The organism is Leptospira adleri, from assembly GCF_002811985.1.
GTDB lineage: Bacteria > Spirochaetota > Leptospiria > Leptospirales > Leptospiraceae > Leptospira > Leptospira adleri.
The window spans coordinates 1-57,671 of sequence record NZ_NPDU01000023.1 but is presented as its reverse complement, the minus strand read 5'-3'; the positions used below and the strand labels follow the sequence as shown (position 1 = coordinate 57,671).

Annotated in this window: 44 protein-coding genes and 2 pseudogenes (1 of these 46 running past the window's edge); 26 read left to right on the top strand and 20 right to left on the bottom strand. The window is 45.0% G+C overall.

Going from position 1 to position 57,671, the window contains the following annotated elements:
- The 3 genes in view from CH376_RS10600 to CH376_RS10590 are tightly spaced (at most 13 nt apart) and all read right to left on the bottom strand, a layout consistent with a single transcriptional unit that may run on beyond the window.
- Positions 1-504, bottom strand: partial view of an alpha/beta hydrolase gene (locus tag CH376_RS10600; RefSeq protein ID WP_100784401.1) — the 5' portion only. The gene continues 489 nt to the left of window position 1, outside the view; only the first 504 of its 993 coding nucleotides appear in the window; it begins with the start codon at positions 502-504; the stop codon falls past the left edge of the window.
- Complete coding sequence (locus tag CH376_RS10595) at positions 501-806, bottom strand: hypothetical protein (RefSeq protein WP_100784508.1); 306 nt, start codon at positions 804-806, stop codon at positions 501-503. Before CH376_RS10595 ends, CH376_RS10600 begins: the two co-directional genes overlap by 4 nt.
- Positions 807-819: 13 nt before the next feature.
- Positions 820-2,046, bottom strand: coding sequence for a DUF445 domain-containing protein (locus CH376_RS10590; protein ID WP_100784402.1), 1,227 nt, complete (start codon positions 2,044-2,046; stop codon positions 820-822).
- A gap of 234 nt (positions 2,047-2,280) precedes the next feature.
- Between CH376_RS10590 and CH376_RS10585 the strand changes: the two genes are divergently transcribed.
- The 3 genes from CH376_RS10585 (at position 2,281) to CH376_RS10575 (ending at position 5,554) form a co-directional block, all read left to right on the top strand.
- Positions 2,281-3,957 carry a sensor histidine kinase gene (locus CH376_RS10585; protein WP_100784403.1) on the top strand — a complete coding sequence of 559 codons (1,677 nt, stop codon included), beginning with the start codon at positions 2,281-2,283 and terminating at the stop codon, positions 3,955-3,957.
- Between the two features lie 85 nt (positions 3,958-4,042).
- Positions 4,043-4,519 (top strand): cyclic nucleotide-binding domain-containing protein, encoded by a 477-nt coding sequence (locus tag CH376_RS10580; protein WP_100784405.1) that lies wholly within the window; start codon positions 4,043-4,045, stop codon positions 4,517-4,519.
- A 69-nt stretch (positions 4,520-4,588) separates the two neighbouring features.
- Positions 4,589-5,554, top strand: a complete 966-nt coding sequence (locus CH376_RS10575) for an alpha/beta fold hydrolase (protein WP_100784406.1) — start codon at positions 4,589-4,591, stop codon at positions 5,552-5,554.
- On the opposite strand, the gene CH376_RS10570 is transcribed toward CH376_RS10575, so the two are convergent.
- A complete protein-coding gene (locus CH376_RS10570) occupies positions 5,540-8,605 on the bottom strand; it encodes a response regulator (protein ID WP_100784408.1) in 3,066 nt (1,021 codons plus the stop codon). The two genes, CH376_RS10575 and CH376_RS10570, sit on opposite strands and share 15 nt — an antisense overlap.
- 313 nt (positions 8,606-8,918) lie before the next feature.
- Between CH376_RS10570 and CH376_RS10565 the strand changes: the two genes are divergently transcribed.
- Both CH376_RS10565 and CH376_RS10560 read left to right on the top strand, forming a co-directional pair.
- On the top strand, positions 8,919-10,331 hold the full coding sequence (locus tag CH376_RS10565; RefSeq protein ID WP_100784410.1) for a sensor histidine kinase: 1,413 nt from the start codon (positions 8,919-8,921) through the stop codon (positions 10,329-10,331).
- A gap of 46 nt (positions 10,332-10,377) precedes the next feature.
- A complete protein-coding gene (locus CH376_RS10560; RefSeq protein WP_100784411.1) occupies positions 10,378-12,258 on the top strand; it encodes an ABC-F family ATP-binding cassette domain-containing protein in 1,881 nt (626 codons plus the stop codon).
- A gap of 231 nt (positions 12,259-12,489) precedes the next feature.
- Here CH376_RS10560 and CH376_RS10555 read toward each other — a convergent pair whose 3' ends face one another.
- Genes CH376_RS10555 through CH376_RS10540 form a run of 4 tightly spaced genes read right to left on the bottom strand, consistent with a single transcriptional unit; the run spans position 12,490 to position 21,016 of the window.
- Positions 12,490-14,880: a hypothetical protein gene (locus tag CH376_RS10555; RefSeq protein ID WP_100784412.1), complete on the bottom strand. Its 2,391-nt coding sequence runs from the start codon at positions 14,878-14,880 to the stop codon at positions 12,490-12,492.
- Between the two features lie 32 nt (positions 14,881-14,912).
- Positions 14,913-16,058: an LIC11435 family protein gene (locus CH376_RS10550; RefSeq protein ID WP_100784413.1), complete on the bottom strand. Its 1,146-nt coding sequence runs from the start codon at positions 16,056-16,058 to the stop codon at positions 14,913-14,915.
- Positions 16,048-18,165, bottom strand: coding sequence for a FecR family protein (locus CH376_RS10545; RefSeq protein WP_100784414.1), 2,118 nt, complete (start codon positions 18,163-18,165; stop codon positions 16,048-16,050). The genes CH376_RS10550 and CH376_RS10545 overlap by 11 nt, the downstream gene beginning before the upstream one ends.
- Complete coding sequence (locus CH376_RS10540; protein WP_100784415.1) at positions 18,149-21,016, bottom strand: adenylate/guanylate cyclase domain-containing protein; 2,868 nt, start codon at positions 21,014-21,016, stop codon at positions 18,149-18,151. The genes CH376_RS10545 and CH376_RS10540 overlap by 17 nt, the downstream gene beginning before the upstream one ends.
- Before the next feature lie 192 nt (positions 21,017-21,208).
- Between CH376_RS10540 and CH376_RS10535 the strand changes: the two genes are divergently transcribed.
- Entirely contained in the window at positions 21,209-21,667 is a 459-nt protein-coding gene (locus tag CH376_RS10535) for a peptidylprolyl isomerase (RefSeq protein WP_100784416.1), read from the top strand.
- Positions 21,668-21,763: 96 nt separating this feature from the next.
- Here CH376_RS10535 and CH376_RS24230 read toward each other — a convergent pair whose 3' ends face one another.
- Positions 21,764-21,934 (bottom strand): hypothetical protein, encoded by a 171-nt coding sequence (locus CH376_RS24230; RefSeq protein ID WP_165781686.1) that lies wholly within the window; start codon positions 21,932-21,934, stop codon positions 21,764-21,766.
- 695 nt (positions 21,935-22,629) lie between these two features.
- On the opposite strand from CH376_RS24230, the gene CH376_RS10525 reads away from it, so the two are divergent.
- Positions 22,630-23,718, top strand: coding sequence for a sensor histidine kinase (locus CH376_RS10525; protein WP_165781687.1), 1,089 nt, complete (start codon positions 22,630-22,632; stop codon positions 23,716-23,718).
- 29 nt (positions 23,719-23,747) lie between these two features.
- Entirely contained in the window at positions 23,748-25,178 is a 1,431-nt protein-coding gene (locus CH376_RS10520; RefSeq protein ID WP_100784419.1) for a histidine kinase dimerization/phosphoacceptor domain -containing protein, read from the top strand.
- Between the two features lie 21 nt (positions 25,179-25,199).
- Here the strand turns inward: CH376_RS10520 and CH376_RS10515 are convergent, their stop codons facing one another.
- The 3 genes from CH376_RS10515 to CH376_RS10505 are packed head-to-tail and all read right to left on the bottom strand — an operon-like array spanning position 25,200 to position 26,580.
- On the bottom strand, positions 25,200-25,631 hold the full coding sequence (locus CH376_RS10515) for an LIC13259 family plasminogen/vitronectin/complement-binding protein (protein ID WP_100784420.1): 432 nt from the start codon (positions 25,629-25,631) through the stop codon (positions 25,200-25,202).
- A gap of 13 nt (positions 25,632-25,644) precedes the next feature.
- Complete coding sequence (locus tag CH376_RS10510) at positions 25,645-26,112, bottom strand: four-helix bundle copper-binding protein (RefSeq protein ID WP_100784421.1); 468 nt, start codon at positions 26,110-26,112, stop codon at positions 25,645-25,647.
- 57 nt (positions 26,113-26,169) lie between these two features.
- The gene (locus CH376_RS10505; RefSeq protein WP_100784422.1) at positions 26,170-26,580 is read right to left on the bottom strand and encodes a hypothetical protein; all 411 of its coding nucleotides are present in this window, start codon (positions 26,578-26,580) and stop codon (positions 26,170-26,172) included.
- Between the two features lie 137 nt (positions 26,581-26,717).
- Here CH376_RS10505 and CH376_RS10500 point away from each other — a divergent pair, with 137 nt between their 5' ends.
- Positions 26,718-27,710, top strand: coding sequence for a GGDEF domain-containing response regulator (locus CH376_RS10500; protein WP_100784423.1), 993 nt, complete (start codon positions 26,718-26,720; stop codon positions 27,708-27,710).
- Positions 27,711-27,714: 4 nt separating this feature from the next.
- On the opposite strand, the gene CH376_RS10495 is transcribed toward CH376_RS10500, so the two are convergent.
- Positions 27,715-29,031 (bottom strand): glycerate kinase type-2 family protein, encoded by a 1,317-nt coding sequence (locus CH376_RS10495; RefSeq protein WP_100784424.1) that lies wholly within the window; start codon positions 29,029-29,031, stop codon positions 27,715-27,717.
- Between the two features lie 96 nt (positions 29,032-29,127).
- Between CH376_RS10495 and CH376_RS10490 the strand changes: the two genes are divergently transcribed.
- The gene (locus tag CH376_RS10490) at positions 29,128-30,027 is read left to right on the top strand and encodes an alpha/beta fold hydrolase (RefSeq protein ID WP_100784425.1); all 900 of its coding nucleotides are present in this window, start codon (positions 29,128-29,130) and stop codon (positions 30,025-30,027) included.
- Positions 30,028-30,110: 83 nt separating this feature from the next.
- Here the strand turns inward: CH376_RS10490 and CH376_RS10485 are convergent, their stop codons facing one another.
- Complete coding sequence (locus tag CH376_RS10485; RefSeq protein WP_100784426.1) at positions 30,111-30,968, bottom strand: sterol desaturase family protein; 858 nt, start codon at positions 30,966-30,968, stop codon at positions 30,111-30,113.
- 50 nt (positions 30,969-31,018) lie between these two features.
- The gene (locus tag CH376_RS10480; RefSeq protein ID WP_100784427.1) at positions 31,019-32,200 is read right to left on the bottom strand and encodes an AraC family transcriptional regulator; all 1,182 of its coding nucleotides are present in this window, start codon (positions 32,198-32,200) and stop codon (positions 31,019-31,021) included.
- A gap of 342 nt (positions 32,201-32,542) precedes the next feature.
- Between CH376_RS10480 and CH376_RS10475 the strand changes: the two genes are divergently transcribed.
- Entirely contained in the window at positions 32,543-32,944 is a 402-nt protein-coding gene (locus CH376_RS10475) for a hypothetical protein (RefSeq protein WP_100784509.1), read from the top strand.
- Between the two features lie 686 nt (positions 32,945-33,630).
- Here the strand turns inward: CH376_RS10475 and CH376_RS10465 are convergent.
- Together CH376_RS10465 and CH376_RS10460 are read right to left on the bottom strand one after the other, a co-directional pair.
- A complete protein-coding gene (locus CH376_RS10465; protein WP_100784429.1) occupies positions 33,631-34,017 on the bottom strand; it encodes a DUF302 domain-containing protein in 387 nt (128 codons plus the stop codon).
- A 36-nt stretch (positions 34,018-34,053) separates the two neighbouring features.
- Complete coding sequence (locus tag CH376_RS10460) at positions 34,054-34,668, bottom strand: class I SAM-dependent methyltransferase (RefSeq protein ID WP_100784430.1); 615 nt, start codon at positions 34,666-34,668, stop codon at positions 34,054-34,056.
- An 88-nt stretch (positions 34,669-34,756) separates the two neighbouring features.
- Here CH376_RS10460 and CH376_RS24225 point away from each other — a divergent pair, with 88 nt between their 5' ends.
- Together CH376_RS24225 and CH376_RS10455 are read left to right on the top strand one after the other, a co-directional pair.
- Entirely contained in the window at positions 34,757-34,924 is a 168-nt protein-coding gene (locus CH376_RS24225) for a hypothetical protein (RefSeq protein WP_165781688.1), read from the top strand.
- An 18-nt stretch (positions 34,925-34,942) separates the two neighbouring features.
- Positions 34,943-35,194 (top strand): hypothetical protein, encoded by a 252-nt coding sequence (locus CH376_RS10455; protein ID WP_100784431.1) that lies wholly within the window; start codon positions 34,943-34,945, stop codon positions 35,192-35,194.
- A gap of 526 nt (positions 35,195-35,720) precedes the next feature.
- Here the strand turns inward: CH376_RS10455 and CH376_RS10450 are convergent.
- Positions 35,721-36,485, bottom strand: a complete 765-nt coding sequence (locus CH376_RS10450; RefSeq protein WP_100784510.1) for an exodeoxyribonuclease III — start codon at positions 36,483-36,485, stop codon at positions 35,721-35,723.
- 100 nt (positions 36,486-36,585) lie between these two features.
- Here CH376_RS10450 and hisD point away from each other — a divergent pair, with 100 nt between their 5' ends.
- The 11 genes from hisD (at position 36,586) to CH376_RS10395 (ending at position 54,948) form a co-directional block, all read left to right on the top strand.
- Positions 36,586-37,866, top strand: a complete 1,281-nt coding sequence (hisD, locus tag CH376_RS10445) for a histidinol dehydrogenase (protein ID WP_100784432.1) — start codon at positions 36,586-36,588, stop codon at positions 37,864-37,866.
- A 15-nt stretch (positions 37,867-37,881) separates the two neighbouring features.
- Positions 37,882-38,736, top strand: a complete 855-nt coding sequence (gene panC / locus CH376_RS10440; protein WP_100784433.1) for a pantoate--beta-alanine ligase — start codon at positions 37,882-37,884, stop codon at positions 38,734-38,736.
- Positions 38,733-42,278: a transcription-repair coupling factor gene (mfd, locus tag CH376_RS10435; RefSeq protein WP_100784434.1), complete on the top strand. Its 3,546-nt coding sequence runs from the start codon at positions 38,733-38,735 to the stop codon at positions 42,276-42,278. The genes panC and mfd overlap by 4 nt, the downstream gene beginning before the upstream one ends.
- 47 nt (positions 42,279-42,325) lie before the next feature.
- Positions 42,326-43,057, top strand: coding sequence for a lipoprotein LipL31 (locus CH376_RS10430; RefSeq protein ID WP_100784435.1), 732 nt, complete (start codon positions 42,326-42,328; stop codon positions 43,055-43,057).
- A 5-nt stretch (positions 43,058-43,062) separates the two neighbouring features.
- The gene (locus tag CH376_RS10425; protein ID WP_100784436.1) at positions 43,063-43,911 is read left to right on the top strand and encodes an undecaprenyl-diphosphate phosphatase; all 849 of its coding nucleotides are present in this window, start codon (positions 43,063-43,065) and stop codon (positions 43,909-43,911) included.
- 39 nt (positions 43,912-43,950) lie between these two features.
- On the top strand, positions 43,951-46,938 hold the full coding sequence (locus CH376_RS10420) for an LPS-assembly protein LptD (RefSeq protein ID WP_100784437.1): 2,988 nt from the start codon (positions 43,951-43,953) through the stop codon (positions 46,936-46,938).
- 1 nt (position 46,939) lies between these two features.
- On the top strand, positions 46,940-48,355 hold the full coding sequence (locus CH376_RS10415; RefSeq protein ID WP_100784438.1) for an undecaprenyl-phosphate glucose phosphotransferase: 1,416 nt from the start codon (positions 46,940-46,942) through the stop codon (positions 48,353-48,355).
- A 27-nt stretch (positions 48,356-48,382) separates the two neighbouring features.
- Complete coding sequence (gatC, locus tag CH376_RS10410) at positions 48,383-48,673, top strand: Asp-tRNA(Asn)/Glu-tRNA(Gln) amidotransferase subunit GatC (protein WP_100784439.1); 291 nt, start codon at positions 48,383-48,385, stop codon at positions 48,671-48,673.
- Entirely contained in the window at positions 48,670-50,133 is a 1,464-nt protein-coding gene (gene gatA / locus CH376_RS10405; protein ID WP_100784440.1) for an Asp-tRNA(Asn)/Glu-tRNA(Gln) amidotransferase subunit GatA, read from the top strand. The genes gatC and gatA overlap by 4 nt, the downstream gene beginning before the upstream one ends.
- The gene (gene hisF / locus CH376_RS10400) at positions 50,130-50,900 is read left to right on the top strand and encodes an imidazole glycerol phosphate synthase subunit HisF (RefSeq protein WP_100784441.1); all 771 of its coding nucleotides are present in this window, start codon (positions 50,130-50,132) and stop codon (positions 50,898-50,900) included. The genes gatA and hisF overlap by 4 nt, the downstream gene beginning before the upstream one ends.
- 757 nt (positions 50,901-51,657) lie before the next feature.
- Positions 51,658-54,948: a chitobiase/beta-hexosaminidase C-terminal domain-containing protein gene (locus tag CH376_RS10395; protein ID WP_165781689.1), complete on the top strand. Its 3,291-nt coding sequence runs from the start codon at positions 51,658-51,660 to the stop codon at positions 54,946-54,948.
- A gap of 404 nt (positions 54,949-55,352) precedes the next feature.
- Here CH376_RS10395 and CH376_RS10390 read toward each other — a convergent pair whose 3' ends face one another.
- Both CH376_RS10390 and rlmB read right to left on the bottom strand, forming a co-directional pair.
- Positions 55,353-56,498 (bottom strand): esterase/lipase family protein, encoded by a 1,146-nt coding sequence (locus tag CH376_RS10390; RefSeq protein ID WP_100784443.1) that lies wholly within the window; start codon positions 56,496-56,498, stop codon positions 55,353-55,355.
- A 130-nt stretch (positions 56,499-56,628) separates the two neighbouring features.
- Entirely contained in the window at positions 56,629-57,285 is a 657-nt protein-coding gene (rlmB, locus tag CH376_RS10385) for a 23S rRNA (guanosine(2251)-2'-O)-methyltransferase RlmB (protein ID WP_100788064.1), read from the bottom strand.
- A 47-nt stretch (positions 57,286-57,332) separates the two neighbouring features.
- On the opposite strand from rlmB, the pseudogene CH376_RS10380 reads away from it, so the two are divergent.
- Positions 57,333-57,521 (top strand): annotated as a pseudogene (locus tag CH376_RS10380) (CysS/YqeB C-terminal domain-containing protein); the annotation flags it as partial.
- Positions 57,506-57,671 (top strand): annotated as a pseudogene (locus CH376_RS10375) (23S rRNA (guanosine(2251)-2'-O)-methyltransferase RlmB); the annotation flags it as partial. The pseudogenes CH376_RS10380 and CH376_RS10375, both read left to right, overlap by 16 nt.

Below are 57,671 nucleotides of genomic sequence, written 5' to 3'. Positions count from 1 at the left end.
TATTTTCCCCAATCTTTGTAAGGACTCTTGGATCATCAGAAGATTGGAAATTTTTCTCGGGATCGAAAGTTGTCCGCCTCCGTCGATCAGGCAGAGTTTACCGGTTCTTTGGGGAAACTTTTTTGCGAACGTTAGAGAGATCCAGCAGCCGAGGGAATGGGCGAGTAGGTTCGCTTTTTCGATCTTCAAAAAATCCGCGATTTTCAAAAGGTCGTTCGAGTGCAGATCGTGGGAATACGTTATGCTCGGCTTGGAAGATTCTCCCCGTCCGCGGAGATCGTATGTGATTACGGTCAGGCCTTGTTTGACAAGATCTCTCGCGAGAGGGGCGAAGTTCATCAGATTTCCGGTAAGACCGTGAATACAAATTACCGGCGCCGGAGAATTTTTTGAAAACGGAAACACGCCGTAAACTTCCGCCGCTATCACCTGAGAATCTCCGATCGGGATTTGTAATCGTTTTGAAATATTTTTTGGATTCGAAGTAAGAGTCCGATTCTTCATTCGTCCGATATTTCCGCTCCGAAGCGTTCCATCAAGCTTCTTAATTCCGATTCTATCCCGGAACGAAAGGCGAGGTGAGTGAAGGATATCTTTTCTTTGAGCTTGATCGCCTCGAAACCGTCTTCCGATTTTCGGATCGAATACCAGATCTTGGATTCTCCGAAACCCGCGAACCGGATCGTAAGTTTTTGATCCTCAAGATGAAAGCTAACGATGGAACCTAATTCTTTTCCGCTCAATGCCTTCCGCATTTTTTTGAGGAAGAGTTCGGGAGAATCTTCGGTTAATCGGATGGTTTTCATTCTATCCTCTTCTTTAAGAAACATAGAGCATATAAATCCCTTGGAAAAGACCCACGATTGCGCCCAAAACGGAACCGATCAAAATCAAAACGTATTCGTCTTCTTGAAACGCGGAACGAAGGATGGGTTCGAATTCTTCCGGAGGCAGATCCTTCATTCTTTTGAACATATTGTTCTCGATCGACATCGCTCTTCCCATGTATGTTTCGAGTTTATTGGAACTGTTCGCTAACGAATCGGAAACCCTTGCGATCACTTCCTTTTTGGAAGTTTCGAATTCGGAATTTTCGTTGCTGTTTTCTTTGTCCAAAGTCCCGTTCAAGTGAAGACGTTGCACCGCAGATTCCGTTTCCGATTGGATCGTTTCTACGAGAGAACGGGCCGCGCGCTTGTATAAAATTTCTTCGAGAACGTTTCTCGCGGTCAAAACCTGAGTCGCAAATACGTTGGAATACTTTTTAGATACGTCCTCTTGACGTTTGAGAAAAAGTCCCTGATAGCGTACGGGGCCGATTTTTTTTTCGTACAAAGGTCGAAAGATCATCGTGAGCGCCACCCAGTTCGTGATATAACCGACGACAACCCCCTGGATCGGAAGGGTCCACCAATACGGAAAAAGATTCCACGCGAGGGCTTGTAAGATTCCCATCGCGCCTCCGAGATACCATCCGCAGTGTTCTATAAATTTGAATTCTTTCGCTCCCACTTCTTGAAAGATATCCACGATCCGTTTTACGTTCGGACCCGTAAGTTTTCGAAGGACGAGGGACTTGAAGTTGAATACGCTTGAAACGTTCTCCTTTACCTGTATCATAATATTCTTAACCGTATGTTCGTTCTTTTTTTGAACCCCGGCGATGATTTTCGCTTCCTCGTCTCCTTCCAATCGGGAGCGGAGAGCCGGGTTGATATGATGTATGATTTCTCGAGTCGCTTCCGGAATGAGTTGATCCAAAACCGGTTGAAATTCTTTTTCCAACTGATCCGGATCGACCTTGGAAAAAAAGTCCTCCACCTTGATCAAACGTTCGGTCATGATGTTCACGGATTTGAGGGCCAACTTTTGGGATTTTTTCGGCACGATTCCCTGCCACCCTAGGTAGGGAGGAATTCCCACAAATTCCAGAGGATAGAAGGTCATCTTCAACGCGACCACGTTGGTGAACCAGCCGACAAACCCGTAGGTAACGGGCATCATCAGGATTCCGAATAATTCTTTGTTTTGGGTGAAGAATTCCATAAAATTTCCTGTAGCAAACGCTATAATTTTTCAACTTCTTGCAAGTTCGATTCGGACTTCTGGGAGCGCAAATCCTTTTTTCTAACGATTAGAATAAAATCCGATGAAAACTGAGATCTTTTCAGATCCTTTTTGTAAGAATTCGGCGCGAATCTGAAAAGATTCCGGATTTATGAGTCCAATTTTAAATTGCAGGATTATAGAAAGCTAATCCCAATAAGAGATTCCGTCTTCATGAGTTCGAACCAGCCAAACAGCGCAAGCGGGGGATTGTTTCCTTCCCGACAAGAATCCGAAACCCAGTGGAACCTTCTTCTGCGCAAGAACGGGGAAATTTTGAGCGCCGATTCCTGTCTTTTGGAAAAACTAGATTCTCCAAAATTGGAAAATCTCCGCGCGCACCAACTCGTTCAAAATTGGGATTCCATTCTCCAAGAGAATTTCCCCTGGAAAGGGAAGATCGTATTAATCGATGGAAAAGGAAGGGAGAACTTTTGGGACGGATCCGTAGAATTGTTATGCGAAGACCTTTTTCTTTTTAGATTCTTCCGGCCGAAAATCGAACAAAGAATGGAGGATCTATTCTTCCAGATATTTCATAAGAATCTCGCGATCAAACTCATCATCGACGCTGAAACCGGAAGTATCGTCAACGTAAGCGAATCCGCGCTCGAGTTCTACGGATTTTCGAGAGAAGAATTTTTAAAACTCAAAATCAGCGATATCAATATCCTTAACCCGGAACAGATCAAAACCGAAATGCTGCTCGCGAGTTCGGAGAACAGACTCTACTTCAATTTCATTCATCGATTGAAGTCTGGAATCCACAGGGACGTGGAAGTTTTTTCAGGTCCAATCTCTTTGAACGGAAAAACGTATCTTTATTCCATCATTCACGACGTGACGGAAAGAAACCGCGCCTTGGAAGCCCGCGCTCTGAGCGAAAAAAAATACAGAAACCTGATCGAGCTCGCAGCGGACGGTATCGTTCTGATCGGTTCCAACGGAACGATAGAGGAAGCGAATCAGATGTCCTTGGAACTTACCGGATATACGAAGGACGAGATGCTTCGGTTGACCGCTTTCGATATCATCGATTCGGACAATCTCAAAGTGCTTCCTCTCAATCTCGACTTCGAAGAAGGAACGACTCTTATCCGTGAAAGAGTGATTCGACGCGCGGATGGAAGTCAAATTCCCGTGGAGATCAACGCCGTTCGTTTGGAACAAGGCCGGCTTTTGGCCGTTGTGCGCGACATTCGAGAGAGAAAGCTGATTCAGAAAAAGATGGAGGATTCCTTAAAGGAGAAAGAGCTGATGCTCCAGGAGATTCATCATCGAGTAAAAAACAATCTTCAGATTGTTTCCAGTCTTTTGAGCTTGCATTCCGAATTTAACGAGGATCCTTACTTACAAAAAGTTTTACGGGAATGCGAGTTGCGGGTCAAATCGATTGCCCTCGTTCACGAGGAACTCTATCGTTCCGACGACCTTGCAAAGGTCGATCTGAAAAGTTATTATTTTTCCCTTTCCTCCAATCTGCTTTCGATCTACGGACAATCGGATAAGATTCGAATTCACAATCTGGAAGATTCTTTTTTTATGTCCATCGATCGTGCGATTCCGATCGGTTTGATTCTCAACGAACTCCTGACCAATTCTTTAAAATACGCGTTTGCCGATCAGGAGAAGGGCGATATTTTTTTGGAACTTAAAAAGACGAACGAGCAAGTCGAATTGGAATACAGAGATACGGGAACCGGTTTCGATTGGGACCGAGCGCAAACGTTGCAGAACGGACTCGGTCTTAAATTGATCGATATGCTTTCCTTACAACTTCACGCAAAATTATCTTTCAACACGGAGAGCGGTTTTTATCTTAAAATGCTTTTCGCAGGTTGGAAGGAATGAAATTTCGCGCTAATGTCAGATTCACCTTTCGTAACCTGCTTGCATTATTTAAACTGAGATTTACACTCGCATTTCGGGAAATATTATGCAACATACAAAAGAAGAAATTCTAAAACAGATTTATCTATTTTCCAATTTTACGGAAGACGAATTGAGTTCGATCGCCGAGAAGACGGAATACAAAGTTTACGAACAAGGCGACGCCATCTTTCACGAAGGCAACGAAGCAAAAGCGTTTTTTGTTGTCATCTACGGTACGTTAAAGGTGCTCACTTCCACTGAAAAAGGCGACGACGTCAACGTTACCACGATTGCCACCGGCGATCATTTCGGCGAACTTCCGTTTTTAGATCCGGGCAAACGTTCCGCTTCCGTCGAAGCGATGGAAAGATCCGAACTTTTAAGAATTCCATACGATCACCTCAACGACGTTTTCGCTAAGGACGCGAAGGCGTCCCTAAAATTCTATCAGTCGATTTCTCATTTTTTGGCGAAACGATTGAGAATGCTCACGCACGATTTGACTTACGCGAGAGAACTTAGAAAAAGATTTACGATCTGATTTTAAGCCGCGAGCCGGGTTCGAAAATCGGATCCGGGTTTTTCTCGCCGACCTATAAGGAATATATGGATGAAAAATAATACTTCCGCGTTTCGTTTCTCCCGTCTTGTCTTCGCCTTACTTCTGTTCATCGGCGTTTCGATTTCCTTTCACTCCTGCACGTCGACTCTCGTTTCTTCGGCGTTGTACTACGAACGTTATCAATCTAACTTAGAAAAAAAAGAAATTCAAGTCGGCGCTTACAAATGGACTTATCTCGAAGGCGGCAAGGGAGAAACGATCCTATTGATCCACGGGTTCGGGGGCGATAAGGACAACTGGACCAGGTTTGTAAGAACTCTTACGGATTCTTATCACGTTGTGATTCCAGATCTTCCGGGCTTCGGCGAGAACGATCGAAAGCCAGAGGATGAATATTCGATTCTTACTCAAGTTTCTCGTTTGGACGAGTTTACAAAGTCGATCGGAATCGATAAGTTTCATATCATTGGAAATTCGATGGGAGGTTCCATCTCCGGAGTTTACGCGGCGACTTATCCCGATAAAATTCTGACGCTCGGCCTTTTGGATTCGGCGGGCGTTCAGTCTCCGACCCCGAGCGAACTTTCAATGCATCTTTCGAAAGGAAAAAATCCGCTCGTTGCGAACAACGAAGAGGAATTCGATTTTCTTTTGAATTTCGTTTTCGTAAAACCGCCTTCGATTCCGTCCTTTTTGAAAGGGTATTTCGCCGAGAAGTCGATTCGCAATAGGGAGTTCAACGAAAAGATATACAAGGACTTGCGCTCTCGGATATCGGTGCTCGAAGAAAGAATGAAACTAATACATGCAAGAACTCTAATAGTCTGGGGTGATACCGACAGAGTCATTCATATCAGCTCTTCGGACGTTCTTCTCAAGGGAATTCACAATTCTACGAGGGTGATCTTAAAAGAATGCGGACACAGTCCGATGCTCGAACGTCCGACTGAAACGGCCGGAATCTACGCAAAATTTCTAAAGGGAGAATCCGATCTTTCCTCAGGACTGAAATAGATGTAAGATCGTAGATTCGATATCCTGAATCTGAATCGGCTTGGCGATGTATGCGTTCATGCCTGCGTCGATACATTTTTCCTTGTCTCCCTCCATCGCGTTAGCCGTCATTGCAACGATGATAGGATTCGGATTGGTGAAGTCTTTTCTGATATGCTGCGTAGTTTCGAAACCGTCCATCTCGGGCATTTGAATGTCCATAAAGATCAACTGATAGATCTGATTTTTTAAGCTGCTAAGGGCCTCGACTCCGTTGTTCGCCGTGTCCACGGCGTACCCGAGTTTGCTTAAAAGACGAATCGCGATCTTTTGATTGATCACGTTGTCTTCCACCAAAAGAATTTTTAACGGAATTCTTTCCGAAAGAATTTTCCCTTTTTCGAGTCCTTCCTCCGTTTTTGCGGTCCGTGTAGGAAACGCTTTGTCAAAAATTTTACTCAGCTCGTCCAAAAGGATCGGCTTAAACATCATAAATATCTTAAAACCCGGCCGATTAAAAAGACCTTGAGTCACCAAATGATAAGAATTCCGTAATTCGTTCTCCATAAAAAGAATGATCGTGAGTTTAATGTTAGGCGCTTCGTTTTTGAGTTCGTCCAAAATTTCGGGAAGATTCATGTCCGGAAGATTGAGGTCCGTGAGAAAAATTCCGATTCTTTCCTCTTCTGAAATGATCCGGATCACGTCCTTAGCGGTTCGCGCGAGTTTTACGGAGAAACCGTTTCTTTCGCAGAATTTTTTGATTTGTTCTTTGAGAACGTAGTCCTGAATGGAAACGACCGCGACCTTCGCTAAGTTTTTGGAATGTAATTCCAAAACTCCGACCGAAATTTTATAATCCAATTTTTCGCTGATGATGGATAGAGTGAATTCGGATCCTTTGTCCACCTGGCTTTTGACGATGATTTCGCCCTTCATCAACTCGGCTAATTTTTTACTGATGGTAAGTCCGAGTCCGGAACCTCCGTATCTTCTCGTAGTGGAGGAGTCCACTTGGCTGAAGGCTTTGAAAAGAAGTTCCAATTTTTCCTCCGGAATTCCGATTCCGGTGTCTTGAAGTCGAAAGATAATTCTTAACTTTTCGTTCGGGAACTTTTCCGCTTCCACGTTGAGGACGATTTTTCCTTTCTCCGTAAACTTGATCGAGTTTCCCAGAAGGTTCATAAGAATCTGTCTGAGTCGATAAGGATCCGAGACAATCCAATGAGGAACCAACTCGGAGATTTTCAATTCGACAACCAATCCTTTTTCTTCCGCCATGGGTCGGAATAAATTGCAGACTTCTTCGCTCAGTTTTTGAGGGGAAACCGGCTGCATTTCCAATTTGAGTTGTCCGGATTCGATCCTGGAAAGATCCAAGATGTCGTTTAACAAAATGAGAAGATTTTGCCCGCTCGATTTGATGATATCCAGATATTCCTTTTGTTCCAAGTTGAGAGAAGTTCCCTCCAAAAGACTCACCGTTCCGATTACGCCGTTCAGAGGAGTTCTTATTTCGTGGCTCATCATCGCTAAAAAGTCGGACTTTGCTTTTGAGGCGGCCTCCGCGGTTTCTTTCGCTCGCTTTAGAGAATCCTCATATACTTTTCTTTCGGTGATTTCGTGCCAAACCGCTAAAAACACCTGCTTTTGATACATCCTCATCGGAGTCAGAGTGATTTCGGTCGGGAATTCCTCTCCGTTAAAACGTCTGTAGATCCTTTCAAACGTGTAGACTCCTCTCCTTCTGGCCATAATTTCAGTTTCATCCGCTTTTTCTCGAGATCGTCTTTCGTCGGTTTGTTTTTCTGCGGAAAAATACGAGGGATGTTTTCCCAGAATCAGATTTTTATCCTCGCAACGAAGCATATTCAAAGTGGCGGGATTACATTCGAAGATTCCGGATTCGTCGTAGAGAACGTGAGGTTCGCTCGAATGTTCGAAAAGAAGCCTGAACTTTTCCTCCGCTAATTTTTTCTCCGTTATATCCACAGAGACCGCGCTGACCCCGGTGATTTCACCGATCGAATTCTTTATCGGATAAAAAGACGTTTCGGTAAATACCGTCGCCCCATCCAAAGACCTGGATCCGGTGATTTGGAAACGTTCGTCGGAAAGCGCACGATCATAGTAGTTCTTCCATTTTCGGATTTCTTCCTCGGATATTCCCACGTTGAAAATTTTGTAACCGGGATAGATTTCTTTTTGAAAGTATTTCTTTATCTCGGCGAAGAAAGAGGAATTGTATATAATGATTTCGTAATTTTTGTTGATCGACCAGATCATGGCTTCCGAATTTTCGATGACGGCGTTCAGATTGGCTTCGTGTTCGGCGATCTTGATCGATTGTTCTACGAGCGATTTTCGAGCGATGATTTTTTCGGTGATGTCTTTGATCTGAACCAGAATGATCTTGTTCAGACTGGAAGCCAAAATTCTAAATGAAACGTTTCCCCAAAAATTTTTTCGATCGAATGTTTTGAACTCGACTTCCCAGTTGTAAGATTCTCCTTCCGAAACCCGCTTTTTCATCGATTGATAGTCCAATAGGGAAAATCCCTCCTCGAGAAGGGCAGTAAAAGTAACTCCGACTAAATCGGAATGCCTGGCCGCAAAGTATTGAAGCGCGGTCAGATTGTTTTCGATTACGATATCCGTTTCCGGTTCCAGAAGCAGGATCGCGTTAGCCGATCTTTGAAAGATCATCGTTCTGAGTTCTGAATCTTTCGAAAAAATGCCCGGTGTTTGAGATTCTTCCCGAAAAGGATTTTTGGAAACGAACATTAGTTTATGTCCGTTTTCCACGCGACAAATTTGGAAAAAAAACGAGAAGGATTTTCCTTTCTTTCCGCGAAGCACCAGCTCCCGGGAGATTCGGGAGGTTTCGTCCGTGTCCGCTCCTTTCCAAAAGGAGATCCATTCCCCGGGTTGGGCCCAGTCCCAATCTGCAGGGTTCGTGCTTTTTTTAAGATTGAGCGGGAATTCTTCCCAAGCCGGGTCGATATGCCAGGTCATCGCTTCGCCCGCGGAATTGAGAAGTAAAAAGTTTGAGTCGGTTCCGAAAGGAGTCATTTGCTTTCTATAATTAAAGATGAGAGTAGTATAATTCAATGAGTTGAATCACTAAACAAGCAAAATAAAAGCAAAAATGCAAAGTATACTTTGATTCTACACAATTCAAAAAACATTGTGTAGAAAATATACCATCCTTCACAGCCTCATTTTTTTTGAGAATCGATCGATTTTTCCATATTCTTAAATTACGAACTTCTTTTTTCTTTCGGGTTGAATTTCATTCTGTTTGATAATACGAGAGGGGATCTCCGTTTGCGTTTGGTTGACGTCTCTCACTCTGAAAAGTAAGTTGCCTGATAAGAACGGAATCATGGAACCCATCCCGATTACAGAAGAACGTTACGGACTCCTCTTCGAACTTTCGAGAGACGGACTCGCCGTCCACTCGGAAGGAAAAATTCTTAGAGCGAATCCCGCGCTGGTGAAGATGCTCGGGTATGATTCGTTAGACGAAATTATAGGAAAACCGGTTCTCCAATTCGTCCATCAAAGATCGCGGGGGATCGTGAAGGAACGGATTCATAAAATGAATCAAGAAGGCGTGGGTGTCGGAATCATCGAGGAAGAATTTATCCGCAAAGACGGTTCCACTCTTTTTGTCGAAGTTCTTGCGAGCGCTTTTTTTGAAAACGAACGTCAGTATGTTCAAGTCATCATAAGGGATATCAACTCCAGAAAACGAGCCGAGTTGGAGCTCGAAAGATTACGCTCCAAACTTCAAATCAACCGGGACAGGCTGCTCGGTGTGATCGAAGGTACGAAAGATTCCATCTGTGCGGTGGATATCAATTTTAGAGTGATCGCTTTCAATTCTTCTTTTGAATTAAACTTCTGGAAACTCTACGGCAAGAAGATAGAGGAAGGAAATCTGCTGCCCGATCTGATCCTAGATCCGTTGGAAAGAAGCGTGGTGATCGAAAACTGGAGCCGCGCCCTTCGCGGAGAGGTTTATACTACGGAACGAACAATGCGGGGCTTTGTTCAGGATGTTGCTATATTAGAAATCAGTTATAGTTCCATCCGGGATTCTTCCCACAATCTGATCGGAGCGACTCAGATCATCCGGGACATTACGGAAAGAAAACGAGGCGAAGAAAAACTCAAAAAAACCCTGGAAGAAAAAGAAGTGATGCTGAAAGAGATTCATCATCGCGTTAAAAACAATCTTCAGGTCGTGGCGAGTCTTCTGGGACTCCAGGCGGAACATTCCGACAACGAAAAAATTTCCCAGATTCTTCGAGAATGCGAACGTAGAATCCAGTCGATGGCTTTGATTCATAAGGAACTCTATCAGTCAGAGAATATTACAAAAATTGATTTTTATGATTATCTGAACACGTTGCTCGTCAGTCTTCTCCATTCTTTCGGAAAGGAAAAGAAGGTGGAATTTAGAATTTCCTCCAAACCGAACTTCGTCTCGATCGAAACGGCGATTCCTCTCGGTCTCATCGTAAACGAACTCGTAACGAATTCTTTGAAATACGCGTTTCAAAACGAAAAACGGGGAATGATTTCCGTTAAACTCAGGACCGACGGAGTGGAATCCATTTTAGAAGTCAGCGACGACGGAGTGGGAATGCCGGAGAATTTTGATCTTTCAAAATCGGAATCTCTGGGACTTCGGCTTGTCGAAATTCTTTCCAGACAACTTCGAGGAAAGTCCCTGTTTTTGCCTCCGATCGAAGGAAAAGGAACTCGGTTTCAAGTTCAGTTTAAAGTTTAAAAACACTTGTCCTCTTGCGCTTCGATAGGGACTCTGCAACTGTCCCATGAATTTAATTTCCGTAGATAAGATCTCGAAAGAGATCGGCGATAAAGTCCTTTTTAATCAAATCAGTTTCGGCATCAACGAAGGCGAGAAGATCGGGATTCTCGGAATCAACGGTTCCGGAAAATCTACTCTTCTCAAAATGCTCGCCGGATTGGACGTTCCCGACTCGGGACAAATTCTTAAAAATAAGATTCTGCAGATCGCGGTTCTTTCCCAATCTCCCGTTTACGACGCCGAACATACGATCTTAGAACATATCTTTTCCAGTAAAAGTCCGATCCTCGGTACGATTCGAACTTACGAAAACCTTTGTGAAAAACTTGGCTCCGGAGATCCGGAGATCGAAAAAGAATACGAAAAAATCATGCAGGAGATGGATCGACTCGGCGCCTGGGAACTCGAGGCTTGGTTTCGTTCCCTTTTGAAAGAATTGGATCTTCCAGATCTTTCCCTAAAGATGAATTCTCTTTCCGGAGGAATGCTCAAAAAAGTCGCGCTCGTTCAAACTCTTATGGAAGAATCCAATCTTCTCGTATTGGACGAACCCACAAACCACTTGGACGTCGACACAATCGTCTGGCTCCAGGATTATCTAACCGAAACCAAAAAGGCGGTTCTACTCGTGACTCACGATCGTTATTTTTTGGAAGAAGTGACGGATCGAATCATCGAACTTGAGAATGGAAATTTATTATCCTTTCCCGGAAACTTCGGTTTCTATCTCGAAAAAAAAGCCGAAGCCGAAATCGTAAAAGAAAAAACGGAACACAAAGAAAAACGATTTATCAAAAAAGAATTGGAATGGTTGCGAAGACAACCGAAAGCCCGCGGAACAAAACAAAAGGGAAGAACCGACCGCGCGCTCGAAGTGATGAATCGGAAAAAAACCGGCAAAGAGATCGTTTTGGATTTTTCGGTTTCGGGAAGAAGGCTTGGTAAAAAAATTCTTGAATTGAAAAATCTTACGAAGTCGTACAAATCGCCTTTGATTAAAGGATTCTCTTATACGTTTAAAAACGGAGAAAGAATCGGAATCGTAGGTCCGAACGGCGCCGGTAAATCCACATTGCTCAACTTGATCACAGGAAGAGAAACTCCGGATTCAGGAGACGTAAGCGTGGGAATGAATACGAGTTTCGGCTATTTCGATCAAGTTTCCCGAGAACTTTCAGGGGACATGCGAGTAATTGAATATATCAAAAAAGAATGCGGAGTTTCCGTGAAGATGAGCGACGGTTCGATTATGAGCGCCGCCGACATGTTGGAACTTTTTCTTTTTGACGGAAGGCTTCAGGCTAACTTTATCAAAAACCTTTCCGGCGGAGAAAAAAGAAGGCTCTATCTCGTTTCAATTCTGATGACCAATCCTAATTTTCTTATCCTCGACGAACCCACAAACGATTTGGACATACGCACACTTTCCGTTTTGGAGGAATTCCTTTCGGAATACGGAGGTTGTATTCTTGTGGTTTCCCACGATCGCTACTTTATGGATAGGACCGTGGATTATCTTTTCGTGTTTCAGGGAAATGGAACGGTCGAAAAGTTCCCGGGGAACTATTCCGAATATTTGGAATATAAGAATTATCTAAATAAGCAGAAAGACAAAAAAAATCCAGAGACGGAAGTCAAGGATTCCGAACCCGAAAAGCAAAAATCCTCCAAAAAAGGTCTGAACTTCCAGCAGAAAAAAGAACTGGAATCCTTGGAAGAGGAGATCGCGGTTCTCGAAAAAGAGGAACAGGATTTGACTAAGATTCTTCAATCCGGAACCGGAAAACCGGAAGAACTCGTCGTTTCCGGCAATCGACTCACGGAAATTCATTCGATTCTTCCGGACAAATTAACGCGTTGGGAAGAACTACAAAACTTAATGTAGAAAGATTTTATCCAAATCGTAGGCCGTTTTTACTTTTTGGAAAAGGATCCGAAATACTTTTAGAGTATCCGAGAAGTTGCCGCCAGATATTCAGTGATCCCTTTTTTTAAGAACTCCGTAAGTTCTTAAAAAAAGAGGAGTTCCCACGGATTACCTTTCTTGAACTTTTGATTCACTTTTCCACAAACGGATTCGCCGTTAAATTCTTATAGTAGTTCCCACATTCAAATTTTATTGGCAGACTCCGTTGAACTCATACGCGCCGATCGAATATCCGAAAGAACCCAATGGAACCGGGAAAGCGGGAGTTACGTTCTGAGTCCGAGCGGTTCCGTTTTTGTCGTTTTGATACAACGTCAAATAGGGCGCATAGAGAGGATCCAAACCGCCGTAGACCGAAGTGCACGCAGACGGAGTGCTTCCTCCGCCTAATTGAAAGTAGTTTAATGGTCCAGTCGCAGGCAGAAAGAACGGAACCGCGCTGAAGTTTTGCGCGTTCGCTCCCGAAGCGATATCGGTCGTACAAGCCGCGTTTCTGAGAGGACCGGGATTTCCTAAACATGAAAGATCAAAATTGAACAAAGGAGTTTTCGCAAGAACCGTGCAGTTGAATAAATTGTTTCCTTTTACTTCCGCGGTCGGGCCGGGGGCGGGAGTAAAGTTCATACAAATCGAATTGGTCGCGCTTGAATTCGCAAAGATTTGATTGTTTGCGATCTTATGTTCTATTCCCAATCCGAGAGAATTGATTCCGAAAGAATCCGTTGTTCCGATTCCCCCGAAAATAGTATTGTGTATGATATGAATGTTTGTCGCGTTCACGTTTAGGGTTCGTATTCCAGAAGTATTCACGGCTGTGACTGCGGGAGTTCCGATCAAATGGTAGGAATTGATCACGTTATTCGTGATTGCCAGAGACTGTGCTGCCGTCAGGTTTCTAGCAAAGATCGCGGTCGAAAAATCCCCCGCGGTCGCGCCTAAGTGAGAATTTCCGTTCAGCCAGTTTGCGTATATCACTCCTACGCTGTTGTTTAAATAGATTCCCGCGGAAGCGCTGTTTCCGGATCCGCCCAGGATATAGTTGTAGGAGATATTGATATTGGGAGTGATTCCATAGGCAGCGATTCCGGAACGAACCGTCCCCACGGTATAAGCGCTGGCCGAATCGGTTCCCTGAATCACGTTACCCGCGATGATCGCTTGGTTGGCTCCCGTGTTGACTCCGTTTAAAAATACTCCCGTTGACCAAGGGTTGTTCGGATTCGATTTAATCGTAAATTGATTCACGAAAATGTTTGCGGTTAAATTTGCGAGAGGAGGTCCGATAAAGATCGCCGCGCAGGTATTTCCTTCGATCGCTCCGCAATTTCCGAAAGGCGAAATGTCTTGGATCGTCGTAGGAAAAGAGTTTGTGTTTCTTTGAGTGAACGCGGAATCGAACGCTCCCAAAAGACTGACCCCGTCTTTGAGATCGATTCTTTCCGTTGCGTTATCCGAAATCGAATAAGTTCCGGTGGCAACCAAAACGAAACAAGGAACCGCGGAACAATTGCTCACCGCGTAACGTATCGAAGAACAAGCGTTTGCCACGGTATCGCACAAGCCCGCGGGTAAACCGGTCGGTGTCACGTATTTCACCTCGTTGGTGACCGTATAAGTAAAAACGAATGGAGTTCCGTTGTTGTAGGATTTTCCGGTTCCGGGATCGATACAACCCGTTAGACGAACATAGAGTCCGGTTCCGGTCGGCCAAGCGCCGCCCGAGCCGACACGAACCTTATTGGAAGCCGGATAAGTGATGTTGGCTGGACCTTGTAAGAATTTTAGATTTCCGGCCGGAGTGTTGACTCCGTCGAGGACGCAACCTGTTACGTTCTTAGAAAAAGTAAGATCGATAAAATCCGAAGGACGAAGTACGGTTTGATCCACAGGAATCGAATTTGTTACGCTCAAACAGTTCACGTTGAGCACTACGGGAGCCGCCGCGATCAATCCTGCGGGAAGCGGGGGAGTTTCAAATTGGCAAACGTGAGCTTGCGGACTAGAAATGATCTGAACGGAATAACCGGATTGATCCGGGATTTCAGCGGAGAAGGTATGAGCGCCGTCGGTCGTAATCGACAGTAGATCCACGGCCCCGCTTCGAACCTGAAGACTTCCTACGACGGAAGAAGAGATTCCGTAAACCTGCAAGGAAACGGGATATGTTTTTGCGGCGCAGACTACTTCGACATAAGCGAAGAAAGGATCTAACGTGCCTTTAGGATTGGAGATAGAACAGTTGATGGCGGGACTCGGACTTACATTCGGCTGACTCACCACCGTGACCGAATAGTCCGAATACTTTGCTTTTTGCTGTGAGAATTTCGTAGTACCGTTTTGGGTGATTGCCAGTGTATCTGAATTGTCGCTTTGTAAAACGAGAGTTCCGCCGGTAAGACCGGTAACTTTCACCTTCAAATCGATCGGAGTCTGTGATACGGAAATGAAATTGGCCAATATGGAAGTGTCCACGAGGGAGCTTCCATTGGGTTTTGGAATGCAATTTTGAGTCAGGAACAACGAGATTGTTAGGAGAAACCATCCGAGTTTCGGGAGAATCTGTCTTATTGTTTTATACACAAAATTCCTGCTCTATAAATAATAACCTCAATTCAGAAGAATATTTTCATCCCTAATTCAAAAGAGGTAGGAAAAAAATCGTTGGGAGATTTTGTCCCATTTCTTGCGTCTGCCGTTCCGGTTTTGAAAAAGGGAACGATCCATTTGTCCGATTCTTGAAACCCGGTTTTGGAGGAAGACGGACCCACAAATGCCGCATCTGACACATTTAAGAGGTAGAGAAGGGCGACGATCCCCAAAGAAACATTGAAGGAATTGTAGTGAGAGACCGCGTTTCCGTAATCGGATTGAACTTGGAGGTAATTGTAAGTCGCAAAAGGAATGAAGGTAGGATTGTCCAAAAGCAAAAGCGATTGGTTTAGATTCTTACTTTGATCCAAGGCAGCGAGGCTGGAATTGTATTCTCCATACTGCTGAGCGGAATATGCGATCGCGCCCACCATCAAAATCGGAAAGATCCAACTTTTGTATTTTTTTTCCTGAGAAGATTGGCCCCAACCGGGGAGGAGCGCCGATTTCACAGCCGGACCCCACTGGATCAATCCGGTAGAGGCGACTTGTGTTTCTTTTTCGTTTTGTTTGACCATCTCCGAGAGTTGTTTTTCCGTATCCGCGATGATCAGAAATCCCTTCTTTGCCGTTCTTTTGTTTCTTGGATTTTCCAAAGAAAGGGTATAACTTCCGTCTTTCAGGTTCAGATTTTCAACCCTGAGTTTAATTTCTTTCGAGTTGATAAATTCGAATTCCGGTTTGATGGTTTCTCCGCTCGGGAGAAGAAGACTAACGTTCATCGCTTCGGTGAAATTTTCGCCTTTGATATTGAGATGAGTTCCTAATTTTTCCCGAAGAACTTTCACGGAAGAATCGGAGTCCAGAACCGGGGCTCTGGAAAGAATTACTTCGAAGGCGCTCCATTCCGAAAAGACCGAAACTCTTCCGAACTTGTTGAGAACGCCGATCCTGTGTTCGTAGATTCCCGGCGGAAGATTGACTTCGAATTTCGTGGATTTCGTTTTTTCCCGGGTGATTCTTCCGTTCGGGTCCTTGATTTCAATCATGTAGGCGCTTGCTTCGGGAACCGATTTCCATTCCAAATACTGAGCGTCCTCTTCTCCGAATACGGAAAAGGAATAAAGGATACAAAAGAGAAAAATCGATTTGTAAATTTTATTCCACATAGATTTCCTTCGGCGTAAGAATTTCCGGCGGTCGGATCGTTTTACTCAGCTTAATTTCAAAATTTCTGGAAACGGGAATCGTATGTTTCACGGCGCCGTTTTTATCCTTGTACTGAGCGGAGATTCTCCATTGAAATTTACCTTCTTCTAATATGGAAAAATCCTTAAACGAATAAGAATCGGATTTGATCTCCCGTTTCCAGATCGATTTGTTTCCTTTGGACTTCACTTCGAACAGTTCCAAAAATACGGCGTCCGTGTTTCCCTCGGATTCCCAACGAAAGTCGATGCTTTCCCGGTTGGAGATATCTATGACTTCTTCGGTCGCAGGACTGTTTTGACTCAGGAAAGGCGCGTTGTCAGAGGTCTTAAACGATTGAGTTTTGCTCGTCAATAAATTCTCCCCTTGGCTACTCAAAAGGGAAACCCGCCAAAAATACTGTCCGGGTGCGGGAAGGTTTATCGTTCCCGAAGACGCTCTGAAATTTTCACGGACGAGGCCGTTTGTAAAATCGGAATTCTTTGCCACTTCTAATCTATAAACACCTGAAGGCTCCGGTCTTTGCCAACGAAGCGTTAATTTATGGTTGGATGGATGGCCCAACTCCTGCTCATTCGAAGGAAATAAGAGATCCAAATTTTCAAGAGCCGCAACCCGAAATTGTCTGGAAGTCGAAACGATTGATTCTCCGTCCTTGGCGCCGGCCTTGATTCTCCAGAAATACGTTCCGGCGCTCGAGATCGGCGCGGAAGTCAAAGAAGTCGTATTTGTTTTTTTGTTCCAGACCAAATTCTTAAAATCCGAATCGTTTGCGATTTCAAGCGTATAATCGTTCGATTCGGTGGAAGCCGACCAAACGAACAAGGCTCCTTCTTTCGAAATTTTTCTAAGAGAAATTTCTTCCTGATCCGCCGGACGTTTCAAAGAAGGAGGTTCCGGCTTTTCCAGTTTTTTGATGGAGAATCCTACGGAATCGGAAACGTTCGCCTTCAATTCCGGCATCGAAGGTTTCGGAGTGACCCTCGCAAAAAAGGCGCCTTCCTTTGTCTTATCCCAACGATACAAGGAGCCGGTCACTTCCTGGTTGAGAATCACGTCCGAAAATCCTTTGTCCTTTGCGATTTCCAATACGTAACTTTTTGTAAAATCCACCGGCGTCCACTGGATCACCACGCTTGGAAGGGAATTCGTAAATCGGAATTCTTCGGATTTGGTCGGAGTAAAAAGAGAGGGCTTCAGACCTCCGAGGATCGTAAAAGATCTGGTTTCGCTGAATTCCGATTTTTGCGTCGTCGGATTGATCGCTGTGATTCTCCAGAAGAAAGTTCCTTTTTCCAAAGACTTGATCGCTGAAATTCCGTTCGCCTTGGTGCGTCTGACGTTTTTGGAAAAGCTAGGATGATTCGAAATTTCTAATGTATATTCCTTAACTGCGTCCACCTTGTTCCAGGCAAACGCGACCGGATGCAGATTGGAATCGGCCTGAAAGAATTTTCTTTCCGGAGGAGAATTGAGCGCGATCGACAGGGATCGGATCGCTGTCTTTCCGTTCTTTACTTCCAAGGCTTGGTTGTTCGCAACCGTCGATTCCTGATTTCCGGAGATTACTTTTGCGTTTCCTTTGGAGACTTCGAGATTCAACGCCTGATCGTCCGATTTGGAAAGTTTCAGATCTCCTTTGTTGACCTCGACGGTTTCGGTTCCGCTCTTGATCATAAGCGCGGTGCCGCTGTCCTTGTTCGCGGATACGGATCCGTAAGCGAAGTTGATCGAAAGATTTTTTTCGGAGAAGTCGAGAAAGATCATACTCTTCTGATCGAGTTTGATTTCGGTTCCGTCGTTCAAAACCAAAACGGCTTCCGCTCCGTCGTCGGTGCGGACCGTGTCTCTGTTTCTGACCTTCATCGAAGTTTCGATTTCTTCCCAGACGACTTCCGAGTCGAATTTTCTCTGGGCCTTTTTATTTTTAAAGATGATGGTTCCGATTTCGGGATTGTTCCCCGTTTTTTGTCCGTAATAAAGATGAAGGTACAGTAATATACTAAAGAGGACGATCAGTCCGATGAGAAAGCTGACTACGTATTTTCCTTCAGTCAAGTATCTCATACTTAACTTCTTCTCCCGGTTCGCCGTCGCCGCTTTCTTTTTTCTTAGGAGGTTCCCAGACGATTCCGATCTTAGCACGGAGTTCTTCCACGGATTTCGGACAATTCGGATCGTCCTTTCTTCCCAAAACGGCGTAGATCGTTTGCGGTTCTTCTTTTCCTTTTACCTTGATCGACTGCATCTTTTCTACGTTGAAGATATGAGAAACGTGATTGAGCATATCCTGCGTTATGAGGACGTCGGTTCCGAACGGTTTGTTGAGGGCTTCCACGCGGGAGGCGAGGTTCACCGCGTCTCCGATAACGGTATATTCCAATCTTTGTTCGGAACCGATCTGACCCGCGATGACGGGACCGTAGTTCAGACCACAACCGATTTTGATGATCGGTTTTTTATCTCCGCCTCGTCCTTGGTTGAAACGAAGAAGCGCGGCTCTCATCATAAGAGCTCCGTTGACCGCGTTCTCCGCGTCTTGATCGGAGGTTTTGGCCGCGCCCCAAGTCGCCATGATCGCGTCGCCGATGAACTTATCCACGATCCCGTGTGTTTCGTTTACGCACTGGACCATTTCGGTCATATATTCATTTAAGAATTCTACCACTTCTTCCGGTTCGAGCTTTTCGGAAATCGAGGTAAAACTGCGGATATCGGAAAAAAAGATCGCGCACATCTTTCTTTCCCCGCCGAGGGTGAGTTCCTGTTTGAGAACCATCTCCGCGATTTCTTTGTTTACGAATCTTCCGAGCGCGTCTTTGACCTTTTCCCTTTCTTCGAGACCCTTTCCCATGTCAACGAAGTAATCGGTCAACAAACCGACCTCGTCCCGAGTGGAGGAGCGGATTCCGATTTTGAAGTTTCCTCTTGCGATTTCGGTTGTCGCTTGCAAAAGATTTAATATAGGTTTTGTGATCGTTTTAGCAAAGAAGAATACGATGATAAGCGCGAGACAAAGCGCGATTCCCATGATGAGAAGATTCGTTTTTTGAATCCGGTAAACCGCTTCGAAGGCCTTGTCTTCCGGGACGATGGAAACGACCGCACCGCCGCCGAAACCGAGTTTTTGAAAAGAACCGAACCAGGACTTTCCGTCCTTATCCTTGTATTCGGTTTGTTTTGTGTTCTCCGTGCTGTTGACCATCATCTCGACGATCGGAAGATTCATAAAATTCGTGTTGGACTGAAGAAGTTTCGGATCGGAATGTGCGATCAGATCTCCTTCTCCGTTCACAAGAAACACTTCCGAGATATCCTGTTTTTGAAACGCGTTTAAGAATTTTTCGAGTCTTAAGATCAACACGAGAACTTTCGGATCGGCGCCGGAGGAGGAAGGGATCGCGATCGCAAAGATCGGTTCCTTAAATTCGGCGCTCAGATTTTCGATTCTTCCTCCGGTTAAAATCGACTTTTGAATCAGATTGGGACGGGAAGATATCAGACCTGAAATTTCTTGCGGAGAGGATTTGATCTCGCTCAAATACGGTTCGTTGAAGAATTCGTTGACCGTAGTCGGATTGTTATTCGCGACTTGGAAAAGTCCCGCGTAGATAAAGTCGGGATCGTTTTGAAAAAAGATATCCGCAAACGAAATTCCCTGCTTTCCCTGATGTAAGGCGTTTGCGATCTGTTTTCCGTTCGAAAGGATATCGTTGATATCCGTTTTGATTTTGAGCCCCAGAATATTCACTAAATTCAAATTGTTCTGAAGAACCCTGAGTTCGGAATCTCCCCGAAACGCCGAAGAGGCGAAAAAGATGATCGTGGTAACTGTCAAGGTCATCAAAAGGGAAATGACCGCCATCAATTTGATCTGAAGAGGAAGTTTGGTTTTGGTTCCCGAAGCGGATTTTTCATTTTGAATTTCGGGTTCCGCAGCGGTCGATTTTTCCTCCTTGCGTTTTTTATCGGTTTCGCCTAACGCGGAAGCGGGAACCGAAGTTGTTTCCGATTTTGGAGGCGTCGATTCTATCTTCTTTTCCGGTTGAATCGGATCCGATTCTTTTTTTGCCGCTGGTGGTTCAGGACTTTGTGTCGCGGGAGTTGTTTCGCTTTTTGCGGGTTCGACTGAAACCGGGGTCGTCTGCGGTTCGGGTTTTGTTTCCGGGATCGGAGGCGCGACGACCGCAAATTCTTTCGGTTTTTCCTTTCCTTCCAGATTTTCGATTTCGATCGCGTTGATCGCGAGAGACTTGTAGGAACGGTTCGAAGATTTTAGATCCTCTTCCGTAATCGGGACGGCGTTGATTTTGGTAAGATTCTCGATGCCGGGTTCGTATTGAATTTTGTATTTCAGTACTGAGTTTCTTTTGCCTTCCCGGATCAAATGAGAGGAGATCGAAAATTCTCCCGGAGGAGGTTCGTGAAAAGAAGTTCCTTCTTTGTGTCTGGAAATAAATTTCCGAAAAGCGGAGTGATCGGAATCCTGAAACGAATAACCGAAGTGATAGATTCTATCCTCCAATTCTTTGTCGCCGATGGAAGGTTCGCTCGCGATTAAGAGTTTGGAGAGAAACAAAGGGAATCTACTTTCGCAATCGGGTTCGATCAGAAAAAGAAGGTTTCCTTTTTTTAAGAATTTCTTAATTTTAAGATAAGCGCCAAAAACGGAGTCGTTCGTTTCCGGACCGGGAGGAAGAACTACGGAAAGAATGGAGACTAACGGATCAACGGAGTCTAACGTTTCCGAATTGGAAAAGGATTTGCTCGTGACGACACAGATCGTACCGATTTCCTTTTTTGTGATTTCCTCATTCAGAACGGAGGCGTTTGTTTTTCCGTTCGAACCCGCGCCGGAGATAAAAACGAGCGCGCCCGTGGTTCCGAAAGGAAGATAACGGTGATTGATTTCTAACATGAATGACGGTTCTCTATTCCAGAAAAAAATGATTCCTCCGGGAGGAATATTCTATTTTAACCGGATTTTTCCTCTTCTCTAATATAAGCCATGAAAACTACGTTTTTGTTCGTTTTTCGCAAGAAATCGCTTTCTGCTATGATATAGTTTCGGAAAGTGGAGATGAATTCTTAAAACAGAGGATAAACTGTTATGGCAACTGCGGTATTTAAGACGAATTTTGGAAATTTTTCGGTCTTTCTCGATGAAGAACGCGCTCCGATCACTGCGGGGAATTTTATCAAACTCGCGAAAGAAGGATTTTACAATGGTCTTACATTTCACCGAGTTATCAAAAATTTTATGATTCAGGGCGGTTGTCCGTCGGGAACCGGAACGGGCGGACCCGGATACAAAATTAAGGACGAATTTCATAAGGATTTGAAGAACGAAAAATACACGCTTTCGATGGCGAACGCCGGTCCGAATACCGGAGGATCCCAGTTTTTTATCAACGTTCGAGATAATTTCTATTTGGACAATCGTCATGCGGTCTTTGGGAAAGTCACCGAAGGAACCGATATCGTAGAAACGATTTCCGAGACCGAAACCGGTTTTCAAGACAAACCGACCAAAGCAGTGGTCATCGAGTCGATTACTTTCGCAGAATAAATTCCTTACAACAGGGTGTTTTTGCAAACACCCTGTTTCTCATCGAATGAATCGGTTCTTAGCCGCTCAAAATCCTAAAAGCCGCTCTATATCCAATCATTTCAAAAACGAAAAGGTAAGAATCAAACCTTCCTTTCTAAACATCCTTCCATTTCTTGAAAATTCCTGACAATGAGTCGGAGTGAACGGATTTTCCGTGAACGAGGTCTTTTCAGCGCCCTGAGTTTTAGGATCCATCGGAAAATGTGTGAGAGTCAGAAGATCCAAGAAGAATTGTTGTAAGAGTTCCTACGATTTGGGATTTTTTCTTTGCAAAATCGATTATAGGACAGAACAAAATCAGCCCTCGCTTTTTAGAGAGCCGTTTTCAAAAACACGAACGTGTCGTTTCCGAGCGGTTCCAATGTCTGGAACCGATGTTTTTTCGTTTTGTAGAGGTTGGTCCGTTGTTGTGAAAGATTTTTACTAAGATTCCAATCCTCACTGGATTGGGAGCGCGCCTTTGGAAATGGTACGTCGGGTGTCACTTTGGCTCGTGGAAAATCGTCCAGTGTCAAGTTTTTTAGGACCGTGTTTGAGAAAGCGTCGGATGACGTTTCTTTATCAAAAAAACGATCCTTTGCCAATGCGAAGTTCTTTTTTGTAGGAGCTCTTACATTCCTTCAGGGATTCCTTCCTTTGATCCGAGGCTGATTTAAACCCAGAGAAGTCCGCGGATCTCCGAAATGGTGGATCTCCGAAATCTCTTTATAAACCGTTTGTATTAGTTCCTACGCTTTAGAGGTTCCTAATTTCGAAAAAATGAATATTCGCACATTCGAAAAAAGAAAAAAACCAAAAAACCCGGATTGACAATTTATTTTGATTCGTCCATTTTTTAAGGCAAAGATTTGGTATTTCAAGGAATTCTATGGAATTTCTTTGAGATTGCCGGATCCTCGCCAGAGGCGAACGGATGGATCGTGAACACAATCATTCTAACCGAAGGAATTGCATTCTTGACTGAGCCTGTGTTTTCCATTCTGTCCCAGATCCATGCTCCGATCGGAATTTTGGACAATAGTTTGCAAATTATAGATTGCAATGATTCCTTTGCGAGCCTCTGCGGGGAAGCAGAGAAAGAAAATTGCAAGGGAAAATCTCCGGATCAAGTTTTTGAAATTCAAAACGAATCTCTTTTGGAAGAATTCAGAAATTCTAAATTAGGAAAACCGATTTTATTTTCGGAGCGGGTTCGAAACCGGCTCGGGGAAAAAAAAGAATACAAAGCCGCTTTGACCCGAATTCGGATCGATTCCTCGGAAGTTTTGCTTTTAGAAATATTAGAATTCTTGCAAGAAGATTCTTCCAGTAAAAAGGAAAAGGAATTGAGCGCGGTCGTTTCCAGGATCTATCACGATCTTCAGGAGCCGATCCGCAATCTGACTTCGTTTCTGAAACTTCTGGAGAAACGTTCCTCTTCGGAACTCAGTCCGAATGGAAAGGAATTTTTAGGGATCAGTCTTGGAGCGGCGGATCGGCTTTGGAATCGGATCAATTCGCTTCTTTCTTTTGTAAGAATCGAAAAGGAAAGAAATTTCTTTCGGAGAATTTCCCTAAAACGAACGATCGAAGAAAGTATTTTCGATTTGAAAAAAGAAATCGAGACTTCGGATTTGAAAGTGGAGTGGAAGGGCGACTTCCCCGAAATACCGGGGAACGAATCGCTCCTTCGTGAAGTCTTTTTTAATCTCATTCAAAACTCGATTCAATTTCGAAAACAAAATCAACCCGCCAGAGTTTCGATTTCTTGCGAAAGCGCTCCCGAAGTTCATCGGATTCAGATTTCGGACGAAGGGATCGGCGTTGATCTCAAAGGAAATCCCTACTTTATAGAACTCTTTCATCGTTATCCGAACGCGCAAAATCCGGAAGGCGTCGGAAGCGGTTTGTTTTTTTGTAAGAGGATCGTGGAGCTTCACGGCGGAAGTCTGGAAGTAGAAACGGCGCCTAACGTCGGTTTTTCGGTTACGATTCTTCTTCCTTCGAATATAAAGAATGAGCTTTTGTAAATAGAAATAGAATTTAGAGAGAGAGTTCCATGTTTAAAGATTCATTTTCAGTTCTTTTGATAGAAGATTCGAACGCGGACTTTCGCTTGATTCAGGAATATCTCTGCGAATCGGAAAGTCCTTCCTTTCAGGTCAGTAGAAGTATCAATTTTTCGACCGGTTTGGATCTGATTTCCGTGGAACGTCCCGATCTTGTTCTTCTGGATCTTTCTCTTCCTGACCGCGCCGGCTTAGAGGCTCTTTCCGAAATCAAAAATAAATTTCCGCAGATTCCGGTCATCATCTGCAGCGGCGCCGAAGACAAGGAAATCACGGTGAATGCGCTTCAGATCGGCGCGCAGGACTACGTCTACAAAGGGAAGTTCGATTCTTATTCCCTAAGCCGTTCTTTGATTTTTGCCTATGAACGAAATCGTCTCGCTTTAGAACTCGAAAGGAAAAACGTTTTCGAACAGGAAAACGAGGAACGTTACCGGCTTTTTTTTCAATACAATCCTCATCCGGCGTTTCTCTTCGAGGACGATTCTTTTAAAATTTTAGAAGTGAATCAGGCGGTTCTTGAAAAATACGGTTATGAGGAAAACGAGCTGATCGGAAAACGGATCTTCGAGGTAATCGATGCGAAAGACTCGGAACGGCTGCGCAAAGAGATCTCTTCGTATCAATTCGGCGTCAACAAGGGAGGGTCTTTTTATCATAAAAAAAAAGACGGTACCGAGATGATCACCGAAACTACGATTTATAAATTCCGTTTTCGTAATCAGGTTTTAGATCTCGCGGTGATCACGGACGTTACCGAGATGGTTCAAAATAGGGAATCGATCCTCGCTTCCCTTGCCGAAAAAGATACCCTGATCCAAGAGATTCATCACAGGGTTAAAAACAATATGCAGATCATGGTTTCCCTTTTGAATCTGCAGGCGGACAACGCGATGTCCCGCGAACTCACTTCGAAAGAACTCTACGGTTTGTTAAAGGACACCGAGAGCAGGGTTTTTTCCATGTCCTTGGTTCACAACGAACTCTATAAATCGAACGATCTTTCTCACGTCGATTTCGGAAGTTATCTGCGTATGCTTTTGCAGAATCTTTGGAATCTCTACGGCGTAGACTCGAAAGTGCATCACGTGATCGCGGCGGAAGGGTTGATTCTGAACATGGATACGGCGATTCCTCTCGGTTTGATCGCGTGCGAACTCGTTACGAACGCCATCAAACACGCGTTTGTTGAAGGTTCGGACGGAGAGGTAAGCATTCGTGCCGAGGAAAACGAAGGTAAGATTACGGTTACTATCTGCGACAACGGAAAAGGAATTCCGAAGGGAAATTCTTTCCAAGACCATGAAACCTTGGGACTTCAACTCGTAAAAATTCTGACAAAACAAATTTCGGGAGAATTGAGCGTGGAAGACGCAAAACCGGGAACCAAATTTCAAATTCAGTTCCCGGTGCAGAGTTAGATCATTCTTTTCGGCATAGATTTAGATTTTTTTTCCGCAGCCCTTCATCGCGGGATCATAGGGATTTTGAACCTTGTCTCCGGAGGCGATCCATTTCTTTTTTACCATAGGACAGTAAAAAACGTGAACCCCGGAAGATTCATCTTTTTGAATATACTCTTTGAGGGATTCCGCGAGTTCTCCATAGGCTTCCAATTTTTCCTTTTCGGAAGCTGCATTTTTTAGTTTTTCCGCAGCCTGGAGCGCAGGAGCTAAACTTTTGTCCCTCGAGGATTCTTGCTGAAGACTTGCGATCAATCGATCCGCGTTGACCTCTTTTTGATTGTAAAAGGATTGATGGATCTGATCCAACTCCTTCAAAATCGTCGGTCGAACCGGAAGGATCGATTTCGCTTCCAGAATTCCCCCGAACAAAAAGGCTAAGCAGAAAAGGATAAGAATTTTTCTTCTCATATTGGTTTCCTTTTTACGCCACTTTTTTCAGTTCGGCGATACATTCCTTGCAACTGTCCGCACAATTCTTGCAGATTTCGTGATGGGATTCGTGAACTCTGCATTCTTTTTCACAGGCTTCGCAGGCTTTGATACAAAGCGCCGCCACGTCCTTTGCATATACGGAATTGGAAGCTCCCAGGCTGACAAACGCTTTACAAAGCGCTAATGTGTCTTTTACGGTTTTCATACAATCTGCGAGCATCGTATCCCCGGTGGAAAGATTTTCTTCACAGTGAGCCAGACAAATCTCCGCATTGAGAATACACTTCGATGCGGCTTCTAAGGCCTTTCTGTTTCCTTTTTTGGGAGTTTCCTTTTCGGTCTTTTTGGAAGATTCCGGATGTTTGTGACCGCTTGCGTCTTTTGCGAACAGGCTTCCAGCGCTCGCGAACGCGAGAACGGCTGCGGATTGGGTGAGGAGTTCTTTTCTAGTTAACATATAATATTCCTAAATTCTAAAATTAAAATACGAGAGAGAAGATTAGAACGTTCGGGATCAGGTCAAAATTCGTACGGAGGCGATGGAGAGTAGAACGAATTTCTGGGGGTTCAACGATCGATTCCGAAAAAAGGAAAGTTCAAAATTCTTCACCTTGTCGTTTTCAGAATGTAAAAGTTCGGACAAAGCGGAAAGAACGTTTGCTTGTATCGGATGAAGATCCGGAGTTTTCGGCTGAACGGATTCTTGTGAAACTTCGAAATGACAGGAAGAACAGTTGGGAGCCGTTTCGTCTTGTGCGGAAGAATCTTGTCGGTGACACGGAGGAAGGTCCGAAGAAGAGGCTGATTTCACCGCCGGATATGCGGGACAATTTTCTCCGGAAAGCATGAGCGTAAAACAAAGAAACGCGGTTGTAAAACCGATCGCTCCTAAAAAAGCAATCCATCGTTTTGCATTTCTGCTCATTTCTCAATTAGACTTTGCCGATCCGAGGAATGGATCAAGAAGTTTTTAAAAAATTCGTTTGATTTCATTCGTATTTCGTTAGAGCTTAGTATCCTTCGAGTGCCGTTTTTTGAATATTCCGGGGAGCTGCCTGTTAGATGAATTCGATTCTCATATTAGATGACGCTCAGGAAAATTGTATGCTCATGCAGGGAATCCTTCGGAGATCGGGCTACAAGGACACTCTGACGAGTCAATCTCCGGACGAGGTCGTGGAATGGCTGAGTCTGAAATCTTCGGAACCGCCGAAAAAAGTTTTTTCCCTCATTCTTTTGGACATCCTTCTTCCCGGAATCACGGGCATTGAAATTCTTCGCCTCATCCGAGAAAAACCGGAACTCAAAGACATTCCCGTTATCATGATCACCGCTCTCAAGGAATCCAACGTTTTACAGGAAGCGTTCGATACCGGAGCCATCGACTACGTCGTAAAACCTTTCGATTCGATCGAACTTTTGGCGAGGGTAAGATCGGCTCTTCGATTATTCGAGGAGATGTCCCGCAGGATCGAACGGGAAAAGGAATTGGAAAAACTCACCGATCAACTCCAAGAGGTCAACGCGTATCTTCTTGCGATCGCGAGAACGGACGGACTCACCGGGCTTTTCAATCGAAGATACTTTGACGAGGTTCTCGCGACGGAATGGAAACGTTGTTGGAGAACCGGAAACAGCGTTGCTCTTTTGATGATGGATATCGACCACTTCAAACTTTTCAACGATACGTACGGTCATCAGGCGGGAGATCATTGTCTCAAACAGGTTTCCGCTGCCATTCGGGAATGTGCGAGAAGAGCGGGGGACGTCGCTGCGCGTTACGGAGGAGAAGAATTCGCGGTGATTCTTCCGGAAACGAGCGAGTCCAACGCGGTCGTAGTCAGCAGAAACATTTTGGAAAAAGTGGAAAAACTTTCGATTCCACATTCCGCGTCGAAGACGGATTCGATCGTGACGATCAGTATCGGTATGGCGACTTTGAGTCCGAGCCCCGAGAATTCGATCACGGAGTTGATCGAAAGAGCGGACAAGGCCCTCTACTTAGCCAAAGAAGAAGGAAGAAACTGTCTTCGTTTTTATCCGCAAGGAGATTGATCGCTCAGCTTTTTTCACCGGGCGAAATCCATACAAATTGAATATCGTTGACGTTGGTTCCGGTAGGACCCGTAAATACGAGCGCTTCCGCCGAAGAAAGTGCCTCGTAAGAACGATGTTCCTTGAGCGCACGATCCGCGCCGGATTCCAATCCGATTTTGCCCCAGGTTTTTCCGTCCACAAAGGCGCCCGCTGCGTCGGTGGGACCGTCCGTTCCGTCCGTGGCTAAGGAAAGAAGACAAATTCCGGAAAGTCCCGAGATTCTTTTTGCAAATGAAAGAGCGAGTTCCTGATTTCTTCCTCCTTTGCCGGTTCCGTCGTGCGTGACGATCGTTTCTCCTCCGCAAAGAATCAAAAGGGGATGTTTTATATTTTTTGAATATTCCTTTGCGATCTCCGCCAAAAAAGATCCCGCTTCCTTCGCTTCGCAGGATAAAGAAGAAGTTAAGAATAGGACGGAAATTTTATGACGTTCGCATTCTTTTCGAACCGCGTCCAAAGCCGAAGAAATGTTCCCGATCGAAAAAACGAAATTTCTGGAAGGATCCATTTCCTGAAAAAACCCGTCTCGCCCGATCTTCGATTTCTCTTCCAGAAGCTTTGCGATCTTTTGATCCGGTAGAATATCATATTGTTGGAATATTCTTAAAATAGAATTTTTTGAAACGGGCGAAGGGATCGTAGGTCCGGACGCGACTTTCGAGAGGTCGTCTCCGATTACGTCGGAAAGAATCAGGGTCGCCGATTTTGCGGGAAGAATCCGGGACAAAAGTCCTCCTCCTTTTAAGGAAGAAAGAAGAATTCTGATTTCGTTGACGTCCTCGATGGGAGCGCCGCTTTCCAAAAGTTTTCGATTCCACAAAACGAGATCTTGCAGATCGATTCCTTCCTTCGGAATTTCCGCAAGAGACGAACCTCCGCCGGACAATAGAACGAGAACCGTGTCTTCCTCTTTTAAATCCGAACAGAGTTCTAAAATTCTTCTTCCGCCCAAAATACTTTTTTGGTCCGGGATCGGATGACCGGCTTCGATCGTTTCCAAGGGGGGAAGCGCTTTTCCAGCGTGGCCGTACTTGGTAAGAATGAGTCCTCTCTGGATTTGATCCTTGCAGATTTCGGTCGCTGCGAGCGCCATCGGATAGGCGGCCTTTCCGATGGAAATAAGTACGATCCTTCCGGTAAGCGAAAGTTTCCGGAGGGCTTCTGCGACCGCTTTTTGAGGAAGCGAGGTTTGGATGGCTTTCGTTCCCAAGTGGAAAAGAACGGATTCGGGTGAATCGGTTCTGAGTTCGGTCCGTTTTGAAATGTCCAAGTGGAACATTCGCGTATTTTATTTTGACAATCCCTTCTGTAAACCGAATGTAGGATCTCACACAACGTGGGTTTTAAAAATAAAACCCCGAACCTAGGAGCTTTCATGTCTGAGATCAAAACCGAGTCCGTAAAAAACGGGGAAAGAGAATACAAATATCTAAGCCTCGGAAAAGGAAAAAAATTGATCTTCTTCTTTCACGGATTTCCGGACGACGCAGGCTCCATGAAAGACCTCATGAACATCTTCGCGGAGCGGGACTTTACCTGTATCGCTCCGTATATGAGAGGATTTTCTTCCGGCTCGAACGTTCCTTTTTCCCCCACGGTAAGCATCGCCGAACTCGCAGGAGATCTGAAGTTTATCGTGGAATCTCTAAAGTCAAAATACAAACCGGAAACTACCGTAGTCGTCGGACACGATTGGGGGGCGATCGCTTCTTACGCTCTCGCAAATCTGTCTCCGGCGTCTTTGGACACGTTAGTTGCGCTTTCGGTTCCGCCGCTTCCCACGTATTTGAAGAATCTTTTGGTTTATCCGTCCCAGATCGTCCGCAGCTGGTATATTTTATTCTTTCAGCTTCGTGCGGGAATTCCTGAATCGGCCCTTTTGAAAAACGAACTGCTCCGAAGACTCTGGGAAGACTGGAGTCCGGGCTGGAAAATCCCAGAACAAAGATTCAAAGAAGTATCGGAGAATCTAAAAGTTCCTGAAAATCTATCCACCGCACTCGGCTACTACAGAGGTCTTTTGACTCCGAGCAATTTTTCCCTTTGGAATTCGAGCCGGGAGATCGTTTTTCAAAAGATCGGGGTTCCGGCGCTCGTTCTCGCGGGAGAAAAGGACGAATGTATTTCGCCTAACGTATTTCGCGGGTTGGAATCGGAATTCTATTCTCGCGTATTGTTTAAGGTGATAAACGGAGCCGGACATTTTCTTCCGCTAGAGGCTCCCGAAATCGTGGCTCAGGAAATATTAGATTTTTTGAAATTGAATTCCAAATAATAAAAGTCAAAAAACGCGCTCTAGATCTTTCCAGAGCGCGGTGAAATGTTGTGTCGTAAGTTGAAGTTATGTGACGTTTGAAATCAACCTTCGGCTGGAGTTTCCGACCAGCGGATCTTAGGATCGGAATCGTTTCCTCGGACGGAACGTTTGTCGGAAAGGGACTCGAAGTAATCTTCGTAGTAAGGGAAATTTGTTCCCATAATTCTATCCCAAAAATTGAAATAGAGGCTGTAGTTTCCGTGAAACTTTTGGTGATGAAGGTTGTGATGTGTTGACGTATTGATCCATTTAAGAATCGGATGTCTTACCCAGGCCTTCGGTAAAAATTCGTAACCGAGATGCCACCAGATATTCATAACCATCGCGTAGACTGTATGAAATAGAAGCACGTGAAAGTGGATCGGAATAAAAAGAACGAAAAATACGATGTAGATTCCTTCCAAAAAGGCCTCAAGAATATGAAAGTGATACGCCGCTAACGGAGAAGGATTTACGGATTGATGATGCACCGAATGAACGAGCGAATATACTTTCTTGTGATGCATCCATCTGTGAGCCCAATAGAACCAGGTTTCGTGCCAGATCGTGATCATCACGAAGGAAAGAAACATATAGAGATAACCGCCGTGCGAGCTGTAATCGCCGAAATAAACGTTATTGGGAATCAAACCCATTCGAGCGCTTACGATATTGGTGGTGGCGATGATCGTAAAAACGAAAAGGGTGACGGCGGATTGTCTGATTTCGTTTTTGATTTTTTCAATTTTCGGATAAACGGATTGAATCCGAAAACGATGAAAACTTTCTTTTTTCCAAACGTAAAGAATCAGAAACGCAAGACCCGCGATCGGATAGTAACGCAGGACATTCATCGTAAATTGAAAGAGTCCGATTTTCTGGACGCAGTCTAGAACTAACTCACACTGGATTGGATTCATGAAAAGAATCTCCTTCTTTGTATGGGAAGAGTTTACTTACTTTTCGGAATTCAATCGTCCGACTTGGTCGAAACGGTCGAAAAAAAACGACCTGACTTATCAATCAGGCCCTTGGATTCTCCTTTTTTTCTGAATTCAGTGGGACTTAATCCCACTTCCTTTCGAAACGCGTCGTTGAAGGAAGATTTTGACTGAAATCCGACTTCGTACGCGATCGAAAGCACGGTTTCCTTCGGAGAATGGAGCAAAAGATGTTTGGCCTCGGCGATCCGATAACCGTTGATCAACTGAAAGAAATTTCTTTTGAGATGAAGGTTCAGATATTCCGAAAGTTGATGCGGAGAAATCCCGAGTTCTTCCGCGAGTCTGGAAAGACCAAGGTTCTCTTCTTTGTAGATTTTTTTTTCATCCAAGAGAGAATTGAGATTCTTTTCCAGAGAATCCAAATCCACGGAACGAAGCTGCGTGTTTTTGTATTTCTTCTCGTCTTCGACGATTCTTCTTACCGCATTGAAAATTTCCGGATGACTTTGGCGGACGATATAAATTCCGCAAAGAAGAATCCCGATTAGGATCGAGGAAATCTCCAAACGAACGACGCCGTCCTGACGAACGCTCGTTGTAAGTCCCAAAAAAGAAGAGGCAGTCGCGGTCGAAAGGATGAAAAGAATCAGACGCACCTGAGGCTGAGAATAGATCGTGGTCCAGCGGATTCTATGTAGAAGATTCCAAGTGATATTGAAAAGATATCCGAACAGTGTAAGAGACATCGTTGCGATTCCGATCCGAATGTCCCAAGCGAGTCTGCCTTGTTGCGCCATTCTTAAACATTCCAGTTTGTCTTCGGTGGAAGAAAGATAGAACGGCCCGAGGATGATAAAAATCGCCAAACAAGGAATCCAATCCCAAATTCGAACGATCGGAATCGTGTCTTCTTCTTTCCAGAGAGCCGAAATATAAGAACGTAAAAGAGGACCGAAGAGCGCCGAAATCGGAATGTGAATCGCGTAGAGATACGGAAAATAACGGATCGTTTCGCTTACGAGAAGATAGGCGTGGAACTCAAAGATAAAGACCGAGAAAAATAGGATGAGAAGAATTCGATTTCGATGTCCTCGAAGTGCGAGCGGGATTTCTCCCAAAACAAAGAGAAAGGATAAGGCCGAACTGAAACCGATAAACCCGGAAAGAAGAGCGTGAAGGTTAAAGTTTCCTGACAAAAAAGAGAACATGGAAGTTTATCTTAGAGTAATAGGACCGATTGCAAAGGAAAGCAAAAGCAGGTCTTTTCAAGATGTAAAATGAAAAATAGATCCGATAACAAGAAAAGGAACCGAGTTTCGGATAAGAAGGATCTAAGATTCGAAATCCTTACAATTTGTTTAGGGATTTTTTTGAAAAACACCGAAAAGGTGAAAAAACCGTCAAATTCAGATGTTTTTGATAGAAAGGAAGAATGGGAAACGCGCAGACGACTCAAAAAGTTTGTTTTATTGTTGCGCCGCACCACGTCTAATAGGAACATACAAATGGGACAAAATAATGTTCTTTTCTCCTTAGAAGGGAGGCGCGAAATGCTAGAAAAAATGATCGAAGATATCAAAGATTCCGTAAAAGAATCGGTGAAATCGGTACGCATTCCCTTGGAAGTTCATAGTAAAACCGGAAATTATTCCGCAGAAATCGGAGGCTGGGAAGGCACGTCTATGAGCCTCAACTTAGGCCGGTTCAACGGGGACGAGGTCGGGGAATCCGCAACTTTAGAAGTAAGAATTCCTTTTTGGAAGGATCCGATTCTGATCAACGGAACGATCACGGAAAAGAAAATCGTTCGTTCCAAATCTCAGGAAAGAATTACGGACAACGTGCTTCTTTTTGAATCGGACGCGATCGGTCTGGTTAAAAAATTCTTACCAAAACTTCCCCTCGATCTAAAAGATTGGAAGATTCCTGAATTTCCGAAAAAAGCCGGATAAGGTAAATTCGATTTTGCAAAGGGACGTTTGAGCGTCCCTTTTTCGTTTTAGAGTTCTTTTCAAACGTTTCGATATGAAATCTCGCCGCGTCATAGCTACTTTGATTTTTTTGGGTTTGATTTTTTTCAATTCGAATTGTTCTTCCTCGAACCGAGAATCTTCCCAAGAGAATTCCAATTTACAACCCGAGGTCGACCCTTGTCTGGAAGACCGAAAAAAATTCTGTGAAAATCAACCGAGTCGTCGCGGAATTACTCGGGAATGTATGCTTCAAAACGCGTATTACCTTTCCCCGGATTGCAAAGTTTATCTGATAAAAAAGGGAAGAATCCGCTGATGCATTCTATATTAATAAATAAGAATGTTATAAATTAAGAATGTTTCAGACTGGATGCGGTTTTTACGCCGTTGTTCCGACGGAAGTTCTTTCGAAAAAGACTTGAAATCGGGCTTAAAGTCCGTTCCAGGCAGGATGTTCGTCAAAGCCTAGATTTGTGGGAACTCCCATAGAAGAATTGCAGGGAATAGCGCTTTGGAAGGACCTAATCGATGATCGAGGAGCGTAATCTGTGGGAACTCCTGAGTTTTATTAAGGGTTTTGGAGCGTTGTCGCGGTTTTTCCGGTTTCCAAAAGGGGTAGTTTAGGAAAAACGAATTTTATCCTTGAACTTTATTGGGAACCATCCTCAGTCGATCGAATTTCGAACGGAGAGGATTAAATCGTCTTCGACTTGTTTGGCGACCTCGCGGAGCCGTTCTGAATCCGAAAAAAGTCCGAGAAGAGAAGTCGGTTTGATCATTCCGATCTTTGTTTTTCCCTTTTCGGAATAAACCGAAATTCTACAGGGAAGAACGAGGTTCATTTCCATGTCTTCGTTCAATACCTGGTTCGCCTTTTGCGGATTGCAGACTTCCAGAATTTGGCATTCTTCCGAAAAATCCACGCCCTTCTTTTTCATCGTCTCTTTCAGATTGTGAACGTGAAGGACTCCGTATTTTTGATTTGCGATCTCCGTTTTCAGATCCTCTACGCATTTTTCAACGGACTTTTTTGTTTCCATGATAAATTTCATTCTTTCATCCTGTTATATTAGAATTTATTGATTTACTTATGTTTGTGTCTTTTGAGCGGAAATTCGAACTACGGATCCTCGTCCGCTGTGCTTTTCTCCTTCGTCTAAATCTCTTTCGACGTGTTCCAATCGAAATATCTTCCAACCGTTTTCGAATTCATTCCGGAGTTCTTCCAGGGTTACCATTAGATCCGGGTCTTCCGGCCCTCCGCTTTCAAAGTTTTTAGCCCTTTGGTCCGGGTGGAACCATTCCGCGATGAAGATCCCTTCCGGTTTGAGAAGCGAAAAAAGCATTCGATATACAAGTTTTCTTTGCTCTGGAGGCAGATGCAGGAACGTAATCACGACCGCGTCGAATTTTTGATCCGCTTTGAACTCTAACACGTCGGATTGGACGCAGATCACTTTCAAATTTTCGGCTTCGCTTTGTTTTTTGAGTTTGTCCAATCCTACGGTCGATTGTTCCACCGCGGTGACCGAAAATCCCCGACGCGCCAGGAACAGAGAGTTTCTTCCTTCTCCGCTGGCCAGGTCTAATACCGAACTTCCTTTTTTTAACCGGGAAATTTCTTCTCGAAGAAAGTCGTTTTCCTTCAGTCCGTAAACCCATTCTTCCGATGCGTATCGTTTGTTCCAAAATTCGGGATTCATCCTTTCAAGTTTGATTCAAACGAATTTGAAACTCAATCAAGAATTGAATCCTTTCTTTGACAATTATCAATTTTGATTTCCGATACGGATGAGATTCCGGTTTGACTTTCTTTTGTTTTTTTATACATTCTTAGGTCGCGCTTCTTTTCGGATTCTTCGTCTCACGTTCGAAATTCGTGATCCCATTCTTACGATTCGGAATTCGGTTTGGTGGAAGCCGATCGGAGCGCGCGGTTTTGTCGTCACGTGCCTATAAATCTTTGAGGAGATTCTTATGAAACGGATTTTAGTTTTCGGTTTTTTCTTTCTTTTCGCTCTGGGACTTTCCGCGCAAGGCGGAGGAGGAAATCCTTCTTGGGGTCAAAAGGGTAAACCCTGCTACGAAGACAGGGAAAAATTCTGTAAGGACGTGGATCGAAGAGGGGGAGCCATGAGGGATTGTCTTCGGAAAAACGAAGCGCAGCTTTCTCCGGAATGCAAGGCTCACTTGGATCAGATGAAGGATCGTCCCCGCAGACGCAGATGATTTCGATCGCGTCCGGTCGAAAGGCGTATCGGTATTTTAGTAAATTCTTTTTATAAAATATTCTAAAATCTGAATATTCTAATGTCGATATGCGTATGTCTATCGTTTCGTTTTTCTTTGATTCTGATTTACTTGAAAAGTAGATCGGAATTCTGAAAATCGAAAGCTCGGTTTTGGACCTTTTCTCTCTGAGATCTTCTCTAAGAATGGAACGATTGGCCTCCCGGAGAAAAGGAGTCAGGCTCTGGATCCAGTCGAAAGTTGTGGGAACTCCCCGAAATTTGTGAAAGGGGTTGTTTGTCGGAATGATTATTTTCCGGCTAAAAAGAGACAGAAGGCGTGGGAACTCCCGCGTTTCTTGTCAACGGATGATTACGCCGACGAGAACCGGATATTCTTTCCAGTCTCGGCGCACAATTTTGATTTTTCGAGGAAATTCTATCTCAATCGAACTTGAAGTCCGGCTGCAAGTTTTCTTTCGGAAAGAACCGGTTTGTCGGCACAATCGAGCGGATCGATACCGAATCTAAAGTTTTACTTCCAGAGTCAGAGGTGCGTGATCGGAGAACGGTTTGTCCCGGTAAATCGTATGACTCTGGACGTTCTTCTTCAATTCTTCCGTTACAAAGAAGTAGTCGATTCTCCATCCTTTGTTTTTTGCGCGGGCCCCGGCTCGAAACGTCCACCAGGAATATTCCTGTTTTTCGGGATAGAGAAAACGAAACGTATCGACCCAGCCTTGTTTCAAAAATCCCGTCAGCCATTCTCTTTCTTCCGGCAAGAAACCGCTGCTCTTCGCATTGCCCTTCGGATCGTGAATGTCCTGCGGAGTATGTGCGATATTCACGTCCCCGCAGATGATGAGATTGGGTTGTTTTTTCTTTCGTTTGGCGGCTTCTTTTTGGAAAAGATCCAAGAACTTCATCTTCGCCGCCTGTCTTACGTCGCCGGTGGTTCCCGAGGGAAAGTAGAGATTCCAGAGCGCGAAATTCGGATATTCCAAATAGATACTTCTTCCTTCGGAATCGAAGAAGGGATCACCGATTCCGATCGTGACTTTCTGCGGAGGTTTTTTATAAAGAATCGCGACTCCGCTGTAACCTTTCTTCTCCGCGCTGTGAAAGATCGGAGTATAACCGCCTTCTTCCCAAAGAGAACTGGGAACTTGATCCTGCATCGCCTTGGTTTCCTGAAAACAGATAAAGTCGGGTTTGGTTTCCCGAATATAATCGGAGAGTCCTTTTTCAAGAGAGGACCTGATTCCATTGCAATTGAGCGAGATGAGTTTCATAAGCAAAAGATAAACTCCCCGAATTCTTTCTTGGGGCAATTGTTTTTTTTAAGTAAATTTCAGATGCACGAAGAGTTCTTTCCGAAATTCTGGTTTTCAGATGGCGATTCCAATTCTTCCAGTCAGTTTGAAAGATCGAGAAATCCTGGATCCTGTTCTAAAACGCGCCAGAGAGGATTTAAGTTCCACCTTGGCCTTGGTCCAGCCGATCATCGAAGACGTTCAAAAAAACGGCGATTCCGCGCTTCGGGAATACACTCGCAAATTCGACGGGATCGTTCCGGATTCTTTTGTTTTGGATCTTTCCAAGTTCGATCCTAAGATCGATTCCGCGCTCGAAGCCGCTCTTCAAAAAGCCGCCGAAAATATCCGCGCCTTTCATCAGATTCAAATTCCGGAAGATAAGGAAATTCTTGTAAACGGAAACCGTCTCGGGATCCGCCATACCGCGGTCGAATCCGTTTCCGTCTACGCTCCCGGTGGAAAGGCTTTGTATCCTTCCACCATTCTTATGGGAGTCATCCCGGCCAAACTCGCCGGAGTTAAAAACGTTCAAATCGTTACCCCGCCGCAAGACGGCCGACTTCCGGAAGGTCTTATCGCCGCGGCAAAAATCGCGGGCGCGGACCGGATCGTTCTTGCGGGAGGCGCGCAGGGAATCGCCGCGGTTTCTTACGGAACACAAACCATAACCGCTTCGGAGTTTGTCATCGGACCGGGAAGTAAGTTCGTCACCGCCGCCAAAGTCTATTTGAGCGGACTCGGCGTGATCGGAATCGACAGTCCGGCCGGGCCGAGTGAAGTGCTCGTCGTCGCCGACGATTCCGCAAATCCAATCTGGGTCGCAGCCGATCTTTTGTCCCAAGCGGAACACGGAGAAGATTCGGTCGCGATTCTCTGCACAAATTCCAAAACGTTGGCCGAAAACGTTCGAATAGAAATCGAAAAAGCCCTAAAGGACCGTCCGAAACGCGGCGAGATGAAACGAAAGTCCATCGAAGACCACGGAAGAATATTCGTTTTTCCTAATTTAGAAGAATGTTTTGCGTTCTCGGATCTTTTCGCTCCGGAACATCTGGAAATCCAGACTCGAACTTATAAAGAGGATCTTAAAAAAGTCAGACACGCCGGTTCCGTTTTTTTGGGGAATTATTCTCCCGTTGCGATGGGCGATTATATCAGCGGAACCAATCATATCCTTCCGACAGCCGGAGCCGCGAGAATCTATTCCTCTCTCGGAGTTTCCACGTTCTTAAAACGGGTCACTTGGCAGGAAGTTTCCAAAGAATCCCTCGCCGAACTTTATCCCCACGTAAAGACCCTCTCCGAATTCGAAGGTCTGGACGAGGAACACGGAACCTCCGTGAAAATTAGAACCTGAGAATATTCGAATTTTATGATCATCTGTAGAACCCCCGAAGAAGTAAGCTCCCAGGTTCGCGCCTGGAAAAAAGAAGGTAAAAAAGTGGGCTTTGTTCCCACGATGGGTTTTTTACACGAAGGACATACCGCCCTTTTCGAAGAATCCGTTTCCCGAGCGGACAAGACGGTCGTTTCCATCTTCGTCAATCCCGCCCAGTTCAACGACCCGGAAGACTATGCAAAGTATCCGATCAATACGGAAGGGGATCTCAAGCTCTGCGAATCGAAAAAAGTGGATCTTGTGTTTTTACCTGACAAGGACGCGATGTATCCGGGCGGGATCCCCGATGTCGTATTAAAAATTCCTCATTTGATGAACAATCTCTGCGCGGTTTCCCGTCCGGGTCATTTCGAGGGTGTACTTCTCGTGATATCCAGGCTCTTTCATTTTGTGGAACCGGATCTCGCTTTTTTCGGCAAAAAGGATTATCAGCAATACCTTCTCATCCGGGAATTCTGCAAAACACTGGCGTTTCCGACCGAAGTCTTCGGCTGCGAGACGATCCGCTCCGAAAAAGGTTTGGCCCTCAGTTCCCGTAACGCCCGTCTCAGCGAAATCGAAAAGGAAGAATCTCTTTTGGTTTCCAGAGCGCTCCGTCTGGGAGAATCCCAGATTCTTTCCGGAATGAAGGATCCGGTTTTGGTCCGAGAGATCATGAAGGACGTCCTGGATTCTTCAGCGAAAATCAAGTTGGATTATCTCGAGGTTTTGAACGCCGATACCCTGGAAAATCTGGAACGCGTTGCGGGTAACGTTCTTCTTGCGGTCGCGGTTTTTATAGGACCGGTTCGTCTGATCGACAATCTTACGTTGAGCGTCGTCGAATGAAGAATCTTCTCGAAGTCGTCGGAGAAGAGCTCTTTTCTTCCTTCGGAGTTTCTCATTCCAAAAAGAAGAACGGTTCCGGAAAGGCTCCCGTTCCGGCAAAGGGAGCGTCTGTTTCTCAAGGAAGAACTCCCGCTTCCTCGGCGATTCGACAGAAAACATCTGTGGACGAAACGGTGACCGGAAGTATCTATTCGGTCGTAAACGGAAGTCATTCTATATTAGCTTCTTCTTTATTTCAAAAATTGAATCAAACGGTCGTAGTCGTTTCCGATAACAATACGGCCGCCGAGTTTTTATACAGGGAAGCCTTGAGCTTTCTTCCGAGCGGCGATCTCGTCTATCTTCCGGGACAGGAAGTTCTTCCCTACGAATACCTTCGTTATCCCGCGGAGATGAAACGGGAGCGGATCAAGGCGATCGCAAGAATTTTGAGCGGAGAACCGGCGCTGATCTTCACTTCCGTCGCCGGTTTTTTAAAAACGCTTCCTCCGGTTGCGACGATGCAGGGTCGCGCGATCGCATTGGAGAAGGGAAAGGAGATCGATCTCGAACTTCTTCTGATCGAGCTGATAGATCTCGGCTACAAACGTACCGACGTCTGTGAAACCTTCGGAGAATTCAGCCTCAAGGGCGGAATCTTGGACGTCTATTCTTCCTATTCTCCCGAGCCGGTTCGGATCGATCTTTTCGGCGAAGAGATCGAATCCATCCGGACGTTCGATCCGGACACGCAAAGATCGGTCGCGGATCTGAAAAAAGCGATCCTGCTTCCTGCGGACGAATATATACTCTCCGAGGATCAAAAAAAAGAATATCAGAATATTCTAAAGTCTGCGGATTCTTCCCTTCACATACCCGAAATTCCGGACGGCAATCACGGAATCTATTACGAAGAACTCGTAGTCCTCGTTCGGGAGAATCACGGGATTCTTTCCTACTTCCCCGAACCGCCCGTACTTCTTTTTCCGTCTCCCAATTCGGTAAAAGAAAGGATGCTCCATCTCGAAAGGGAATATTCTTCTCTTTTTGAAAAACGTTCCAAGGAAGTTCTTTGTGCGCCTCCGGAAAAACTTCTTTCGTTCGGAGAAGAACACGGGGTTCTCAGAGATTTGGTCGGACTTTCCTTTTACGGTCTTCCTCCTCGGAACGAAAAGGATTTGGTTTCTCCTTTGAAGGAAGCGCCTACTTTCAAAGGAAAGATCCGCGAGGTTCGGGAGAGGATAGCCGAACTCCGAAACGAAGGCGGATGGAAGGTCGTCCTCACTTCCTCTTTCGAAGCGCAGACAAAACGTCTCCAGGGTCTTTTCGAAAAGGAAGGAATCGTTTTGTTAAACGAAGAGTCGACGGAACCGGTTCCGTTTCATCTAGGTAATTCGAAAAAGGACGCCTTTCTGGTTCTTTCGGAACTGAGGAACGGATTTCTCTACGAAGATCAGAAAATTCTAATATTGTCAGAAAACGACATCTTCGGAAGGGAATACAAACGGAAGACACGTTTTAAAAAACAGAACAGCAAAGCGCTTCAGAGTTTTATCGACTTAAAGGAAGGCGACTTCGTAGTCCACATTCACCACGGCGTCGGAAAATTCCTAAAGATAGAAAGGACCAACGCGGGCGGGAAAGAGAGGGACTTTCTAAAGTTGGAATACGGGGGAGGCGACTCCCTTTTCGTTCCTTTGGATCAGATCTCGCTCGTTCAGAGATACATAGGCGGAACCGAATCTCCTCGTCTGGACAGTCTCGGCAAGAGCACTTGGAAGAAGACGAAGGAACGGGTTCAAAAAGCGGTCGAAGAACTCGCGGAAGATCTCGTTCTCATGTATTCCAATCGTCTCAAACTCCAAGGATACGCTTTTCCGTCGGATACGGTTTATCAGGAAGAATTCGAAGCCGAATTCGAATACGAGGAAACTCCCGATCAGATCGACGCGATCGAAGCCGTCAAAAAGGATCTGGAATCTCCTCGTCCGATGGACCGTCTCGTATGCGGGGACGTCGGTTACGGAAAAACGGAAGTTGCGATCCGAGCCGCGTTTAAGGTGGCGATCGCGGGTCGTCAGATCATGATGCTCGCACCCACCACGATTCTTGCATTACAACATTATAATACATTTAAGAATCGTTTTGAAAATTATCCGGTCCGCGTTGAACTCGTTTCCCGTTTTAAAAGCGCTTCCGAAGTGCGCAATATTTTGGAGGATTTCAGCAACGGCAAAGTGGATATGGTCATCGGAACCCACGCGATTCTTTCCCCAAAGTTGAAGCCGAAAAATCTGGGACTTCTCATCATCGACGAGGAACAGAGATTCGGGGTAAACCACAAGGAAGCGATCAAGAAGTTTAAGAATCTCGTGGACGTTCTGACTCTCACCGCGACTCCGATTCCCCGCACGCTTCACATGGCGTTGACCGGAATCCGGGAACTCTCCATCATCGCGACTCCGCCTAAGAACCGTCAGTCGGTTGAAACCTACGTGATCGAAGAGGACGAGGATCTGATCGCGGAAGCGATTCGAAACGAGATCAAACGGGACGGTCAGGTTTTTTATCTCTACAATCGGGTCGAAACGATCGAACAGGAAACCAAATATCTGAACGAAATCGTTCCCGAGGTTTCCATCGGAGTTTTGCACGGACAAATGACCGAGGACGAAATCGAAGAAACGCTCCTGGATTTTTACAATCGGAAGTATGACATTCTCGTAACGACTACGATCATAGAATCCGGAATCGATATGCCGAACGTAAATACTCTGTTCGTAAAACGCGCGGATCTTTTCGGTCTTTCACAGTTGTATCAGATCCGGGGAAGAGTGGGTCGAAGCGATCGAAAAGCGTATGCTTACTTGCTTCTTCCAAAAGATCGGGTGGTTTCGGAGCTCGCCGAAAAACGTCTCAACACGATCTACGAATATCAGGAACTCGGATCCGGATTTAAGGTCGCGATGCGGGATCTTGAAATCCGAGGCGCGGGTAATCTTCTCGGAAAGGAACAATCGGGCGATATCATGGAAGTCGGGTTTGATCTCTACGTTCACATGCTGGAAGAAGCGATCGCAAGAATCAAGGGAGAAGAAGTCGCCGTGGAAGTAAGGACATCCGTCACTCTCAACACGAACTTCTTCATTCCGGAAACTTATATCGCCGACACGCGGCAAAAGATAGAATTCTATAAGAAGTTTGAAGGCGCTAGAGATCTCGAAGAGATCGACGAAGTTTATAAGGAGATGATGGATCGTTTCGGAGAACCTCCCGAAGACGCGAAAACGTTTATCCTTTTGGAAAAAATTCGCACCCTCGCTTCCAATCTCGGTTTCGAATCCGTAGCGGAAATGAAAGACGAGATCAAGATGAAATCGGGTTCTTATTTTAGAGGGGACAACGAAAAAATTATCAATCTGATTTCGGCGAGAACGGGTCTTACGATCAACCCAAGAGAACCCAACGTGCTGATTTTTCAGACAGGAAAAAAATCGGAAAAGGAAAAATTGAACTATCTCATCTTTCTCCTTTCGGAAATGCTCCCTTCCAAAAAAGTATAGACGACCAAACCCCGAATCCTATCCTTTGCACAGGAACCCTAAGTCCGATGAAAAAAAACATTATTTTAATTTCTTTGATTCTTTTAGCCGCTTTTTTTGCGGGTTGCGGAGACAATTCCGAAGTGATCGAGACGCTTGACGGAAATAAGATCACAGTCAACAGCTTTGAAGACACATACAATGTCGCCATCGACGCGATGAGTCGGGTTCAAAATATCGAGAAGGAAAATCTTCTCGAGTTTATTTCCAAGGACATCGCCGAAGTTCCGGAGCAGATGAGAGCTCTGAACTATCAGTTTCAGAAAAAGAATTTTTATGATCAGTACAGAGATATGATGATCACTACCATCGCCGCCGAAAAAGAAGGTTTCACCAAACGGGACGATATTAAGAAAATTTTGAAATTCCAGGAAATGCAGATCGTTTCTCAGCTTTATGTTATGCACCTTGTGGAAAGTAAAATCAAAATCTCAGAAGAAGAAGCGATGGAAGAATGTCAGAAACTCCGCGCGAAAGAACCGCAAGTAGGTTCGCTTCCGATCGATCGTTGTATTTTATTCGCAAGAGCAAAACTCAAAAAAGACAAGTCTCAAGAAATTCTTCCAAAAGTTCTGGAAAGAATCAAAGAACAGGTCTCGATCAAACACAACGATAAGTTCGACCTGGACGCTTTCTTGAAGAGAAAGATCACAGCTCCTACGGGAACCGAGAAAAAAACCGAGACGGCTCCGAGCGCGGAAGCTCCTAAAACGGAAGCCCCAAAAACTCCCGGACAGTAATTTCCTTGAACCATTACCTGAACGCCTTTCTGAGAAGTATCATTGAGGCGATCACCGAATTTCTACCGGTGTCCTCGACGGGACACCTGTTTCTATTCAGTTCTTTCTTTCCCTTTTCGGGAGAAAGTTTCGGAATCGAGTTCGACGATCTTTTCGATATCTTTATCCAAAGCGGCGCCATCCTTTCCGTACTTTTTCTTTATAGGGAAAGATTCAAATCTCATATCGTTTCTTCCTTCTCATATATAACAAAGAAGAATGAAAATCCGGAAGGATTTCACTTTGTGATCCAGATTGTGATCGGAGCGCTTCCGATTTTAGCGGCGGGGTTTGTCGCGAAAAACTTTTTGGATACGATCAAAGCGAGACCGGATCTTTTGGATATTCTTGCCGGAGCTTGGATCTTCGGAGGAGTTTTGATCCTGATCGCGGAATGGTTCTTTCATAATAAAAAAGCCTCTCACGAAAGAAAGTCCGTGGAAATCAGAGACGCGATCCTGATCGGGATCTTTCAGTGCGCGGCCTTGATTCCCGGAATTTCCAGATCCGCGGCGACGATCATCACGGCTCGATTTTTGGGAAAGGATACGAAGAGCAGCGCCGAGTTCTCGTTCTTTCTTGCTGTTCCCGTTTTGTTGGCCGCGGGAATTTATAAACTTTATAAATACCGTTCAATTTTGAACGGAGATACGATTCCGGTTTTGGCTTTCGGATTTTTGGTTTCCTTTCTTCTGTGCACACTCGTCATACGTTGGTTTTTACACTATCTTCAAAGGCATTCTTTCTCGGCCTTTGGTGTGTATAGAATTCTCTTGGGGGTCTGCGTTCTCGTTTTCACAAAAATTATTAGATGAAAATCTAATTCCCGAGAATAATCTGACACCGGTACCGGAATGCACCTCCGTTTGATCCTGATTCTATTTTTACTTCTGCTTGGAATTCCAGTCTTCGGGCAGACGGAAGAGCAGATGCTTCGTTTGATAACGGGCGGAGCGACTGGGGATCAAAGTCCGTCTTCTTCTCCCAATGATGAAAAAAAACTGGCGATTCTTCGCGCCAAAAATCGTCTTTTAGGTAAATCGATCGATACGCTTCCCGATCGGGAAGTCGACGACCTGCTTCTTTCTCTGGGATTGACCCGGGAAGGTTCTTTGTTCAGCAGAAGAAAACGTCTGCGCTCCGCTTTGGAGGAAGCCCTTCCGGTTGCGGCGGACCCTCTTGCAAATCTTCCACAAACAAAAAAAGCGCTTCCGATTTCGATCGAGAACGCATCCGAAGGGGAACTCCTACAAGTGGATAAGAATAAATCCGGAGTTCTCGTTTTGAGAGGTCGTGTTCGGCTTAAACTTAGGTCCGGTTCGATCGAAGCGGAAACGATTACGGTCGACAGCGAAAGACAGGAAATCTACGCGGAAGGCGGGATCGTTTATAAGGACGGACGCGCGGTCGTAGAAGGCGATAAGTTCATCTATGATTTTCGTTTGGAAAAAGGGGTGGTCTATAAGACGAAAGGGACCTTTGCTCCGGCTCATTTTATCGGTGAAAAGCTCAAAAAACTGGACGACAAACGTTATGCGTTAGAGATGGGATACTTCACGATTTGTAACGCGGAAAAACCGCATTATTCCTTTAAAGTAAACCGGCTTTATATCTACGACGATAAGACCGTGATGGCGACTAACGTGCGTTATCAGGTCGGCGGAACGACCGTTCTCTGGCTTCCCTTCCTCTACAATAGCAACCTAGGAAACGGTTGGATCACGCAAGCGGGTAAAAACAACACACAAGGTTTGTTTATGCAGAATTCCTATCAGTGGTCGGTGATGCCTACGATCGCCGTTGCCCCGATGGGATATAAATTCAGAGCGGATTTTTACGAAAAGACCGGTCAGGCGTTTCAACTCGAGATGTGGAAACAGACTTCTTACTTGAACTACTTGATCGATATCGGTTACGCAAATCACAGAAATTACGCGATCTCTGGAGCCTACGAGGACCGCTTTCATAATTTTGGAATCGGGACCACTGCGGTCACGAACCAAGTCGATAAAGGGGCGTTGTTTCCCTACGATCCGAACAGCCCTTATCGAAAAGTAGGTCAGGACGTCGAACCTTGGTGGAAGGGAAGAATTCTTTTAAACTCAAAAACGAATAACACCGAAAAAGACGTTACCCGAAACATCAGCTTTCAATACGAAAATTACACGAACAGACTTTTCGACTACGAATACGGAAATCGTTACGAACCGTCCAACACGCTCCAATCCTTATACACTGCGAGAAACGTTCGTCAGGGTTATATCCGAAACACTCTGGAATGGAAGTTCGATTATACGGAAAACCGGGGCGATCTTTCGATCAACGTCGGGATGAAAAGAAATCTTTTGTATTATATCCTCAGTCCGACTGATAAGTCGGGTTACTTTCCGACCGTGGACGTTTTGCCGACGACTACGATCCGAAATTCTTCCGAAATAGGAAGGATTCCTTATTTTAACTCCGCAGTTTATTGGGACGCGTATTTGAACAATACGATTCTTCGGTATTACGGGGTTCCCACAAGAGAAAATATGAGCATTCCTACCTTGGACGGAAATTATCAGGATCCGTACGGAAATTATAAGGAGAATGTTCTAAGAACTCAATACTTCACACAAGGTGAAACCGGACTCAGGACCACTTTGAATTTCGGAAGTTATATGTCTTTTACTCCGAACGCTTTTTTCGGCGCTAAAAAACAATCCGCTACCGTTAGGAACAACGCTGCGGTCACGGGTGTTACGGATAACGCGTTCACTTCTTTGGAACGTTATCTTGCGAGAGAATCCTACGAATACGTAAGGATGGCCTCCAATTTAAGAATCGGGATTCCTTTGATTTTTTTGAATACGACGTATCGAAAACTCGAAGCCTACAAACCGGAACTGCAAGATCCGATTCTCGCTAAAACGAGGCAACACGAGCTGGAAATCTCCTTGGAAAGTTACGCGCTTGAGAATTTCGAAATTTCGATTCGGACCATTCGGGATCTTCGAAACTTTTCTCCGGATTATCAACCGCAGCCGACGAACCAAGATCGATGGTATTTTACCGTGGCCCGATTTTCGGGTTATTTCGACTTCCTGGACGGTTTGCGGCCTAAGCGAGCCTCCCTGCTCGAAAAGAAAAGGAGCTTTTACTCCGGCCTTTTTATCAACAATGACTACGTGCATCACACTCCGAAGGCAAAACCGCTTTCCAATAGTTTTACAGCCTCTTACAAGATGGGAGGTTTTACCCTTCCTTTTGTCCGTCTGATTCGCGAGCTGGAACTCGGGGGAACCTGGTATCACGTTTACAACAGTCCGATTCTTGACGGATATAGAATATTCGTAAAAGCGAATGTAGATTTTACAAGACATCTTGGGATCGAGGCTGAACTGGATTCCAGGGTTAGTCAGCCTTGGAGATATACAAATCAGGTAGGAAACACATACGATACTTTCTTTTACGGAAACGATCCTACGACCAGCGCTTCCACTTTGAATTTGGAAAGGACCACGCTTCAAAGAGACTTGCTCGATGGAACCGGAGTGAACGGGAACGGAGCGAAGCAAAACACGGCGCTCAATATAAATCGTTTTATGGGCACGATCAAATACAATCTCCATACCGCGAACTTCAGGCTCGGGTATAGTATGGATCTTCGCGCGGTTCCCGGTGGAAGAACGGACGGGCTCGTATCGTTTTACGATCAATCCGTATTCTTCTCCATATCGATTACGGATTTCTCTTTGGGTCAACAGGATTCTTCCGAGCTGACGAGAGTTCGTCTTTTCCGGTTTAGAAAACGTCCTTTCCAAGCCGGCGATCGCGCCGGAATTTCTTCGGAGAATCCATAGTATGCTCAAAGAAAGAAGTCAGACGTTTAAGTTGATCTTTACGCTTTTGGATTTTGTGACGGCTCTTTTCGGCGGAGCCATCGCTTTCGTTTTTCGATTTTATATCGTCGACGAATCCGGAATGGACGTACGTTATGTGGATCTTGAAAGTTACGTTTTTCTTTTTGTTCTGTTAGCTTTTTTTCAAGTGATCGTATTTATCGCGATCGATCTTTATCATCCGAGACGCGGCCTTTCCTTTATCGACGAATTCCTCACGATCGTAGGCGGAGTCTTTCTCAATTTGGTTTTTGTTCTCGCGGTGTTGTTCTTCTTTCGAGGGGATCTGGGAAGCGAACGATTTTCCAGATCAGTCATTCTTGCATACACGGTCATTAACACTCTGACCACGAGTCTGCTTCATTATTCCGCAAGAATTCTTCTTAGAACTCTTCGCAAACGCGGCTACAATCTGAGGAGCGTTTTGGTGGTGGGAGTTTCCGAAACTTCCAAGCGGTTTAACGACGCGGTCATCAAACACGGAATCTACGGTTACAAGATTCTGGGTTTTGTTCAGGCAAACACCGGAAAGCCCGTTCGTAAAGACATGAAGGTGATCGGTAAAGTGAGTAAGATCGCAAAGATTCTTGAAACGGAAAGACCGGACTTGGTGGTTTATACGCTCGAACCTTCGGAGGGAGATTATCTCAAGGAAGTTTTGGACGCTTGCGATCACGAAGGCATCGATCTCAAGATCGTTCCCGGTTTTCAAGAATTCATAAAAGCGCGAGGACGGGTTGAGGAGATGGAAGGTCTTCCGGTGATCTCGATCCGAAACATTCCGATCCGTCTCGGATATAATAAATTCATAAAGCGTCTTTTTGATCTTACGTTCTCGATTCTATTCATTCTCTTCTTTTCTCCGTTCTATATTTTGATGGCTTTGCTCGTTAAACTTTCGTCTAGAGGTCCGGTCTTTTATTATCAGGAGAGGGTCGGTCTGGATAATAAAAAGTTTAAGATGATCAAGTTCAGAACGATGGTCGTACAAGCCAAATCGCAGTCGGAGACGACCTGGACGATTCAGAACGATCCGCGCGTCACCGGAATCGGTAAAATTCTTAGAAAACTTTCCCTGGATGAAACTCCTCAGTTTTTCAACGTTCTTTTCGGCGATATGTCGGTCGTGGGACCGAGACCGGAACGTCCTCACTTTGTGGAAAAATTTAAGAACGATCACAGGCACTATATGAGGAGACACGCCGTGAAAGCCGGAATTACCGGACTCGCTCAGGTGAAAGGGCTTAGGGGAGATACTTCGATCGATGATCGGATCGCCGCAGACATTTATTATATCGAAAATTGGTCGTTATGGCTGGACCTAAAGATTATTCTCCTGACTCCATTTAAAGGAATCATGGACAAAAATGCCTACTAAAACACTCTGACTGCAAGGGAGAGAATCATGAACCTGAACGAAGATTCTTTGCAAAAAATCGCCGACCTCTCGCGTCTAAAAATCCGCTCCGAAGAAAAAGAATCCACCTTGAAGGACTTCAACAAGGTTTTGGAATACGTCGATCAAGTAAAAGGTCTGGACGTATCTTCGATCGGGGAAGACGAGATCTACTTTCAGCATGAAAACGCGATTCGCCCCGACCTCTCGGGAAAACACCTTACCCGGGAAGAAATCGAAAAGTTCGCACCGGCCTTTCAAAACGGCTACTTTGTCGTTCCTAAGGTGATCGAGACATGAACGAAATATTAAAAAAATCTTATACTGAATTGAAGGCCGCCCTCGGAGAAGGAAAACTCAGCGCCACGGATTTGGCGAAGGCTTGTATCGAAAGAATCAAGGAAGTGGACGGTTCCGTAAAAGCGTTTTTATCCTTGGATGAGAAGAAAATTTTGGAATCCGCCGCGGAAAGCGACGCGAGAAGGAAATTCGGTAAACCTCTTTCGGAGTTCGACGGTATTCCGGTGGCTATCAAAGATAATATCTGCATCCAGGACTCAGTCACTTCGTGTTCTTCCAGAATATTAGAAAATTATAAATCTCCTTTCAATGCGACCGTCGTAGAAAGACTTTTGGAAAAAGGTTTTATCCTTTTTCCAAGAACGAACATGGATGAATTTGCGATGGGATCTTCCACGGAGAATTCCGCGTTTCAAACGACTCGGAATCCTTTCGACCTGGAAAGAATTCCCGGAGGATCTAGCGGCGGCTCCGCAGCCGCCGTGGCTGCGTCTATGGTTCCTCTCGCGCTCGGTTCCGATACGGGAGGTTCCGTAAGACAGCCCGCTTCTCTTTGCGGACTCTACGGACTCAAGCCCACTTATGGAAGCGTTTCACGTTATGGGCTCGTTGCCTATGCGTCCAGTTTGGATCAGATCGGGCCGTTTTCGAAAGACGTGCAAGGTTGTATCGATTTGTATTCGGTTATCTCCGGAAAGGATCAGAGAGATTCGACTTCCGTAAATCGTCCGGGTTTTTCCGCGGATTCGGTGAAGGAGGCCGACTTCAAAGGTTTAAAAGTCGGCGTGATCAAGATGACTTCAGAGATCGATCCGGATGTTACAAAGGCGTATGAAACTCTTCTTGTTCAGTTGAAGGAAAAGGGCGCGACCCTCGTCGAATTGGATTTTTCCAAGTTCAGTTACGCGATCCCGATTTATTATATCATCGCCACCGCGGAATGTTCCTCCAATCTTTCCCGTTTTGACGGAATTCGTTTCGGACTGAGGAAAGATCCTACGGGAAAACTGGAAGATTTGTATGTAGATTCCAGAACGGAAGGATTCGGAGCGGAAGTAAAAAGAAGAATTCTATTAGGCACATTCTCCCTTTCGGCCGGTTATTACGACGCATACTACGGAACCGCTCAAAAAGCGAGGGTTCTGATTCGGAAAGAATACGAATCTTTCTTTTCCAAAGTGGACTTCATTCTCCAACCGACTTCTCCTACGACCGCGTTTAAGGTCGGAGAAAAAACCAAAGATCCCGTACAGATGTACAAAGCGGATATTTGGACGACGAGCGTCAACCTCGCGGGTTTACCCGCGATCAGCGTCCCGATGGGAAAAGACGGAAAAGGTCTTCCGATCGGTTTGCAGATCACTGCTCCTTATTTCGAGGAAGCAAAATTGTTCGGTCTTTCTCAATCCATTTCTAAATTAGAAGGTTTGAATATTCAATTTCCGGAAACGATCGGATGAGCAATTTGACCGCAAGAGTCATTCCCTGCCTGGACATCAAGGATGGAAGGGTCGTAAAGGGGGTGAACTTTGTAAACCTCGTCGACGCGGGAGATCCCGTCGAATCGGCGGCGATCTACGAAGAGAATCTTGCGGATGAGCTTTGTTTTTTGGACATTACAGCTTCTTCGGATCGAAGGGAGATTCTTCTTCATCTCGTAGAAAGGATCGCGGAAAAAATCTTTATTCCGTTTACGGTCGGCGGCGGAATTCGCACGGTCGCGGACGTTAGAGCCGTTTTAGAAAAGGGCGCGGATAAGGTTTCCATCAATACGGCGGCGTTTCAAAATCCGGAACTACTTCGGGAATCTTCGGAGATTTACGGTTCACAGTGTATCGTCTGCGCGATCGACGTTAAGTTCCAAAAGGAAAGAGATCGTTACGAAATCTTTTTGCACGGCGGAAGAACGGAAACCGGAAGGGAAGCTCTGGATTGGGCCCAAGAAGCCGCGGACAAAGGCGCCGGTGAAATTCTTCTCACTTCCATGGATCGGGACGGAACGAGGAACGGATTCGATATCAATCTTTTGAAATCGTTTTCTTCGGCTTTGGAAATTCCGATCATAGCTTCCGGTGGCGCAGGCAATCCGGAACACATGGTGGAGGCGATTCTCCGCGGAAAAGCGGATGCGGTTCTTGCTGCTTCGATCTTTCACTTCGGAGAATATTCGATTCGAGAAACGAAGAGGGCGATGCAGGAGATGGGCATCTCCGTTCGGCTCGACTGACAAATTACCGGCAAACTTCCCGTGAAAGCCAAACGTTCTAAGGCTACGAGTTTTTTCTTAGGAACGAGTTCGAAAGAGAATGATCCTGGAAGCGCTTGATTCTTTTCCGTTTCTAAAATCACTATGAAATCAAGTTTTCCTTTTTAGAATTCCTAAAATCTTCGCAGACTCGTTTTAGCGGAAAAGAAGCCTTGCCTCTTAAGAATTCACGTTCCGATTTTCAAATTATTTTTTAAACTTCATTAGAATTCCTGATAACAAGGTTTTTGAATCTTTTTGATTCATTTTTTCTTTTTTGTGCAAGAGTCGGTTATTCATTTAAAAACTGTTTTCTATTTTATCAAATAGAATCGTTTTTGTTTGATTCTTATTTTTTTAAAAAGAGAAACCTACCGTTCTGAGGAAATATGACCTTAGTATTTGTTTTTCTCGATTCTTTGCCGAATTATAAGCGCGTTAGGAATAATCGATAAATAAATTTCTTTCTTATCTTTTGTATCTTGTTGAATTCCATTTTAATCATTTTTTTTCTTCGAAGAGTGTATTTTTCAACTACGCTTAGTCCTAGGTTTGAAAATTCAAGAATTCTAATGCTTTTTAGCAGGGGTTGAACGCTTGGATCTACAGATAGGATAAAGTTAGAATTGGAGTAAGTAAAGGATGCCGTTTTGCATAACGCGCTCTTCCTTCAAGTTGTGAATCTATGAAAAGAGTTTTTCCCTCGTTTGTATTGTCCTTCCTCTTTTGTTGCGGTTGTTTGAAAACCGGTCATTCCGGAATCGGAAACACGATCCCGTTTATGATCATCGATATAGAAGGCACCGCAAGAATCAAAGGAACTTTCCTGGACGTCAACGGAGACGGTATTGCGGACGGAATCGATACCAACGGTAACGACGTCATTGATATGCTCGTTTCGGATGCGGACCAGGACGGAATCTTGGATTCCATCGACACGGACGGGAACGGTGTGACAAATTATTTCTTATGCCATCAGATGTCTCACTATTCTTCCAGAACCGGTAAGAATTGTACCGGCAATCCTCTTGCGTTTATAGATCTCGAAAAGGACGGGATCGCGGACGGATTTGATGTCGATAACGACGGCTCGATCAACGATCCGATTCTTAAAAAAATTCAGAATGATTCAGATCCACCTTCCATTTCTATTTCTTCAAACAATCTTCCGGGAATATATGGAAACGCTCAGAAAGTGAAACTTACCTGTTCGGATAACGTCGGTCCGGGATCAATCGTTTATACTCTCGACGGCAGTGTTCCTAATTTTTCTCCCTTTCAAGGAACCTACTCGAATGCTCCGACTGTGAATTTTAATATCGGATCCGATACCGTGAGCGGAGATTACAGAGCGAAATACATTTGCAGAGACTTAGCCGGGAACGTGAGTCCGATTCAGGAGGCTTTGTATCGAGTCGATACTACGCTCCCGGTGATAGTCGCGAATGCGACAGCCAATTTTATCAGCAACCAAACGGGCGCGATCAGTCGATCGGATATTACCTGGTCTTCCAATATTTCAGTGCTGTTTACGATTCGTTTCGGTGCGTCCGATTGCGGTTCGGGAGTGGAGCTAACAAGAGGTGTTTTATCTTCCGGAACGAATTCACTTTTTTCGGTTACGGCGGCCGGGAATTTTTCAGGAGAAGGAACGAAACACTTTACGATTTTCGGATATGTCGATTTGGACGGAGACGGTGTCTGCACTCCCGGATTGGATCGAATCGGTTCCAATTCGATTTCCATTCAAAGAGACGATACCCCTCCGTCAGTTTCGGTCAGTCCGGACGAAGGCAATTTTGGAACGGTTACTAACGTTTCCCTTTCTTGTTCGGATTCGGGAAGCGGTTGTGATCAGACCGTAGTAAATTCTTTGGTAAATGGAGTTCCTGCAAATCCAACGATCGATCCGCTCTCCGGCGCGGTCGGCACCGGGAGTCACTATTCCGGAACGGCCATTTCGACCGTTGATAACGCAACCACTTTCATAAAATTTATCGCAAGAGACAAGGCGGGTAATGTTTCTTCCGTTATTCAAAAGCGATATACCGTGGACTTAGCGACTCCGAACGTTACGGTCAATTCTAATCTTCGTTACGTTTCCGGTGGGAACGGCTCGATCTCCTGGCAATCGGATAGAAACGGAAACTTCCAAGTGATTCTGGGCGGATCCAGTTGTACGACCGGAACGGTTCTTGCGTCCGGTCCCATTTCCGCCGGAGGTCCCGATACCGTGAGTGCAATCGATAATTCACGGCTAAGCCTCGGCGATAATACGATTCGAATTTGTGTCGCCAGCGCTATCAACGTTGGAAACACCGCCGTTACGATTACAAAGGATCAATCGGCTCCGAACGTTTCCATCACTTCGCCGACCAGCGTAGGACCATTTCCGATCGGAACGAGCTTTATGGCTTCGTGTACGGATGTCGGCAATGCGGGGTGTGAGAAGCTCGCATACACGTTAGACGGAACATCTCCGGGATTTAATTCTTCCCACGGTATTTCGAACGGAAATCTTTATTCTGGTTCGGTCAGTCTATCGACTGCGGGCCAGTTTCAGATCAAAGTAATCGCTATAGATAAAGCGGGTAACGTTTCGTCGATAGCAAGCCAGACCGTGAACATAGGTCCGCCTCCCACCCCAAAAGGAGTTCTCGTCGGCGCGGGGAATACGAAATTGGTGGTTTCATTCATCCCGGTTGCAGGCGCTACGAACTATAAGGTCTATTACGCAAATTCGAGTGGAGTTACGGTCGCTGCCAGTTCGGTAACCGGGACGACAACTCCGATTACTATTTCCGGATTGACGAACGGTACCGCAAAATACGTTGCGATGACCGCGATTCACAACGGAGGAGAAAGTCCTCTGAGCGTTGAAAGAATCGGAACTCCCACCACTTCGATTCCGGGATCGACGACGGCGATTCATAAAGATATTTCCGGCTCGGTAGGTCAGGGAACCGATTCTGGAAAATCCCCTTCCGCGGCGATCGATCCGATCAATAAAAAACTGATCGTCGTTACGCAAAACGGAAGCAATGGGGATAAACCTTCTCTATTTCGTTGCGATTTAAATGGGAATTCTTGCCAGCACTTCGATATTTCCTCAGGTCAAGGCAACAGTTCTGGAAAGAATCCTTCGCTTGCAGTGGACGAGATCGGAGGAAAGATCTTGGTGGTTACGGAGAATGTAGCTCGCTCCTCCAAACCTTCGTTATTCCGTTGCGACTTGGATGGAACCAACTGCAGTCATTTTGATATTTCGGCGGGTCAAGGTTCCGGATCTGGAACGAACGCGAAAATTCTTATCGATCAACTGAACAGAAAACTCCTGGTGGTTACGAGCAACGGCGCGAACGGCATTAAGCCTTCCTTGTTTCGGTGCGAGATGGATGGTAGTAACTGTGTTCACAAAGATATTTCTGCGGGAGCGGGAACTCAGTCGGGTTATACGCCGAGTGCAGAAATTGATTATACCAATGAAAAACTTTTGGTGATTACGAACTACAACGGAAACTCTTATAAACCTTGGCTTTTTCGTTGCGATTTGGATGGAACCAACTGCGCCAATTTGGATTATTCCGCTGGTCAATCATTCATAGACAAGACGATTCCGGCTACTTTTGTCGAGCCTAACAGCGGTAAGATGATCACGTCCACGTTCGGATTTTCAAATTCAAATCTGTTTGCTTTTTATCGAAGTAATTTAGATGGAACATCCAACACGTTGGCTGCGGTTTCCTACGCGAATTCACCTCCCACGCCGGGGAATATCCGTCATTCTATGAGATACGATTTTGTAAATTCGAAGATCGTTTTTTCCTATTATGGAAACGGATATCAAAATCAAATTCTTCGTACGAGCCTGACTGGAACTTCTCCGACGCAACTGATTAACCAATCGGCCGATCAAGGGATGCAATCGGGATACGATCCGTACGGGGTGATCGATTTTATAAATGGAAAGTATCTCATTCTCACATACAACTATTCCCACAGTGGTAAGTTGAGTTTGTTTATTCTTTAAGAGGAGCAGAGTTTGCGGTGATGTGGAGAGAAAGGTTTCTCATACTGACTCAATACTTTGTTCTAAACTCAGGTAGAACGAATGGGTTTGCAAAAAAAGCAAGGCGCGCGCATTTTCTTTGACTTCGTCAAAACTACGACAATTTTTCCAAGAAAGTCGCGCGCCTCATCCTACGTAGCGACCCTTAGGGAAGCTACGTGCTGAGTTTTATGGGTGGAGGAAAGGCGGAATCACTCAACGCAACGCTCTCTACGGATCGCGTCGCAGGGAAAAAATCGGGCGACATTGCAGTATCGTATAAATAGAATCTTGTCAAAAACAAATGGCTCGCAGATTGCGTAGGAACAACGGCACTTTGAAATGATTGTAGAAGCTCCAAAAATCATACGGCCTTCGTGTAATTCCTAAAAGGTATTGATAAGAGTAATTACTTCGTTGAAGTACGTATTTCTCGCCGTATTATTCACATGGTTTCGAAACGAAAGTTGCGCGTGATCAAAATCTTTTGTGATCTGGCGGACTCCCGGAAGTTTTGTGGACATCTTTCCACTCGTCGTTGTCACGATTCCGTCGCTCTTATTCGTAAAGCTCGGACTCCCGTTGCTCAAAAAAGTGCAACCGATCGTATAAATAGAATCCGAGCCCGCATGACCGTTACAAACACTCATCGCTCCGTAAAACGCAGTTACCCTTCCGTCTCTGGAAGAATCGGAAAGTAATCTTTCGAGATAAAGATTGTAGGCGCCTTCCACGTATTCGCTCGGAAGCGGAACCGAGTAGCTAGTTCCGAGTGCGTTCGTATAAGCGAGATCTTTTCCCCCTTGAGTCCCTGTCATAAAACCGATAAGATCGCCTAACGTTCCAAAGTTTCCTTGATAATTGGAAGAGGCGAAAGGAGAACCTAAGTAGGGGGTTCCCAAAGAAACAACAAAATCGATCACGTCCTTTGTATTGTTCTGGTGATAGAGAGCGGAACGGCTTACAAGTCCGCCCATAGAATGCGCAAGAAGAATCACTTTGTCTTCCGGTGTGAAAACGAAGTTCAGTTTATCGATGAATCTTCTTCCGTTGTTCTCCACAAAATCGGAAGTTCTGTAAGTGAACGTGTAGAGTTCGTAACTCGTCTGAACTCCGGATATATTTTGAGAATACATTTCCAAAACGTCGTCCCAGGTTCCTCGGAGATTGGAAACTTTCGTGAATTTATCCGTCGGAGGGTCTATGTTTTTTTCCTTAAAATCCCATCCGTGTATCAAGACGATCTTCGGTTTTGCTTCCTTCAAGTCCGGAGTCGCGACCGCGAATTGATCCGCGGAAATCTGAGACTTCAAGAGAACGGGAGCCAAAGGAAGGAACTTATAAAGTTCGTGATTGGTCTCAGCCCAAAAAGCAAAGGTAAGAGCGCCCAATATCTCTTCCGCATAACTTTTTTCCTTTTTCAGATTGAGTTTTTCCTCCAACTTATTCAAAGAAAGATCGGAGCAGGAATTAAAAACGCCGATTCCAAAAAGGAAAATCGCAAAATTAAAAAGTCGTATGTATGATTTCATCGATTTCCATTGAGAATGGAAAAATAAAAAATGCAAGAGTTAAATCGAAATAAAATTTTACAAAAGAGAATTAGAATCTCCTAAAGGACTTTTCATCCGAGGGAAACTAAGACAAGATCGAACGTAGAAATCACTTTCGGTTTACGAGTCTGTCTAAAACGACTCCGGTCGCGACGGTTACGTTTAAAGAGGAAAGGTTTCCGTGCATGGGAACTCTCAAAACGAAGTCGGATTTTTCCATCAGAATTCTTTTCACGCCTTCGCCCTCGTTTCCCATCAAGACTGCGAGTTCTTCCAAGTCAGGGAGTTTGGACCAATCCTCGTTTCCTCGATCGCTCGTGGAAACGATCCAGTAGCCGTTCTCTTTTAGAAGTTCAAGAGTGTTCGCCAGATTTTTTACCGTAAAAATTTTTAAGAAGGAAAGGGCTCCCGAAGAAACTTTTTCGACGACCGGCGTGATTCCCGCGGATTCTCGATCCGGAAGAATCACGTTCTTGATCCCGAAACACTCTGCGGTTCTCAAGATATTTCCCAAATTTCCGGGATCCTGGATTCTATCCAAAATGAGAAACGCTCCCGGTTTGGAAGGAAGAATTGTTTCCAAATCCTTTTGATCCAGAGTGGATTCTTTGCTCGAAACTTTAACCGCGACCAAACCCTGATGATTTCTTCCGGGGACAAGAGCGTCTAACTTAGAAACGGAAACCTTATGCACCTTTACGTAAGAAGGGAGTTTTTTGAGAATCTTATCCACGATCTCGGAACCGGGATTTTCCTTCACATACAACTCGGCGAAAGGAATTCATTGAGTTATTTAATTATTACAATCGACTTTTCGACGTTCTCTCGTTCGAATCAAAAAAAGATCTCGTCGATTCGGAGATAGATTCCCTCATCGAAGAAAGACAACTCGCAAGAAAGAATAAGGACTTCGCGCGTTCCGACGCGATACGAGATCAACTCTTGGCGCAGGGGATCGTAATCGAAGACACGAAAGATGGACTCCGCTGGAGGAAAAAATAGCCAGACAGGAATACATCTTCGGGAAGAGAACTCTGATCGAATTGACGGAGGCTCATCAAGGAAAGGAACATTCCTTTCCTTTCGCCGAGTTGTATGTGAAGGAAAATCCCGGTTCCGAGATCGTGGATAAGATTCTCAAAAAACTCCCTT

What these genes read in the sequence shown, in the direction of transcription:
- CH376_RS10595 (WP_100784508.1), bottom strand. Translation starts at nt 806, where the DNA reads ATGAAAACCATCCGATTAACCGAAGATTCTCCCGAACTCTTCCTCAAA.
- CH376_RS10590 (WP_100784402.1), bottom strand. Translation starts at nt 2,046, where the DNA reads ATGGAATTCTTCACCCAAAACAAAGAATTATTCGGAATCCTGATGATG.
- CH376_RS10585 (WP_100784403.1), top strand. Translation starts at nt 2,281, where the DNA reads ATGAGTTCGAACCAGCCAAACAGCGCAAGCGGGGGATTGTTTCCTTCC.
- CH376_RS10580 (WP_100784405.1), top strand. Translation starts at nt 4,043, where the DNA reads ATGCAACATACAAAAGAAGAAATTCTAAAACAGATTTATCTATTTTCC.
- CH376_RS10575 (WP_100784406.1), top strand. Translation starts at nt 4,589, where the DNA reads ATGAAAAATAATACTTCCGCGTTTCGTTTCTCCCGTCTTGTCTTCGCC.
- CH376_RS10570 (WP_100784408.1), bottom strand. Translation starts at nt 8,605, where the DNA reads ATGACTCCTTTCGGAACCGACTCAAACTTTTTACTTCTCAATTCCGCG.
- CH376_RS10565 (WP_100784410.1), top strand. Translation starts at nt 8,919, where the DNA reads ATGGAACCCATCCCGATTACAGAAGAACGTTACGGACTCCTCTTCGAA.
- CH376_RS10560 (WP_100784411.1), top strand. Translation starts at nt 10,378, where the DNA reads ATGAATTTAATTTCCGTAGATAAGATCTCGAAAGAGATCGGCGATAAA.
- CH376_RS10550 (WP_100784413.1), bottom strand. Translation starts at nt 16,058, where the DNA reads ATGTGGAATAAAATTTACAAATCGATTTTTCTCTTTTGTATCCTTTAT.
- CH376_RS10545 (WP_100784414.1), bottom strand. Translation starts at nt 18,165, where the DNA reads ATGAGATACTTGACTGAAGGAAAATACGTAGTCAGCTTTCTCATCGGA.
- CH376_RS10540 (WP_100784415.1), bottom strand. Translation starts at nt 21,016, where the DNA reads ATGTTAGAAATCAATCACCGTTATCTTCCTTTCGGAACCACGGGCGCG.
- CH376_RS10535 (WP_100784416.1), top strand. Translation starts at nt 21,209, where the DNA reads ATGGCAACTGCGGTATTTAAGACGAATTTTGGAAATTTTTCGGTCTTT.
- CH376_RS10520 (WP_100784419.1), top strand. Translation starts at nt 23,748, where the DNA reads ATGTTTAAAGATTCATTTTCAGTTCTTTTGATAGAAGATTCGAACGCG.
- CH376_RS10515 (WP_100784420.1), bottom strand. Translation starts at nt 25,631, where the DNA reads ATGAGAAGAAAAATTCTTATCCTTTTCTGCTTAGCCTTTTTGTTCGGG.
- CH376_RS10510 (WP_100784421.1), bottom strand. Translation starts at nt 26,112, where the DNA reads ATGTTAACTAGAAAAGAACTCCTCACCCAATCCGCAGCCGTTCTCGCG.
- CH376_RS10505 (WP_100784422.1), bottom strand. Translation starts at nt 26,580, where the DNA reads ATGAGCAGAAATGCAAAACGATGGATTGCTTTTTTAGGAGCGATCGGT.
- CH376_RS10500 (WP_100784423.1), top strand. Translation starts at nt 26,718, where the DNA reads ATGAATTCGATTCTCATATTAGATGACGCTCAGGAAAATTGTATGCTC.
- CH376_RS10495 (WP_100784424.1), bottom strand. Translation starts at nt 29,031, where the DNA reads ATGTTCCACTTGGACATTTCAAAACGGACCGAACTCAGAACCGATTCA.
- CH376_RS10490 (WP_100784425.1), top strand. Translation starts at nt 29,128, where the DNA reads ATGTCTGAGATCAAAACCGAGTCCGTAAAAAACGGGGAAAGAGAATAC.
- CH376_RS10485 (WP_100784426.1), bottom strand. Translation starts at nt 30,968, where the DNA reads ATGAATCCAATCCAGTGTGAGTTAGTTCTAGACTGCGTCCAGAAAATC.
- CH376_RS10480 (WP_100784427.1), bottom strand. Translation starts at nt 32,200, where the DNA reads ATGTTCTCTTTTTTGTCAGGAAACTTTAACCTTCACGCTCTTCTTTCC.
- CH376_RS10475 (WP_100784509.1), top strand. Translation starts at nt 32,543, where the DNA reads ATGCTAGAAAAAATGATCGAAGATATCAAAGATTCCGTAAAAGAATCG.
- CH376_RS10465 (WP_100784429.1), bottom strand. Translation starts at nt 34,017, where the DNA reads ATGAAATTTATCATGGAAACAAAAAAGTCCGTTGAAAAATGCGTAGAG.
- CH376_RS10460 (WP_100784430.1), bottom strand. Translation starts at nt 34,668, where the DNA reads ATGAATCCCGAATTTTGGAACAAACGATACGCATCGGAAGAATGGGTT.
- CH376_RS24225 (WP_165781688.1), top strand. Translation starts at nt 34,757, where the DNA reads ATGAGATTCCGGTTTGACTTTCTTTTGTTTTTTTATACATTCTTAGGT.
- CH376_RS10455 (WP_100784431.1), top strand. Translation starts at nt 34,943, where the DNA reads ATGAAACGGATTTTAGTTTTCGGTTTTTTCTTTCTTTTCGCTCTGGGA.
- CH376_RS10450 (WP_100784510.1), bottom strand. Translation starts at nt 36,485, where the DNA reads ATGAAACTCATCTCGCTCAATTGCAATGGAATCAGGTCCTCTCTTGAA.
- hisD (WP_100784432.1), top strand. Translation starts at nt 36,586, where the DNA reads ATGGCGATTCCAATTCTTCCAGTCAGTTTGAAAGATCGAGAAATCCTG.
- panC (WP_100784433.1), top strand. Translation starts at nt 37,882, where the DNA reads ATGATCATCTGTAGAACCCCCGAAGAAGTAAGCTCCCAGGTTCGCGCC.
- mfd (WP_100784434.1), top strand. Translation starts at nt 38,733, where the DNA reads ATGAAGAATCTTCTCGAAGTCGTCGGAGAAGAGCTCTTTTCTTCCTTC.
- CH376_RS10430 (WP_100784435.1), top strand. Translation starts at nt 42,326, where the DNA reads ATGAAAAAAAACATTATTTTAATTTCTTTGATTCTTTTAGCCGCTTTT.
- CH376_RS10420 (WP_100784437.1), top strand. Translation starts at nt 43,951, where the DNA reads ATGCACCTCCGTTTGATCCTGATTCTATTTTTACTTCTGCTTGGAATT.
- CH376_RS10415 (WP_100784438.1), top strand. Translation starts at nt 46,940, where the DNA reads ATGCTCAAAGAAAGAAGTCAGACGTTTAAGTTGATCTTTACGCTTTTG.
- gatC (WP_100784439.1), top strand. Translation starts at nt 48,383, where the DNA reads ATGAACCTGAACGAAGATTCTTTGCAAAAAATCGCCGACCTCTCGCGT.
- gatA (WP_100784440.1), top strand. Translation starts at nt 48,670, where the DNA reads ATGAACGAAATATTAAAAAAATCTTATACTGAATTGAAGGCCGCCCTC.
- hisF (WP_100784441.1), top strand. Translation starts at nt 50,130, where the DNA reads ATGAGCAATTTGACCGCAAGAGTCATTCCCTGCCTGGACATCAAGGAT.
- CH376_RS10390 (WP_100784443.1), bottom strand. Translation starts at nt 56,498, where the DNA reads ATGAAATCATACATACGACTTTTTAATTTTGCGATTTTCCTTTTTGGA.